This is a genomic window from Micromonospora sp. GCM10011542 (genome assembly GCF_042650685.1).
GTDB lineage: Bacteria > Actinomycetota > Actinomycetes > Mycobacteriales > Micromonosporaceae > Micromonospora.
Genome location: NZ_JBHSBO010000007.1, coordinates 1 through 56,500 on the forward strand (window position 1 = coordinate 1; position 56,500 = coordinate 56,500).

Sequence of the window (56,500 nt, forward strand, 5' to 3'; positions counted from 1 at the left end):
CCTCAACTGGCAGAATCCAGCCGAAGCACTCCACAACTACCTCGTTGCAACAACCACTTGAACGGCACCCGGTGCCGCCAGCCCAGCCAGGCTGCGGCGAGCCCGCACGCGACGCAGAGGGCGAGCAGCCCGGAGGCGGCCTGCGCGTCGGACGCGCCGGCGGCCCGGAGACCGGCCAGTACGACGGTGAACGAGCTCGCGAAGCCGACCAGCGCGGTCACCACGCCGGCCAGCAACGGTTGCGACCGTCCGGGCATCCGCCTCTCCTCCGAGGAGTCCGACCGTTCCGTTTACGGAACAGCGACGTGTAGCACCATAGCCCTGTGCCGCAGCCACCACCAGCCCGCCCGCCGTCGGGCCGTCAACCGTCGGGCCCGCCACCGGCGGCCGGTCGGCCCCGCGCCGCTGTCGACGCCGACCCCGGCGTGATCGGCCGGCGGGTACGCGCCCTGCGCGAGGAGCGGGGGATCTCACTGTCCACGCTGGCCCGGCTCGCCGGCGTCGGCAAGGCCACGCTCTCCGGCCTGGAGCACGGCACCCGCAACCCGACCCTGGAGACGCTCTGGGCGGTCACCGCGCAGCTCGGCGTACCGCTGACCGCCGTGCTGGCCGAGCCGACCGCCGCGCCCACCGTGCACGGCACCGCGGTCACCGCCACCCTGCTGGAGGTCTTTCCCGAGGCCGACGCGACCTACGAGCTGTACCGGATCCGGGTGGCGCCCGGGCCGGGCCAGCTCTCCCCCGCCCACCGACCGGGGGTCACCGAGCACCTCACGGTCTTCGCCGGGGTGCTGCGCGCCGGCCCGGTGGCCGCGCCGCTGACCGCCGGGCCGGGCGAGCACCTCCGCTGGGTCTCCGACGTGCCGCACAGCTACGCGGCGGTGGGCGACGAGGAGGTCGTCGCGAGCCTGCTGCTGCGCTACCCGCGCCGCTGACCACCGCCGATGCGGGGTCAGCCGGGGGCGGCGACGCTGTCCGAGGGGTCCAGTGGAGCGAGGGCCTCCGTCCGGTGCCGGACGGCCCAGAGCGCCACCTCGGTCCGCGACGCCGAGCCGGTCTTGCGCAGCAGGTTGGACACGTGCACGGTGACCGTCCGCACCGAGATGCCGAGCGCCTTCGCGACCTGCTTGTTGGCCATCCCGGCCACCAGGCAGTCGAGCACGTCGACCTCCCGGGCGGTCAGCTCCGGGTCGACCGACGCGGCGACCCGGGACGCCGGCTCGGCCACCGGTCGGGACGCCGGCGGACGGGGCGTGGGCAGCCGCCGCAGCAGCGCCTCCGGCCCGTTACCGGCGTGCGCGGCCAGCAGCTCGGTCAGCGCGTACGGGTTGCCGCCGGTGCGTCGCCAGACCGAGGTGACCAGCCGGCCGGACGGTTTCGTGTCGGCGTACACCTGGGTCAGGACCTCGGCCACCTCGGCCGGGCGCAGCGGGCCGAGGTGCTGGCGGACGGCGCCGCGGACGCCGCAGAGCCGGGCCAGCGCGCGGCGGGTGAGCTCCGGCACCACCGCGTCCGCGGCCGGGCGGCTGGCGACCACCAGCAGGGCAGGCAGGTCGGTGGCGGTGGCCAGCTCGCCGATCAGGTTGAGGCTCGCCGGGTCGAGCGCGTGCAGGTCCTCCACCACCAGCAACGCCGGGCCGGAGCCGACCAGCGACCGGACGGTCCGCACGGCGAGGCGGAGCAGGGTGCCCGGGGCGTACCGCTCACGGGGTGCGGTGGGCTGTTGGGCCAGCCAGGCCAGTGCGTCCGGCGGCAGATCGAGTCGGCTGGTGTCCCGCCCGGTGAGCACCGCGGCCAACCAGTCGTACGGGGCTGGGCCGTACACCCGGGCGGCGCCGGAGAGGATCACCGAAGGGCGCGGGGTGAAGGAGTCCAGAGCGGCCGCGACCAGCAGACTCTTGCCCACGCCCGCCCCGCCGGTGATCACCGCGACGGTCGGTGCCGGCCGGCGGGCGACCGCCACGGCGGACCAGGCCCGGTCGAGCTCGGCCAGCTCGCCGGCGCGTCCGACCATGGACACCGGCATCATTCCTCAACCCTACGCAGTAGTGCGTAGAGACGGCGGCAGGGTGTTCTTGGCAAGCTGGACCCCATGACGCTGATCCTCCGCTCGTCCATCCTCAACGACATCGGTCTGATCCGGACCAACAACGAGGACTCCGCCCTCGCCGGTGACCGCCTGATCGCCGTCGCCGACGGCATGGGCGGACTGCCCGCGGGTGAGGTGGCGAGCGAGATCGTCATCCGGATCCTGGACGAGCTGGCTCCGCCGACCGACCCGGACGCGGCCGCGGACGCGCTGCGCGCCGTGGTCAGCACGGCCAACCAACGCATCCACGCCGCCATCACCGTCGACCCGGCCCGCGAGGGCATGGGTACGACGCTGACCGCTGCGCTGCTGGCCGGCGAGACGCTGGTGCTGGCCCAGGTCGGAGACTCCCGCTGCTACCTGCTGCGCGACGGGGAGCTGACCCAGCTCACCCGGGACGACACGTTCGTCCAGGCGCTGGTCGACCAGGGCGCGCTCGCCCCAGAGCAGGCCCGGCACCATCCGCAGCGGTCCCTGGTGACGCGGGCGGTGCAGGGCAACGACGCCCCGCCGTCGGTCGGGGTGCTCGCCGTGGTGCCCGGCGACCGGCTGCTGCTGTGCAGCGACGGGCTCTCCGACTACGTCGAGGACGAGGCGATCGCGGCGGCGCTGGGCATGTACGCCGACCGCCAGCAGTGCGGCGAGCAGCTGGTCAAGCTCGCCCACCACGCCGGCGCGCCGGACAACGTGACCGTCGTGGTCTCCGACGTCACCACCCGCTGACGGTCGGCCGCGATGGGGTTGCACGGGTCGCCGGCGCGGGTTGGGATGGTCCGATGACCGTCCGCCGGGTGAGCGCCGACGAACGTCTCACCACCAGTTTCCCGCTGGCCGCGTACGCCTTCGAGTCGTCGCCGCTGGGTGCCGCGCGGATCGAGGAGTTCCGCGACTACCTGCCCTACAACCAGGGCAACCGGACGCTGATCGTCGAGGAGGATGGCCGCACCCTGGCCGCCGGCTCGGCCATCCCGATGCGGCAGAACCTGCGCGGGACGGTGCTGCCGATGGCAGGCGTCGCCGGGGTGGCCAGTCATCCGCTGGCCCGCCGGCAGGGACACGTCCGTACGGTGCTGCACCAGCTCCTCGACGAGATGCGCGACGAGGGCCACCCGCTGACCGCGCTGTATCCGTTCCGGCCGAGCTTCTACGCGCGGTTCGGCTACACCAGCCTGCCCAAGCCGCGCACCGTCACCTTCACCCCGGCCGACCTGGGTCCGCTGCTGCGGCGGGAGCTGCCCGGCGAGGTGGGCTGGGAGCGGATCGGCACCGGCTACCCCGCCTGGCGCGCGTTCACCGAACGCTGCCTGGGCCAGCGGCACGGCTTCTCGGTCTTCCCCGACTACCGGGACGTCGGGTTGCGCGACCGCGACGAGCGGTGGCTGCTCACCGCCCGGGTGGACGGCGAGATCACCGGCGTCGTGACCTACCGGATCGACGAGCATGGCGGCACGCTGGCCGCCGACGACCTGCTGGTCGCCGACCCGCTCGCCCGGGCGCTGCTGTTGCAGTTCTTCGCCCGGCACGTCGACCAGGTGCAGCGGGTCACCGTCCAGGTCCCGCCGGACGAGCTGCCCGAGCTCTGGCTGACCGACCTGGACGTGCACGTCGAGGCACGGGCCGCCCGGCCGGGGTCGTCCGCCCCGATGGCCCGGCTGCTGTCGCTGGACGCGCTGACCGGGCTGCCCGCCGGGCCGGGCCGGGTGCGCGTCGAGCTGACCGGGGACCGCTGGCTGGCCGGCAGCCACCTGCTGGACGGCACCACCGGCGCCCTGGAGCTGGTGCCTGGCGCTGCCTCCGGCAGGGCACCGACCGCAACGCTCACCGCGGCCGGGCTCTCCGCCCTCGCGTACGGGGTGCTGGACCCGGCCGAGCTGCCGTGGCGCGGGTGGGGCGAGGTGCCCGTGGACGCCGCGGCGGAGCTGCGCAGCATCTTCCCGCGCCGGGTGCCGTACCTCTTCGCCGACTTCTGATCGGTCACGATCGAGTTTGTGGATCCGGCGATCGTGGGTACGGTCCCGCCAATGCCGGAGTGGTTGCAGGCGGGTGGGTGGGGACTGCTGGCCGGGTCGGCCCTGCTGCTGGGGGCGGCGGTCGGCTGGTTCGCCCGGGTACCGCAGCGCGTCATCGCGTCGATCATGGCGTTCGGCGCGGGGGTGCTGCTCTCCGCCGTGTCGTTCGAGCTGATCGAGGAGGCGCACGAGCAGGGCGGGCTGCTGCCCACCGCGCTCGGCGCGGCCGGCGGCGCGGTGGCCTACACCCTGGCCAACGTGGCCCTGGCCCGGCACGGCGCGCGGCACCGGAAGCGGTCGGGCGACCAGCAGCCCTCCGAGCGCGAGCAGCCCGGCTCCGGCTCGGCGATCGCGGTGGGCGCGCTGCTCGACGGCGTACCGGAGTCGGTGGTGATCGGCGCCAGCCTGCTCGGCGGCGGCGCGGTCAGCCTGGTCACGGTGGTGGCGGTCTTTCTCAGCAACGTCCCGGAGGGGCTGTCCAGCGCGGCCGGCATGCGCCAGGCCGGCCGGAACCGCCGGTACGTCTTCCTGCTCTGGGCCGGGATCGCGCTGATCAGCGGGGCGGCCGCGCTGCTCGGCAACACCCTGCTGGGCGGCGCCCCACCGGAGGCGCTGGCCGCGATCACCGCGCTGGCCGCCGGCGCGATCCTCGCGATGATCACCGACACCATGGTGCCCGAGGCGTTCGAGAACGCGCACCTGCTGGTCGGCCTGATCACGGTCGCCGGCTTCCTGACCGCGTTCGCCCTCTCCCACGCCTGAACACCGTTCTTAACGGCGGCTTAAACCGGCACGGCAGATTCGCTCCGCCGCCGTCCGGGCTTCTAGCATCACCGGGTGCGCTCGACGTCGCTTGTCGCCCTGATCGTCCTCGGTGTCGCCACCGCGGCCCTGCCCGCCTGCGGCCCTGCCGACCCGGCCTCGACCCCGGCCACCGCGCAGTCCGGTTCGCAGCCCGGCTCGCCGGCCGCGCCGGAGGCCATGCCCACCGGGGTCCAGAAGGTCGAGCCCGCGGGCCGCTCCGGCCTGGGCGGCCCGGGCGCCAGCGCGAGCCCGAAGCCGGCGGCCCCGGCCGCCAAGGCACTCGCGGCGGGGAACCCGAACGGCGGTGCGACCGTACCGGCCGAGGCCCGGGCGGTGGACACCTCCAAGCCGACCCGGACCATCGGCACTGGCACCCCGGCCAGTTGCACCTCGGCTGCGGTGGTGAAGGCCGTCGCGGCCGGCGGCGTCATCACCTTCGACTGCGGGCCGGCCCCGGTGACGATCAAGATGTCCGCCACCGCGAAGGTGCGCAACGCCAACGGGCCGAAGGTCGTCCTCGACGGCGGCGGCAAGGTCACCCTGAGCGGCCAGGGACAGCGTCGGATCCTCTACATGAACACCTGCGACGAGGCCCAGGGCTTCACCACCTCGCACTGCCAGAACCAGGACCACCCGCAGCTCACCGTGCAGAACCTGACCTTCGCCGACGGCAACTCCACCGGGGACAAGGTCGAGGGCGGCGGCGGTGGGGCGATCTTCGTACGCGGCGGCCGGTTCAAGGTGGTCAACTCCCGCTTCGTGCGCAACCGCTGCGACCGCACCGGCCCCGACCTGGGCGGCGCGGCCATCCGGGTGCTCAGCCAGTACGAGAACGAGCCGGTGTACGTGGTGGGCAGCACCTTCGGCGGCGCCGCCGGTCAGGGCGGCTCCTGCTCCAACGGGGGCGCGCTGAGCAGCATCGGCGTCTCCTGGGTGGTACTGAACAGCGTGCTCAGCCACAACCAGGCGATCGGCAGCGGCGCCAACCCGGCCAAGTCCGGCACGCCCGGTGGCGGCAGCGGCGGCGCCATCTACTGCGACGGCAACGAGTTCACCGTGCGGATCGCCGGCACCATCATCGAGAACAACAAGGCCAACGAGGGCGGCGGCGCGATCTTCTTCGTCAGCAACAACCGCACCGGCACCATGACGATCGAGAAGTCCACCCTGCGCCGCAACCCGAGCGGCAAGTTCGAGACCCAGGGCTACCCCGGCATCTTCTTCCTCGGCGCCCGCAACCCCAGCACCCCCGGCTCCAAACTCAGCTGAGTCCGGCCGTACCTCAGTAGGGGTTGCCGTGGCCGGCGGGGCGGGCGCGGAGCAGGCCGGCCAGGCGGCCCGGCAGATCCGGCGCCCCGGACATCGGCGGGCTGCCGGTGTGCCCCCCACCGTCGGCCATCCCGGCGAAGAGTTCCTTGAGCGCGGTGAGCGCGTCGATCTTCGGCCGCCAACCCAGCTCGGTCTCGGCCCGCTCGCTGGACATCAGCGGCGCGTTCAGTGCCAGCTGCACCCAACCGGGGTCGACCGGTTGCAGCCGGGCCACCCAGGTCAGTGCCGCCGCTACCCGCAGCACGGGAGACGCGACCGGTACCGTCCAGCCGTGGAAGTGCCGGGCCACCAGCTCCGGGGTCAAGACCGGGTCGGCGGCCACGTTGAAGGCGCCGCGCGCGTCGCCGAGAACCGCCCGCGCGTACGCGTCGGCCACGTCGTCGGCGTGCACCGCCTGCATCCGCAGCCGGCGATTCGTGGGTACCAGCGGGATCCGGCCGAAGCGCAGCAGCCGCACCGGGGCCAGTGGGCCGAGGAAGTACCGGGTGATCTCGGTGGCCGCCGCCCGCTGGAAGATCAGCCCGGGTCGCAGCCGGACCACCCGCAGCGCGGGGTGCTTCTGCTCGATCCCGTCCAGCAGATCCTCCACCTCAGCCTTGTCGCGGCTGTACGACGAGCCGGGCACCCCGCTCGCCGGCCAGCGCTCGCTGATCGGGTGGTCCTTCGGGCCGGGCGCGTAGGTGCCGACCGACGAGGCGTACACCAGGGCGGGCACGCCCGCCCGGACCAGCGCGTCGAACACCGCCCGGCTGCCCCCGACGTTGGTCCGGTGCAGCACCCGCTGGTCGTGGCTGGGCTGGATCTGCCACGCCAGGTGCACCACCGCGTCCGCCCCGGCGAACACCTCGGCCAACTGGTCCACGGCCCCCGGCGCACCGATGTCGCAGGAGTGCCACTCCACCTGGTCGTACGGCTCACCGGCATCCGGGCCGGGCAGCCGGCGGGCCACCCCGGCCAGTTCCACGCCCCGCTCGCGGCGCAGCCGCCGCAGCAGCGCGGTGCCGACGTTTCCGCTCGCCCCCACCACCACGATCCGCATGCCCGACCCGTACCCGCCCAGCCGCCCGTCAACCACCCCCGCGCGCTCGGCGACGCTCGGCCGGTCCGGGCGCCCGGCTTGATCCACTCGACATCCTGGAAATCGGCCTGTCCGGGCGGGCGGGAAAGCCCGACTTCCAGGTCCCGAGTGGATCACGGTCGTGGTGACTGCCGGACCCAGCCGTGCTTCTCCTTGCCCCGGCGCCCGCCCGTGGCGGCGAGGCAGCGCGGGCAGATCCACCCGACCGGGTCGGCCTCGGTCAACTGGTCGGTCGAGGAGTAGTCGAAGCGCACGTGCGGAAAGCGACGCAGCCGGGTACGGCTGAGCGCCAGCCCGCACAGCGTCTGGTTCTGGCCGGGAAGCCAGGCGTGCACCTCCCCGCCCGGCTCGCGTACGCCCTCCGGCCCGATCTCCTCCCCGGACGCCGCCACCGCCGGGGTGCTGCTCAGTTTCATGCCCATCCCGGTTCCCCACCGGCCGGTACCCATGCCTGCCAGCTTGATCAGCTTCACCGTCCCGGCTCCGCCTGTCGCAGCGAACGGGACACCGCTTCGTCGCCGAGCCGGTGACGATGCCGGGCCGCGCCCGCTGCCGACAGGCATCGATGGTCGGCGGGAAGCCGAGAGCCGTCGGCGGGCACCGTCCGGTAACCTGAGCGCGCGGGCCGCTAGCTCAATGGCAGAGCTGTGGACTTTTAATCCATAGGTTCAGGGTTCGAGTCCCTGGCGGCCCACTCTTCCGCAGGTAAGCGACCCCTTCCGGGGTCGCTATTGGCGCGATGGGGCCGGTACACGCGATGCGGCCGGTACAGCACTGAAATACCGCAGCCGGCCGGTCACCGGTCGCGTGATTTGCTGAGCCAGAAGCAGCGCGTCCCAGCGGCGTGAGCGGCACAACGAAAGGGCGGACGATGACTGACGGGCCGCTCGTGCGCAACTCACGGCTACTGGGCTTGTTCACCGAGATCGTCCAAGGCCCGGAGGGGACGCTGCGGGCCGTGGAGCCGCCGGGCGCGGCATCGCCGCCCACGCGCGCTGCACGCTCGCCATACTCGCTGACAAGCTGACCATCAGATCCGGAAGTACGCACGAATTACTTCAGAGCGCGCTTGCCTCCGCCGATCGACTCATGGAACTAGGGGCCATCGAGGACGACCTGAACGAGCTGTGGTCCAGTCGCCGAGAGCGCGGTGTTGACGACGAGGCTTTTGAGGCAAGCCTCCAGCAGATAGTCATTCGTCTGGAGGCGTGGCCCCTGTCCTGGTCACGCGAACCCGACTGAGCGACCGATCGTCTGCTAGCGGGCGAGCGCCTGGCCGAGCCGCTTGAGCGCGTCGTGGTGGCCGCCGGCGACTCCTGGTGCGGCGGTTCCGCTTCAACGTTCGCAGCCATAGCATGCGGGCGTGGCAGATGACCCGGTCTTCACGGCAGTCCTCGACAGCCTGCTCGACTGTCTGGCGTTCTTCGAGCTGTGGGACGACGAGACGCTCCACCCGGACATCGCCGTTCAGCAGCTTGAGGAAGTGGCTGACCGCCTTGGCGGTTTGGAACCGTCCGGCCGGGCACGTCTGGCCGCAGCCATCGCCGCCAGAGCAGAGAGCATCCGGCCGCAGTACCGGGAGTTTGTGGAGGAGGCACCGGAGGCGTTTGGCCTCCTGGATGAGGACGACTGATGCGAGCGCCGATGCCTCGCAGCGGCGTTCGGGACGAAGAGGTCGAGTGCGGCGGCAGATGGTGTGCCACGATCGGCCCGTGCGTACCTGGAACGGCTTGAACCATGAGGAGCAGTGCCTCCTGGTCAACGCTCAGGAGCATGACCTACTGCCGAGTGTTCTATGGGACTGGCGGACCGATCTCGACCAGGAAGACAAACTGACCCTGCTGCCAGTGCTTGCCGCTGCCCTGGTCTCACTGGTCGGTGATGGGCTCATCGAGGTACGCCGACTGTTCGTCGACGGTAGCGGCAGCGGCAGCTACGAAGTGGTTCCCTGTGGACAGCTTCCTGACGTGCTCGCCGACCAGGCTGTGTGGGAGTACACCGATCACGGCTGGATCCATCGCGACGAGGGCCTGGCGATCGTCGAGACCCATGCGGGGCGAGAGTTGTCGCTCACCGATCGCTCGGGTGTGCCGGATCCCCAGAGGTCGAACCCCTACCTGACGTAGCCGGCCAGGTCAGGGCGCGGGCGGTGAGCCGAGCCCTTACCCGCGCGCCACCGCTTCCTCCGCAAGGCGTTCGAACTCCGACGGTGGGAGCAGACCCGAGATCAGATTGCCCGCGACGAGCCAACTCGGCGTCGCGCGTACGCCGAACTGGGCGCCTAGCGACTCCGCCTCGACAAGAGACGCCGATGCGGTGCCGTCGGCCAACGCGGCACGGAGGGCGCTGAGATCGACACCGACCTCGTTCGCCTGCCGCTCGATCACGGCAATGTCGCCGAGATCCTCATTGAGCGCGAAATGCGCGGCGTACAGCCGTTGGTTGAAGTCGCCCGACAGATCGGGCTGGCGTCGGCGAACCCACTCTGCCGCAGCCAATGCCGTCCGCGTGTTGGGCAACCGCGTTGGCCAGTTCAACGGCAGGCCGACTCGGGCCGCCTCACGCTCGAGTGTCGCGTACATCGGCCCGGTACGTAGCCCCGCGTCGACTCCCTCGACCGGAATCTCGGGATGGATCTGGAATGGCAGGTGGACGACGTCCAGGCCGCGTCTTCCGAAGATGGCGTTCCGCTGTTGTGCGACGTAACAGAACGGACAGACAAAGTCGAACCAGTACAGAATTGGCGCGGGCGACGCCACGTCAGCGTCAGTCCTCGCCATCGCGAACCGATCGATCGGAGCGGAAGCCGCTGGCGTTCATCCGGGTGCCCCCTCACACACTGACATCAGACTGCCACGTCGCAACGCAGGCGTTGGTCGTTCCCATGCCACCCGCGCTCAAGCCATGATCACGGTCACGGCCCGCAACAGAAGCTGCTACCGGCGCGCGGCCCGGTCGACGCGCACCAGGGATTCAGGTCATCGACCAAGCGCTAGGCTCTTCGCGTCGGAGCGCACTGATGCAGTGACGCCAAGGAGCGGCGGCGAGCTGTTCATTCTCGACCGGCACCGCCGCATCGAGCCGCGCAAGGGCAGGCGACCGCGCAGCCGAAGGGCGAGGAATGAGCACACAGCGCAGCTACTACGAGCCGGCTCCAGCGACCCACGACACCGCCGCCGCCGCGCTCGCGGCCGGCGACATCGACACCCTCACCGACTCGATGGTCGGGCTCGCCCTGCACGACGCGGACTGGCGCTGGTGCCAGGACTTCTACCTCCGCCTGCTGGACCATCCGGAGGAGGACGTCCGGGCCACGGCAGCGACCTGCCTCGGCCACCTAGCCCGCATCCACCACCAACTCGACACCGACCGGGTCCTGCCCGCCCTGCGCTCCCGGCTGCGCGACCCGGCGGTCGGCGGCACGGTGGAGGACGCGGTAGCCGACATCGAGCAGTTTCTCGCTCTGCCGCCCGGGGCGTCGCCGTAGTCTTGCGCCCGTGGACCCCGTTCAGCCAGATCCCCGACCGCTGTCACCGGAGGAAGCCGGGGTCCTTGATGCGCTGCTGGCGCAGGACTTCCCCGGCGTGGACGAGCTCCGGGTGCAGTCGCGGAACGTCCTGGCGCAGCCGAGCTGCGGGTGCGGCTGCGGCACCATCTGGCTCCTGCCGCAGGGGCGAGACCTACCAGCCTCGGCAGCGACGAGCCCGGTACCAGCCGAAGGCACAGTGCTCGATGAGTATGGCCGGACAATCGGCGGGATCCTGCTGTTCGTCGGCGAGGGCCAACTGGCGGACCTCGAGGTGCACTCGTACTACGAGCCGTTGCCGATGCCGTCGCCCGATCGGGTGTCGTGGTTTCTCCGAGACCGCGGAACGGCCCGCTGAGGTCGACACCGAGCAGCCGAGGCCAGGAGTGGGCGCCGGCGCCCTCCGGGAACGGTAGCGGCTCAGAATCAGCGGAGGGCCCGGTGGCGACGACGCGACCGCCGCCGTCACCGAGCCCCCCACACTCACCGCCGGTTGGTCAGGACAGGTACTTGGACACGACGCCGGCGTCGATGACCGCCTCTTCGCCGCTGGCGACAGTGATCGAGCCGCTGTGGCCGTACCTGTTGTAGCCGCCGGTCTCGTTCAGGTAGTAGACGAGGTCGGAATCGGGCGAGGTGATGAAGCTGTACGGGTCGCGTACGTAGAAATCGATCCGGTAGGTGCCCGGCCGCACCTGGACGGTGTACGTGCCGTCCGCGTTCACCGTGGCCTCCGCGCCGTAGCCCTGGCCAGCCGCGGTGATCTGGTAGATGCCCTGGTCGCCGGGGGGTGCACCGGGCTCGCCGGCGTCCCGGACGCTGTCCCGGTCGCTGTCGACCCAGACCACGCCGCGTACGGTCGCCGGCTGGAGGACGGTGACCCGGGTGTGCCTGGTGTTGTTGTCCAGGCTCGTCTCGGTCGAGGTGGTCGACAGGGTGGCGGTCAGGTCGAGGACGTCGCCGGGGTTCGCGCCCGAGATGGAGGCCGTGATGTCGAGTCCGGCGCTGTTCTGGCCCGGACGCAGCGGCCCGTGGGTGCAGCGCCAGCCCGGCTGGCCTGCGGCGAGGTCGTCGCCGTAGTCACAGGCCCAGCCCTCGCTGGTCTCGCTGTAGCGAACGCTGCCGGCGGGCAGCGGCACGGTGACGGTCAGGTCGCCGGAGGGGGAGGTCCCGCTGTTCAGCACGTACGAGCTGAAACCGAACACCTCACCGTTGATCATCTCGTAGTCACGCGACTCGCTCATGAACCCGACGTCCACCGTGCCGGGGATGTAGCGCAGGCTGGCCTGACCGGTGTTGTTGTCGGTGGACGACTCGCGACCGCCGGTGGCCGTGGCACTCACCACGACCTCGTCGCCGACCGTTCCGGCGTCCACGCCGAACGGGATGCGCAGTGGTTCCGCCGCCGCACCGGCCGCGAGCGGCGCGTGGGTGCAGGTGGCGGTGGCCTGGAAGGTGCACTGCCAACTGGGCGGGACGGAGAACCCGTCGGTGAACCAGGTGCCGGCAGGAAGGGACAGGACCAGGGTGACGTCATCGCTGGCCTTGCCGCCGGCGTTGTGCAGGGCGACCGTCACGGCGGACGAGCCGCCGGTGTCGGGAACCTCGGTCGGGTCGAGGCTCGCGGTGACGACCAGGTCGGCCCGGGTAGGTGCCGCGCTGGCGGGGGCGGCGGCGAGCGAACCCACCATCGTCAGTGCCAGTGAACTCCCCGCGAGCGCACTGAACCGGACGAGGCGGTGTCCAGGGGTTGCAGACATCGGATCCTTCCGTCGGAGGGATGGCTCCGGGCCGATGAGCCCGGCCGGGACAACGACATATTTCTGTTGTCCGTCTGCTGAGCGCCGCAAGATCAAAGGCCGTTACACCGCTCGGGGCAGGCGCGTCGCGGCAGCACCGGCGGTCAGTCCCAGCGCCAACGCTCCGATCAGCCGTGCCCCGCTGGTGTGCGCCAGGAAGGCGCCCGGTAGTTGCGACGCGACCAGCGCCCCGGTGGCGGTCACCGATGCGGCGACGGTCCAGAACAGGCGGGGCCGCGCCGGAGCGACGAGCGGCTCACCGTGCCACGCCCGCAGTAGCCCGCGGCGCCCGATGTGTACGGCGAGGGCCAGCGCCGCCAGTGCGCCGAGCACGGTCGAGGCCCAGTCCAGCACGGGTTTGTCGGTGGTCAGGCGGTCCCATGCCTGGTGGGTCGCCGCCGCGAGCACGGCCGAGCACGCGCTGACCGCCAGGGCCGGCCGCGAGCCGCCGAGCGAACCGTAGTCGCGCAGGGCCAGCGCGGCGGGACGGGACGGCAGGTGCACGGCGACGGCCGGCGCCGCCCAGCGCACGATCGTTCCGCACAGCAGCGTCACGGGCAGGCAGAACAGGATCAGCCCGGCCGGCTGGTGCGACAGGGGAAACACGGGCAGGCCCGAACCGTCGAGTGCGTAAGCCAGGTCGGGTGCGCCGGAGCCGACGACGAGCGCCACGCCGTCGAACCAGCGGGGCCGCCAGAGCTTCAGCGGCAGCGGCAGCGCGGCGTGGGAGGGGAACGTCAGCGGCACGGGCCGCAGCGTAACGGCGAGGGACGACCGATGAGCGGACAGCGCTACGGCCGCGCTCGCCGTCAGCGGGAGAAACTACAGCGCCGATCTGCGCACGCGGCGGGAAGCGAGGAGGCCGGCGTGGTCCACGACGGCCACCACGAACAGCACCGCCGTGGTGGCCGCGGTGACCGCCAGCAGCGGCATCATCCTGGTCGCCCCCGTGGCGGCGACCATGACGGGCAGGCCGGCCAACCGCGGCCAGGAGAATCGCCGGTAGATCGCCATGGAGAGCAGGATGCGCCCGGCGAGGAAGAGCGTCGGCCCTGCCCCGATGACCGCGACGGCGGTCAGGTCGCCGGTCTCGGTCGGGTGGGCGATGGCCAGTTCGGCCCCGACCGCGGTCGACACCACTCCGGCGATCATGAGCAGGTGCAGGTAGCCAGTGGTGGCGCCGAGCCCGGACGGGGTACCCCGCTCAATGGCGGGTCCGAGGAACGAGCCGGCTGGTGTCACGTAGAGCAGCCCGATCAGGACGGCGGTGGCGAAGATCAGCAGAAACGTCACGGTCTGCGGGAGGCTGGTTCGGGTGCCGGAGTACGCGAGGCCGGCGACCAGGATCAGCTCGCCGAGCGCAACGATCATCACCTGCTGGTACCGCTCGGCGAAGTGCTGGCCGGTGAGGCGCAGTTCCTTCTGCCGTGCCCGTCCGAACCTGGGGATGGGCCAGCCGAGCGGAGGCCCCACGACGTCGATGGCGAGGCCGAGCATCCAGAGCGGGATCCGCCAGGACGGCACGAAAGCGCCGACCAGCCAGGGTACGGCGGAGACGCAGAACCAGGACAGAACCCGCAACGCCCGGCCCTGTCGCGGGTGACCGCGCAGCGCGAAGCCGGTGATCACCCCCCGCGCGACGTGGACGGCGACGTACGCGCCGGCGAAGAGCGGCCCCCGCCCGTCCAGCGCCTCCGGGACCGCCACCCCGGCCAGCAGCGCGCCCAGGGTGGCGGCGACCAGGAGTATGCGGATCGCCGGCGTCTCCGGGTCGTACCAGTCGGTCGACCAGGTGGTGGTCACCCAGAGCCACCAGACGGCGGCCAACAGCAGCGCGGTACGCGACGCGCCGACCGGGGTGAGGTCGGCGAGCAGGTGGTGAGCCAGTTGGCTGAGGGCGAGCACGAACGCCAGGTCGAAGAAGAGTTCCAGAAACGAGGCGCTGAGCGGCGCGTCGCTCCCCCGCAGCAGTCGTTCCGGTCTGCTCGCCATCGGCGCTCCTCCCGGTGGCCCGCCCTGCGACCGTCGTACCACCCGGAATACGTGACGCGAGGCGAAAGCGGGGAGCGGCGAGTGGGTGGGCGCGACCGGACCGGGCTCCAACACCTCAGGAACGACACGTCGGCCCCTCGTGTCGTTGATCCGGTTGCGCCCCTGGTCACCGCCGACCACGGTGGGAGCATCCAGCGAGGAGGCACGCCGATGACCAGTCAGCGGGAGACCGTGCAGGTCGATCCGGACCTGTTCCGCGCCGTGTACGACTCACCCGCGTCGCTGCCGGGCCGGCACCGGTGGACCACCCCGGAGTCGGACGTGCGGCGGCTGGAGAAGCTGCTCGGCATGCCGGCGCGCAGCGTCGGCGCCCCGCTCTGGGTCAGCGGCGACGAGCCGGACTGCCCGAAGTGCGGCCGGCGGGTCACCTGGTACGACATCGTCTCGTCGGCGCTCTCCGGGGTGCACGACAAGGCCATGATCGCCACCGTGATCCTGGGCGAGCGCAAGTACGTCAACACCGAGGTGCCGGCCGCCATCCCCGGCGTACGCTGCGCCGACTGCCACACCGCCATCGACGGCCTGCGCAGTTTCAAGTGCCACAACTGGGCGTACGCCTTCGAGGCGCTGGAGGCGGTGCGGGAACGGATGTCCGGCACCCCCGGCACGACGTGACGCCAGGTCAGTCGCCGGCCGAGCGACGCGCGGGTCGGCGACCGGGCGGGGACTTCGGCTCGGGTCCGGCATCGGGCACCGGCGGCATCGGCCGCAGCACCGGCCCGGCGGCGGTGACCCGCAGCGGCTCGCCGTGGTGCCACACCTCGATCCCGTCGTCGGCTTCCGCGTCGGGCAGCTCGTAGCGGGCCTCGTCATGGGTCAGCGTGACCCGCAGCCGGTGCCCGCGCCAGCGCAGGCTGAACGCCAGCCGGTCGACCCGCCGGGGCAGCCGGGGGTCGAAGGAGAGCACCCCCCGGTCGTCGCGCAGCCCGCCGAAGCCCTGCACCAACGCCAGCCACGAACCGGCCAGGGACGCCAGGTGCAGCCCGTCGGCAGTCTTGTCACCCAGGTCCTGGAGATCCTGCAGGACCGACTCGGCGAACAGGTCGTACGCCAGGTCGAGGTGACCGACCTCGGCGGCCAGCACCGCCTGCGCCGAGGCCGACAGCGACGAGTCGCGGACCGTACGGGCCTCGTAGTAGGCGACGTTGCGGGCCTTCTCGTCGGCGGTGAACTCGCCCGGGCAGCGCAGCATGGCCAGCACCAGGTCGGCCTGCTTGACCACCTGCTTGCGGTAGAGCTCCAGGTAGGGGTAGTGCAGCAGCAGTGGGTAGTCGTCCTCGCCGGTGTTCGCGAAGTCCCACTCCGGCTGCTCGGTGAACCCGGCGGCCTGCTGGTGCACCCCGCGCTTGCGGTCGTACGGGACGAAGACTGCGTCGGCCGCAGCCCGCCAGCCGGCCACCTCGGCCGGGTCCACGCCGAGCCGCTCGGCCAGGTCCGGGTGGCGCTCGGCGGCGTCCGCGGCGCCGGACAGGTTGCGCCGCGCCATCAGATTGGTGAAGACGTTGTCGTTGACCAGCGCGGCGTACTCGTCCGGCCCGGTGACCCCGTGCAGGTGGAACGTGCCGGTGTCCGACCAGTGGCCGAAACCGTGCCAGAGCCGGGCCGTCTCCACCAGCAGCTCCAGCCCCGCGTCGGCGAGGAACCGCTCGTCGCCGGTGGCCGCCAGGTAGCGCAGCACGGCGTCGGCGATGTCGGCGTTGACGTGCAGTGCGGCGGTGCCGGCCGGCCAGTAGCCGGAGCACTCCCGGCCGCCGATGGTCCGCCACGGGAAGGTGGCGCCGGCGAGCCGCAGTTCGGCCGCCCGGTCCCGGGCCTCGGGGAGGTGGGCGTGCCGCCAGCGCAGCGCCGACCGGGCCACCGTCGGCGCCACGTAGGTGAGCACCGGCAGGACGTAGCTCTCGGTGTCCCAGAGCACGTGGCCGTCGTAGCCGTTGCCGGTCAGCCCCTTGGCGGGGATGGTGCGGTCACCGTCCGGCCGGCCGGCCTGGAGCAGGTGGAAGGTCGCGAACCGGATCGCCTGCTGGAGCTCCGGGTCGCCGTCGAGGAGCACGTCGGCGGTCCGCCAGGCGGAGTCCAGGGTGGCGCGCTGGTCGGCGAGGAGGGCGTCGAAGCCGTCCGCGCGGGCCGCGTCCGCCTCGGCGGCGACCAGGTCGGCCAGCTCGTCGGCGGGGGTGCCGTCCACCGGCGCGCACTCGTACGCGGCGAACTTGGTCAGCCGCAGCCGCTGGCCGGGGTACAGCCGGCCGGTCACGGCCAGCCGTACCCGGTCCGGGGTGCAGTCGCCGCTGGTGGCCATGGTGTCCGGCGCGTCCACCAGGTGGCTGACGGCCACCGCGACGCGCTGACCGCTCCGCTCGGTGCGGTGCACCAGCACCCCGTCGAGACCGGTCGCGCGACGCGCCTCGGCGGTCAGCGGGTCGGTGATCACCGAGGCGGCCCGGGGATCGTCGGAGCGCTCCGGCACCCGCTCGTTGGCCAGCAGGTCGGAGCAGACGCGCAGCTCGACCGGGGCGTCCAGCGGCTCGACCTCGTACCGGACCGCGGCGACCGGACGCCGGGGCAGCGACACCAGCCGGGTGCTGCGGATCCGGACGCCCCGGCCGGCCGGTGAGATCCATTCGGTCTCCCGGCGCAGCACGCCGGCACGCAGGTCGAGCACCCGCTCGTGGGTCCGCAGGGTGCCGGTACGCACGTCCAGCGGCTCGTCGTCGACCCAGAGCCGGATCAGGGCCGCGTTCGGCGCGCTGACCACGGTGTCGCTGGCCTGGGGAAAGGCGTAGCCCTCCTCCGGATAGCTGATCGGCCGCCGCTCGTGGAAGCCGTTGAGGTAACTGCCCGGCATCGCGCAGGGTGCGCCCTCGTCGAGGACGCCGCGCCAGCCGACCCACCCGTTGCCCAACGCGAAGATCGACTCCGTCTCGCCGAGCCGGTCCAGGTCGGCCGCCGTACGCCGGATCCGCCAGGTCTCGTCGTTTCCGCTCCCGGCGGCGAGCGGCGGTTGGTCGCTGGCGGGACTGGTGTGCACGGGACCTCCTGTCGAGCGCCGACGTCCTTCATCACCCAACCAGGGCCGGCTGTGCGATCGCTGAGACGAAGGCGGGGACGACGCCCCGTCCTTCGTCTCCTGCGGTGCCCACGGCCGCGTTCCTACCCTGTCTCCCGGATGAACGGGGTATGAACATGTGGTGAGGTGATTCATGGTCCAGGCCGGCAACACGGATGTTCCGGAGATCAGTGTCGAGTGGTACCGCGACGTGGTCGACGTCGCCGTCGACAGCCCGCAGCCGGTGCAGTGGTTCGTCGGGCACGCCACCGAGGGAGTGATCCTGCTGCTCGGCGTGCTGCTGCTGGTGTCCGCGCTGGGCCGGCTCCGCGGCGGGCCGCACGACCGGGCGCTCGCGCTGGTCGCGCCGATACCGACGGTCCTGGCGTACGGGTGCAGCGAGTGGCTCAAGACCGTGGTCGACGAGGAGCGCCCGTGCCGGACGGTCGCCCGGGCGATCGTCGCCGGCCACTGCCCACCCACGGGCGACTGGTCGTTCCCCAGCAACCACGCCACCCTGGCCGGTGCGCTGGCGGTCACCACGCTGCTGCTTTCCCGCCGACTCGGGCTGCTCGCGCTGCCGCTGGCCGCGCTGGCCGCGTTCTCCCGGGTCTTCGTGGGCGTGCACTACCCGCACGATGTGGCAGCCGGCGTGCTGCTCGGTGGGCTGGTCGCCGCGCTGGTCACCCCGCTGCTGGCCCGCCCGGCCGCCGAGGCGCTGCGCCGCCGCGCCGACCGGCCGCTCGCCCACGCCGTGAACGGCCGCACCCGCCCCTGAGCCCGGCCACTCCATCCAGGATCGAGCACGATCATGCGGCCGCCGCCCGGCGGCGCGGGGGCGGGCGCTCGGTCAGGTCGCCAGGAGTAGCGCGCCGATCGTGCCGAGCAGGAGGAACGGGCCGAACGGCAGGTGGGTCGACCACCGGACCCGACGCACGGCCAGCAGCCCGAGGCTGACCAGCGCGGAGAGCCCGAGGGCGAGCAGCAGCCCGGACACCAGATGCGGCCAGCCGTACCAGCCGAGCAGCGCGCCCACGATGAGCGCCAGCTTGGCGTCGCCCAGCCCGAAGCCGCGCCGGCCCAGCAGGAGCGTGCTGGCCGCGAAGAACAGCGCCAGCCCGACGCCGGCCGCCAGCGCCCGCAGCAGGGGCGCGGCTCCGGCGCCCGCGAGCGCGGCCACGCCGAGCAGCAGCCAGGTCCCCGCCGCCGCCGGCAGGGTGAGCCGGTCCGGCAGCCGGTGCACGGCCAGGTCGACGAGGACCGCCGGTACCGTCCAGCCCAACCACCAGGCGACCGCCGCCAGCGGGCCGACCGGCGGGCCGACGAGCGCGAGCACCACCAGCCCGGCGAGGACGGCCAACTCGACGGTGGCCGGCGGCGGACCGATCCGCGCCGGGCAGTGCCCACATCGGGCCGCCGGACCCAGCGCGGGCCACGGCCGGGCCAGGCCGACCGGCGCGCCGCAGGCGTCGCAGCCGGCCCGCGTGGCGGTGCCCGACGGTACGGCGTGCCGCAGGGCGGCCAGCCGGAGCAGCGGGCCGACCGCGAGCACGGCCACCACGGCCGACGCCGGGAACCGCCTGGACCGGCCGGCATCCGGCGTGCCGCGGCCGACGCGCGCCCGGCCGGCAGCACCGTCGCGCACCGGGCCGGCTGCGGAAGCCGCGGGCGTCCCGCCGCCGGCCGGCCGGGAGCCCGTCGGGACGGCCGGCGGGGGGCCGGTCAGTGCCACGGGGACCGTCCCGCCCGGGCGACAACGGCATCCGCAGCGAACACGGATCATGACTGAACGATCGCTTGGGTGTAGCGGATGGCGCGGAAAGCGACCCCGGCACCGGCTCGGCGGGGCGTCCCGGGGTCGCCCTCTGCCTCGACCGCCGCGCGGGCCGGCGCGGATAGCCGGCTGACCGGCGACGCCGGTCGGATGCCGGGATGACGCCACGTTGTCCCACTCGGAGGGACGACGCCGCCACGCGTTCGGCCCCGGACGCCGGGGCGACCGGCGACCACACCCACCCGCTCGTCCGGCCAGCGCTCGGAACGCGTCACGGCCACTCGCCACCACCACCCGTCATCACGCACAGTGTTCGCTTGAATTGCCTCTGTTGCATCGGCGAACGTCAGCCTATGCTCGCCCCTTGGGTGTGACGCAAGCCTCACCACAAGAACCGGACGACACAGGACTTCGCATTTGTAAAAGATCCGTGACGGTGAATGCGGAAGCGTAATGCACGGCTCCGGATGTGCTCATCCGGGCGCGTTTCCGCATGCCCGGGAACCGGTGTGCCCCCGCTGGACCGGGCGACCCCGAGGAGGCTCGACGGTGCGCGTACGGCAGCTCGGAAGAGCGGCAAACTGCCTGCTGGCGGTCGTGGTGGCGGTGCCGGTCGCCGCCTGTGGCAGCGGGCGGGAGGTGGTCGAACGGCCGGCGCCGGCCCGGAAGACCGAGCAGCGGGCGGACCGGGACGCCGAAGCGCGGGCCGCCGAAAAAGCGGCGCTCGACGCGTACTCCGGCTATCTCGCCGCATCCCGTACGGCCAGCCGGCGCAGTGATCCACGCGCGCCGGAACTGTCCAGATTCCTCGCCGATCCACTGCTCACCCGGGTCCGATTGTCCATTCGCGAGGCAAAGGAGCACGGCGCGATGCGTACCGGGAGGCGGCTCTCCAACCCGACGGTGACCTCGGTCAGCCTGGACACGGTGCCGGCGACCGTCGAGATCCAGGACTGCCTGGACGCGACCGGCTACCGGCTGGTCTACGCCAAGGACAAGCGGGTCGTCCCCGGCAGCGGCGGCGGTCGGCACCTGGCCACCGCCACCGCCACCCGCTATTCGGACGGCCGATGGTCGCGGTGCTCGCGCCCGCGTTCATCGCGCTGATGGTGCTGGCCGGCGTGGCCGGGCGCAGCGCGGTGGCCGCCGAGGCGATCGACGCCGCCGCGCACGACGCCGCCCGGGCCGCCTCGATCTCCCGGGACGCCGACACCGCGCGGGCCGAGGCGCGGGACGCCGCCCGGCGACAGCTCGACTGGCGCGGCCTGGTCTGCACCGCCGCCCCGACGCTCACCTTCACCGGCTCGGTGGCCGGTCGGTCGACCAGCTTCGACCGGGCCTTCCGCAGCCGGGTGGGGCAGAACGCCACGGTGACCGTGCGCATCACCTGCACGGTGTCCTTCCAGGACCTACGGCTTTCCGCGGTGCCCGGCATGCCGACCAGCAACCGGATCAGCGCGAGCTTCACCTCGCCGCTGGACCGCTACCGGAGTCGGCGATGAACGCGTCACCCCGCCCTCCGGCCGGGACCGACCACGGCCGGGTGAGCATCTTCCTGGCGGTGGCGATGACCGGCGTCCTGGCCATCGTGGGGCTCTCCTTCGACGGCGCCGGGCAGCTGCGCACCCTGCAACGCGCCGACAACCTCGCCGCCGAGGCCGCCCGGGCCGGCGGCCAGGCCATCGACCGGGCCACCGCGATCGAGGGTGGGCCCAAGCGGATCGACGAGCCACAGGCCCGCGTCGCGGTGGCCGACTACCTGGCCGCCGCCGGCACCACCGGCCACAGCGTCAGCTTCCCGCAGGTCGCCGGGGAGACCCTCGTCCAGGTACGCGTCACGATCACCTACCGCCGCTCGATGCTCGGGCTGTTCGGCCTCGCCGACACGGTCACCGTCACCGGCGAGGCGACCGCGCGGGCCATCAGCACGGGACCGTAGGAAGGAAGGCAGCCATGGCCGTATCCGATCGGTCCGTCGTACGGCGGGCCGGACGCATTCTCACCGGCGTCGGCGCGCTGGTCGTGCTCTGCGCGCTGCTGGCCGGCGCGCCGGTGGCGCTGCTCGCCTTCGCCGGCAATCCCCTACCCGACCACCTGCCCACGATCGCCGAGGTGGGCGCCGCGCTGACCAGCCGGGACGACGGGCAGCTCTTCCTGCGGGCGTTGGCGCTGGCCGGCTGGTTCGGCTGGGCCACGTTCGCCTTCTCGGTGCTCGTCGAGCTGGGGGCGCAGACGCTGCGTCGGCCCGCGCCCCGGCTGCCCGGGATGAGCCGACAGCAGAAGGCCGCCGCCGCGCTGGTCGGTTCGGTCGCGCTGATCCTCGCCGCCAGCCCGGCCGCCGCCAGCGCCGCCGCGTTGACCGGCCCCTCGCCGTACGCCCTGCCCACCGCGTCCGCCGCCACCGTGCAGGCCGCTCCGGGCCTGGCCGGTCCGGGCGTCTCCGGGGCGGGGCTGGCGGCGATGGGCAGGGCGGGTGCGGTACCGGGCGTGGCGGCGCCACTCGCCGGTACCGGGCCGCTGGGGCAGGCCGCGACCGGAGCGACCGCGGACGGCCCGGCGCCCGTGTACCGGGTGGCGAGGGGCGACTACCTCGGCGACGTGGCCGAGCGCTACCTGGACGAGTTCGCCGACTACCGGCGGCTCGCCGAGCTGAACCGGCTGGACGACCCGGATCGGATCCGCCCCGGCCAGTTGCTCAGGCTGCCGACGGAGGCAGCCGACCAGGGTGCTCGTCCGCACGCCACCGGCCGCCTGGTCGGCAAACCCGCCGCCCCCCGGCCGCCGCGTCCGGCACCTGAGCAAACCGCGCCGGAGCAGGTGAACTCGGTCCTGCCGAGCGGCACCGAATCGGCCGGCAGGTCGCCCACCATGACCGTCGGCGCGGCCCGGGCCGGCACCGCCGACCGGGTGAACCGGCCGCTGGCGGTCTCCGCCGTACTGGCCGTGGCGAGCATCGTCGGCGCACAGATCGGCGCGGCGCTCGGCCTGCGTCGCCGCCCGGCCACCGGCGGCGCGGCGCCCAGGCTGGCCGCGTCCGCCCGCGCCGGCAGCACCCGGGGCGGCCCCGACAGGACGGCCGACGCTGCGGGTGGGCTGCTGGACGGCGGCCACGGTCTCGACTCCGTGCCGGACGGACCTCCGATCGGCCGGCACCGGCGGACCTGACCCGAGGTCACAGGAGAGGGATATGCCTCAGAGTCATAGTCATGACTCTGAGGCATATCCGCTGAGAGCAGTACCGGTCCCGGGCGGGACCAACGCGGACGCGCCCGGAGCACCGTCACAGAGCCCCGGCCCGTACAGCCTCGGCAAGACGCGGATGGTCACGGGACGCGGGTCTGGAGCACCCCGTCGCGGATCCGGGTGGGCAGGATCTGCTGGTCGTTGCCGGACGGTCCCTGCACGACCTCGCCGCCGTTGAGTCGGAACGCGCTGCCGTGCCAGGGGCAGACCACGCAGGCGTGACCGCCGATCTCCTGTACCTCGCCCTCACCGAGCGGCCCACTCTGGTGCGGGCAGCGCTCCAACATCACGGTGACCTCGTCACCGTGGCGGTAGAGAATCACCGACACGTCGTCCACCTCGCGGGTGATCAGCGTGCGCTGCGGCAGGGCGTCCATCTCGGCCAGCGAGTGCCAGCCGTCGCTCATCCGGCGCAGCTCGGAGATGCTCTGGTTGACCTGGGCCCCCTGCTTGTACGCCAGGTGCCCGCCGATGTACGCCCCGAGGCTCGCGGCGGAGAGCCCGAGCCAGCCGAGGGTACGGCCGACGTTGTGCCGGCCGGTGAGCCGCGCGGCCAGCGAGCCGGCATAGAGCGTCACGCCGACGGTGTTGGCGGCGGCGTGCACCAGGCCGACGCGGCGCTGGTCGCGGGAGAGGGCCGCCCAGTCGTTCAAACCGGCGACGGCCGCGGGCAGGGCGCTGACGGTGCCCAGCCCGACCAGCGCGGTGGCCGCCCTGCGCTGCCCGGGCATCAGGTCCAGCACCGCCGCGCTGATCCAGGAACCCACCGGCACCTGCACCATCGCCGGATGCAGCGGGTGCCCCAGCGGAACCCCGTGCAGCACGTCCCGCAGCCGCCGCGGACGCAACGTACTCAGGACCACCCGTTGCAGGCGGTCACCCACCCGGTCCAGCCGGGACGCCTGCTCGATCTTCGTCAGGATCTCTCGCACGGGTACCGACTTCCCGGCGAACGCCGTCGCAAACCGGCCGGCGGTGACGAACCTGTAGCAGGACGTGACGACACCCCCAACCGCGCTTCCCGGCCGTCGGTGCGCGCCGGGCCCGGGCCGGGCATGCTGTGCCGATGGGAGTACGGGTGGAGCACGCCGGGCCGGTGACCACCGTGATCATGGATCGGCCGGCGGCCCGTAACGCGGTCGACGGGCCGACGGCCCGGGCGCTGGCCGACGCGTTCCGCGCCTTCGACGCCGACCCGGACGCGGCGGTGGCCGTGCTCTGGGGTGCCGGCGGGACGTTCTGCGCGGGCGCCGACCTCAAGGCGATCGGCACGCCCAGCGGCAACCGGGTCGAGCCGGAGGGCGACGGCCCGATGGGTCCCACCCGGATGAGGCTGGGCAAGCCGGTGATCGCGGCGATCTCCGGGTACGCGGTGGCCGGCGGGCTGGAGCTGGCCCTCTGGTGCGACCTGCGGGTCGCCGAGTCCGACGCGACACTGGGGGTGTTCTGCCGGCGGTGGGGCGTACCGCTGATCGACGGTGGCACGGTCCGGCTGCCCCGGCTGATCGGCGAGAGCCGGGCGATGGACCTGATCCTCACCGGCCGGCCGGTGCCGGCGGAGGAGGCGTACTCGATGGGTCTGGTCAACCGATTGGTGCCGCCGGGCGCGGCACGCACGGCGGCGGAGGAGCTGGCGGCCGCGATCGCCCGGCATCCGCAGAGCTGCCTGCGCAACGACCGGGCGGCGGTGCTGGCCGGCGCCGGTCGGCCCGAGCCGGAGGCGCTCGCGACCGAGCTGGCGTACGGGATGGAGTCGCTGGCGAGCGACGCGTCGGCCGGTGCGGCCCGCTTCGCCGCCGGCGCGGGCCGACACGGCGCGGTGCCGCCGGGAGGGTAAACCCTCCCGGCGGCATCGGCGTCTGCCGGATCAGTTGCGGTTGATGGTGAAGGTCGACGTGGTGTTGCGGATGTCCTGGTAGTTGTTGGTCAGCCGCAGGTTGGTGAAGGTGACCGACCCGACCGCCGGGCCCTGACCCGGTTCCGGCATCTCGTTGGCCCAGATCGCGTAGCCCGACTTCGCGTCGAACGCGTCACCGCTCTTCCGGACGCCGCTGATCGAGACGTTCGTGAAGACCGTGTCGATGATCGGGTTCTCCGGCTGCGAGCCGGTGTACTTGGTCTGGAACATGATGCCGGTGTACGTCGGATCGACGATGTCCACGTCCGACACCCGGATGCCGCGGAACTCCTTCGAGGCGGAGAAGACCCAGATCGCGGGGAACGTCTGCGACCCCCAGAAGTGACCACCGGCCCGGATCAGCGAGATGTTCTGGAACTGGGTCGGTGGGCTGGCCCCGAAACCGATGAACGGGTAGCCGAAGTCCAGCGAGCTGATGGTGATCCCCGAGTACGTCAACATGTCCGCGATGTACAGGTTGCGGAACACGTTGTCGTAGCCGCCGTAGACCGCCAGCCCGGCCGCCCGCCAGGTCAGCGTGGCGGTGAGGTTCTCGAACACGTTGCCGTGGTTGGAGGTGGAGGCACCCTGGTCGGTGGCCGAGAAGAGGGCGAACGCGTCATCGCCGTTGGACCGCCCCTCGGTGTTGGTGACCAGGTTGTTGGTGCTGCCGTTGGTCATGTTCACGCCGTCGGCGAAGGTGTTCCGGAAGCGGCTGTCGCGGATGGTCAACCCGCTGACGCTCACCCCCCAGTACGCGCAGACGGTGTGCTCGACCCAGACGCTGTCCAGGGTCATGTTGTCGACGTCCTTCAACTCGCCCCAGACCTTCCCCGGCCCGTCCTGACGCACCGTGTAGTTGCCGAAGAAGGCGAGGTGCGAGAACGTCGACCCGCTGGCCGAGGACTCCACCCGGAAGCCCGCGTCGGTGTTCTGCTGGGAGGGCGGCGTCTGGAAGCGGGTGTACCACATGCCCGCGCCGACCACCTTCACCGGCTTGCCGTACACCTGGAGCTTCTGGGCGGTCTCGTACGTGCCGGCCGGCAGGTAGACGCCGACCAGCGTGCCGGTGGTGTCCATCCGGACCGCGTCCAGCGCGTTCTGCACGTCCTGGTGGCTGAAGCCGCTCGGCACCCGGTAGCGGGCCGGGTCCGGGTTGGCCCGCGGCGCGACCAGCTCCAGGTTGATGAAGTCGATCGCGTAGGTGGTGGTGTTGGCCGGGTCCTTCTGCAGACGGATCCTGCTGCCCGCCGGGATGGTGGCGTTCAGCATCACGTTCGCCTCGTCGTACAGGTGGCGGGGCGGGCCGGCGCTCGGCGAGTCGCTCGGGCTGGCCTCCGCGCCGTAGAGCCAGATGTGCTTGGAGGTCAGGTTGATCGGCTTGTGCAGGGTGCCGTTGACGTAAATGTTCAGCGTCGAGTCGATGCCCCCGCCGCCCGGCGAGTCGGGGATGGAGAAGCGGGTGACCAGGGTGTTGGTCGCCGCCCGGGTGGTCCACTCGACGTACGCGCCGGTGCTGTTCAGGGTCACCGCCCGACGTCCGGACGCCTCGCCGCCGAGGTCACCGATGGTCCGGTTCGGGCCGACCTGCCCGGCGCCGCCGCCGACCGTGCCGTCCTCGGCCTCGTACATGTCGTAGCCGAGGTTGGCACCACGCCCGACAAAGAGCGGTCGGTCGGTGGTGTTGTTGGCCTGCTTGACCGGCAGCTCGTTGCCGTCGGCGGCGAGCACCACCCGGACGGTGTACCTACCGTTCACGGCGGTCCAGGTGCCCAGGTTGACCGGGCCGACCGTGGCCCCGGCGTTGATCACGCCGGAGTACGAGCCGGTCAGGGTACGGACCACGGTGCCGGCCTCGTTGAGCACGGTCAGGGTGATGCCGTGCGCTCCGGACGCGGAGGCGACGTTGCCGGCGTTGCGGATCGACACGGAGAAGGTCACCGTGCTGCCCGGGGGCGGGTTGCCCGGTGACCAGTCGACCGCGGAGGCGAGCAGGTCGGAGCTGGCCACCGCGCTGACCACCAGCGGGGTCGGGTTGGTGTAGCTGTTGTTGGTGTCATCCTGCTCGACGACGGTGTTCGACTCGTCGACCTTCGCGCTCAACGGGTAGCTGCCCGCGTCCCGGGTGCCGATGCTCACGGTGACGGTGGCCGACGCGCCGGCCGCCAGGCCGCCGACCGGGGCGGTGCCGACCCGGGTGGCGCCGAGGTAGAAGTTGACGTTGGTGGCGCCGGAGGCGGCCGAGCCGGCGTTACGCACGGTCGCCGACAGCGAGATGCTGCTCGTCTCCACCGGCGCGGACGGGCTGAACGACATTCCGGTGACGGTCAGGTCCGGGTTCGGGGCCGGAACCCCGATGACCTGGAACTCGGCCACCTGTCCCGCCGGCGCACCGGTGTTGGAGGCGATCGAGAGCCGTACGTCGGCCACCGCACCGGAGACCGGGATGGTCACCGTGTTGCCGCTGGCCGGGCTGAAGCCGTAGTTCGCCGCGCCGGCCAGCGTGGTGAAGGTCGAGGAGCCCTGGTCCCGGCCGAGGACGGTGATGTTCTGGGTGCGTGGCCCCCAGACCGGGTCCGGGTTCAGCTTCAGCACGATCTGGCTGAGGCTGGCGTTGGCGCCGAGCTGCACGGTCAGCGTGCTCGGGTTGCCGTTGCCCTCCCAGTAGCTGGTCACGTTGTTGTCGTTGGCGTTGGTGGCCACGAACGTGTGCACGTACCCGGAGGCGGTGATCGGCTTGCCGACGGCCAGGTTGGTGCCGGTCGGCGGGTTGCCGGTGCCGGTCCGGGTGACCGTGTTGCTGTTCGCCGACTGGTTGCCGGCCGCGTCCTTCGCACGGACGTAGTACGAGACCGTGGCGCTGTCCGGCTGGTTGTCGGTGTACGTCAGCGTCGAGCCGCTGACGCTGCCGCGCAGCGCGCCGCCCGCGTAGATGTCGTACCCGGTCACCCCGACGTTGTCCGTGGACGCGGACCAGGTGAGGCGGACCTGCCCACTGGCGGGCTGGGTGTACGCGAGGTTCCCGGGCGCGCTGGGGGCCTGGGTGTCCGGGCTGCCGGCCGCGCCGTAGACCTCGACCTCGGAGAACTGGGCCGCCGGCCAGCCGGTGTTGCCGGTGACCTCCACCCGCACGTAGCGGGTGCTGGCCGCGGTGAAGCTGACGGTCACCGTGTTGCCGGTGCCCGGGTTGAAGGTGTAGCCGGCGGACGCCTTGAGGGGGGTGAACGACGAGCCGGTGGTCGAGCCGAGCACCGACAGCGTCTGGGTACGGGTCTGCCAGGCCGACGACGGCGGCAGCTTGAGCACCACCCGGTCCACGCTGACCGTGGCGCCGAGGTCGGCCTGGATCCACTGCGGGAAGGCGTTGTTGGCGCTCTCCCAGTAGGTGTCCGCGTTGCCGTCGTTGGCGTTGCCCGCCACGTACGTCTGGACGTGGCTGCTGGCGGTCATGGTGGCGGAGAGCCCGGCGAGCAGGGCGGCACGGGCGGCGGTCGGTGCCGCCGGCGGCGCCGGCTTCGCGCTGGCCGCGGGGGTCACGGCCGGGACGGCGGTGAACAGCAGGCCCGCGAGCACGCCGGCGAGCAGACGCCGGTGGCCCGTGCGAGGGGCGGAACCGGGCGTGCCGGTCGGTGGATTGCCTCGTCTGATGCCGATTCTGGACATGGGTCGGGTACACCTCTTCCGGGGGTGGGTGCGGTGTGGTGCCTGGTGACGGGCGCGGGGGGTACGCCTAGCTGGAGTAGACCTCGAACTCGCTGAGCTGAGCCGCGGGCCAGCCGCTGTTGCCGGTGACGGTCAGCCGCAGGTACCGCTGGTTGGTCGCCGTGAAGGTGATGGTGACCGTGTTGCCGCTGGCCGGGTTGAAGGTGTAGCCCGCCGACGGCCGCACCGTGCTCCAGGAGCCTCCGTCGGTCGAGCCGAGCACGGAGAGCGTCTGGGTACGGGGCTGCCAGGCCGACGACGGCGGCAGCTTCAGCACGACCCGGGACACCGACCGGCTGGCGCCCAGGTCCACGGTCAGCGACTGCGGGAACGCGTTGTTGGCGCTCTCCCAATAGGTGGCCGGGTTGCCGTCCACCGCGTTGGGTGCGGCGTACACGTCGGAGTGGCTGGTCTCGGTGACCGGCCGCCCGGCCGCCAGGTTCCCAGTGGTCGGCGGGGGTGTGGTGGGGGGTGGCGTGGTCGGCGGCGGGGTGGTGGAGCCGCCGTACACCTCGATTTCGGCGAGCTGCGCGGCCGGCCAGCCGGTGTTGCCGGTGACGGTCACCCGGACGAAGCGGCGGTCACCGGCGGGCAGGCCGATCGACACGGTGTTGCCCGACCCGGGGTCGAAGACCCGGCCGGCGGACGCCGCCAGGGTGGCGTACGACGAACCGTCGGTGGAGCCGAGCACCGACAGCATCTGGGTACGGCGCTCCCAGCCGGCGGGCAGCTTGAGCACCACCCGGTCGACGGACCGGGCGGCCCCCAGGTCGACGGTGAGGGTCTGCGGGAAGGCGTTGTTGGCGCTCTCCCAGTAGCTGGCGGCGTTGCCGTCCACCGCGTTAGTCGCCGTGTAGGTCTGGTTGCTGCTGGACGCGGTCGCTGGCCGGTTCAGCGCCAGGTTCCCGCTTGCCGGCGGCGGGGTGGTGGGTGGCGGCGTCGTGGTCGGCGGGGTGCTGGGTCCGCCGCCCCACCGCGGGTCCGGCCAGGGGCCGCAGTACGGGGTCGGGGTGTACCAACCGGAGTTGCCCGCACCCTGGGTGATCTGGAAGCCGCTGCCGACGCAGTTGTGGATCGGGTTGCTCTGCGCGATGCCGGTGGCCCGTACGTTCGTGAAGGACACCTGGCTGGGCGCCTGCACCTGGAGGGCGTACGTGCCGGCGCCGTCGATCCGGACGTTGTTCAGGCTGATCCCGCTGGTCTGGCCCTCGATCCAGTGCAGTGCGGCGTACGAGCTGTCCAGGATGTCGGTGTCGGTGATGGTGATGGCGGCGCCCTGGATCGGCTCGTTCAGCGCGGAGAACCAGATCGCGCCAACGCCGAAGCGCCAGTTGTAGTCGGAGTTGCCGTTGCGGATCAGCGTGTTGCGGGCCACGGTGATCGTCCCGGCGACGGCGGTGGGGCCTTGGACGCCGGGATAGCGGTTGGCGACGTGGATGCCGCCGCCGTTGGTGACCGAGTCGGCCGTGACATTGTCGGTGATCCGGATGTCCCGGCCGCCGTAGGTGACGATGTTGTTGGCCAGGATGGTCACGCCGACGGTGTTGAAGGTGAAGGAGTTGCCGACGTTGGGCACGCTCTGCGCCCACATCGCCAGACCGTCGTCACCGGTGTTGCGCACGAAGGTGTTGGTCACCGTCGAGTTGGTGACGCCGGTGTGGAAGTTCACCCCGTCCGCGGTCTGGTCCAGGATCCGGCTGTTGCGGATGGTGAAGCCGTCCATCGGGCCGTCCATCCACGCGGCGACCTTGGTGTGCTGGATCCAGAGGTTGTCCACCACCGAGTTGGACATCGCCCCGCCGATGGCGTTGACCTGGTCCTCGTCCACGCGTTCGCGGATGTCACCGATGATCGCGAAGTCGCGCAGGGTGACGTTGCGGCTGGGTCCGCCGGCCTCGTGCGGCCGGATCTCCCCGGTGTAGCCGCCGCCCGGGACGTACCTGCCGTAGATGCCGGCGGCCCGCTTGCGGTCGGTGGGGTGCCGGCCGCCGAGCACCGAGTACCACGGCCCGGCGCCGCGCAGGGTCACGCCGTCGACCACCACGTGATCCCAGAGGGTGAAGGTGCCGGTCGGGATCCAGACCGGCCTGCCCTGCGCCCGGCCGGCATCGACCGCCGCCTGGAACTTCGCGGTCGAGTCGGTGGCGCCACTCGGGTCCGCGCCGAAGTCGGTGACCACGTCCAGCACGCCGGCGGGCCTGGCGATCGGTGCGCCGACCAACTCGAAGTCGGCCAGGTCGATGGTGAAGGTCGGCGACTGGGCGGTCGAGGAGACCTGCAACCGGATCTTCGCGCCGGCCGGGTAGGTGGCGCCGAGCATCGCCCGGGTCTCGTCGTAGAAGTGGTGCGGGTTGCTGTCGCCCGGGTTGTTGTTGAACGGGTAGCCGCCGTAGTACCAGCCGTACTTCGACGTCACCGGGACCGACTTCAGCAGTGCCCCGTTGGCCCGCAGGTCGATGGCGGCGTCCCGGCCGGTGCCGGCCGCGCTGTCGGGCAGGCTGTATCGGAAGGTGACCGCGTTGGCGGGGGCGGTGAGGGTGAACTCGACGTACTCGCCGGCCGCGTCGAGGGTGACCGCCTCCCGGCCGGACGCCTCCGACGGCAGCGTGCCGTAGGTCCGGTCCGGGCCGATCCGGGTGCCGTTGTGGCTCGCCTTCTCCGCCTCCTGCTCGACGAACGGGACGGTGGCTCCCCGGCCGGCGATGTCGAAGGGGGACAGGCCGGCCGCCCGGGCCGGTGTGGGTGTGCCGGTGACCGCGACGACGGTCACCGAGGCGGCGGCGAGCAGGGTGGCGGCGAGGGCGGCGAGCCCCGCCCTGGTCGGTCGGTGTCGCAGGTGGTGCGGGGTGCCGGTGGTGTGGTTGGCCATGAGCTGCGCTCTCCCTTTTGTCAGGCAGGCCAGGTCCCCCGTCTCCGTGCGGCGCGGCGATCTCCCCTCGGTACCTCCTTCCTCGTCATGGCCCCGGCGGGGCAGCGGGTGGGTGGCGCCGGCGGCCGGGACGGGCCGCCGGCGCCACGCGGGTCAGGCTGGCTCGGCGGTACGCAGCCAGACGGCGGTGTCCGGGGGCAGCCGACCATCGTCGAGCGGCCCACTGACCAGCAGCAGCTCGTCGTGCGCCGGCAGCGCCACCGGAACGTCGGAGAGGTTGACCAGGCAGCGGAAGCCGCCGCCACGGCTGAACGTCAGCACCCGGTCGGGAGCGGGCAGCCAGCTCAGCTCGCCGTCACCGAGCGCCGGGTCGGCACGCCGGATCCGGATCGCCGCCCGGTACAGCTCGAGCATCGAGGTGGCGTCCCCGGTCTGCGCCCGGACCGTCCGGTCCTTCCAGTCGGCCGGCTGCGGCAGCCAGGGTGCGGCGGCGCCGTCGGGGCTGAACCCGAACGGCGGCTCGTCGCCGGCCCAGGGCAGCGGCACCCGGCAGCCGTCCCGCCCGGGGTCGACCCGCCCGGAGCGTTCCCACATCGGGTCCTGGCGCAGCGCGTACGGGATGTCCTCGACCTCCCAGAGGCCCAGCTCCTCGCCCTGGTAGACGTAGGTGGCGCCGGGCAGGGACAGGCTGAGCAGCGCGGCGGCCCGGGCCCGGCGGGTGCCCAGCTCCAGGTCGGTGGGGATCCCCTCGCGCTTGGCGGCGAAGCTGAACGTGGTGTCCGCCCGGCCGTAGCGGGTGACGTGCCGGGTGACGTCGTGGTTGGAGAGCACCCAGGTGGCCGGGGCGCCGACCGGCGCGTGCGCGCTCAGCGTTCCGTCGATGCTCTCGCGCAGCGCCGAGGCGTCCCAGGCGCAGCCGAGGAAGTCGAAGTTGAACGCCGCGTGCAGCTCGTCCGGGCGCAGGTAGTTGGCGAACCGCTGCCGGTCCGGCATCCACACCTCACCGATCAGTGCCCGGTCGCCGGGGTAGGAGTCGGCCAGCCGCCGCCAGCCGCGGTAGATGTCGTGCACACCGTCGAGGTCGTGGAACGGGTGTGGCTGGTCCGGTCGGACCTCGGGCAGCGTCCCGTCCTTGACCAGCAGCCCGGCCGAGTCGATCCGGATACCGTCCACGCCCCGGTCGAACCAGAACCGCAGGATGTCCTCGAACTCGGCCCGTACCCGTGGGTGGTCCCAGTTGAAGTCGGGCTGCTGCGGGGCGAAAAGGTGCAGGTACCAGTCGCCGGGGGTGCCGTCCGGGTTGGTGGTCCGCGTCCAGGTCGGGCCGCCGAACTCGCCGACCCAGTCGGTGGGCCGCTGGTCGCCGTTCGGGCCCCGGCCGGGCCGGAACCAGAACAGGTCCCGCTCGGGTGCGTCCGGCCCGCCGGCGAGTGCCGCCTGGAACCAGGGGTGCGCGTCCGAGCAGTGGTTCGGCACCACGTCGACGATGGTCCGGATGCCCAGCGCGTGCGCCTCCGCGATCAGCGCCTCCACCTCGGCCAGGCTGCCGAACACCGGGTCGATGTCGCGGTAGTCGGCCACGTCGTAGCCGGCGTCGGCCATCGGCGAGGGGTACCAGGGGCTGAACCAGATCGCGTCGACGCCGAGCGCGGACAGGTGGTTCAGCCGGGATCGGATGCCGGCGATGTCGCCGATGCCGTCGCCGTCGCCGTCGGCGAAGCTACGTGGGTACACCTGGTAGATCACCGCTCCACGCCACCACGGACCTCCGTCTGCTGCGGACACGAGCACCTGCTTTCTGCGTCAGTACGGGGCTATCCCTTGAGGCTGCCGGTGGTCAGACCGGACATGATGTTCCTCTGGAAGATCAGGAAGACGATGACGGTCGGGATCGCCGCGATGACCGACGCCGCGATCACCACGTTTTCCGGCGTACCACCGGAGAAGGAGTAGATGCCGACGCTGACCGTCCGGGTCTCCGGCGAGGGCATGACGAGTTTCGGCCAGAGGAAGTCCTTCCAGACCGCCGTCACCGCGAAGATCGAGACTACGCCGAGGATGGGACGCGACATCGGCAGGATGATCGACCACAGCGTGCGCAGCGGCGTCGCGCCGTCCACGAGGGCCGCCGCCATCAGCTCCTCCGGAATCGAGTCGAAAAACCGTTTCAGCAGGAAGATGTTGAACGCGTTGGCGACCGCGGGCAGCCAGATCGCGAACGGCGAGTCGAGCAGGTTGACGTGCAGGATCGGCAGGTCGATCACGGTTACGTACTGCGGAACGATGAGGACCATCGCCGGGATCATCAGCGTCGCCAGCATCAGGCCCAGGATCACGTTGCCGAACACCGGTCGCAGCTTCGACAGCGCGTACGCCGCGGCGGTGTCGAGGACGAGCTGGAACAGCAGCGCGCCGGCCGCGTAGTAGAAGGTGTTGAACAGCAGCTTGGCGAGTTCCAGGTTGTTCCATGCGTCGGCGTAGTTCTGCAGCTGGGGATCCTTCGGGAACAGCGACGGCGGGGTCTGCGCGATCTCCTGGCCGGACTTGAGCGCGCCGGTGACCATCCAGTAGAGCGGGCCGAGGAAGACGAGCGTGAAGCCCACCACGACCACGGTGAGCAGCGCCCAGTAGAGGACCCGGCCGCGCCCCCGCCGCAGTTGGGCGTGCGAGATGAGGGTCCGGTTCCCGGAGTCCTGTGCCATGTCCCGCCCCTAGTCCTGTTTCGCGCTCAGCCGCACGTACGCGGCGGAGAAACCGGCCAGCACCACGAGCATGATCACCCCGAGCGCCGCGGCGCCGTTGAGATCGTTCTGGAAGAACCCGTGCTGGTAGATGAGGTACGCCACCGAGGTCGCGGAGTCCTCCGCGCCCGTACCGTTGGCGAGGATCAGCGGTTCGATGAAGAACTGCATCGTCGCGACGATCTGCAGCATCGCCAGGAGCGCGAGGATCAGCCGGGTCTGCGGGATCGTCACGTGCCGGATCCGGCGCCAGATCCCGGCGCCGTCGAGCTCGGCCGCCTCGTAGAGCTCACCGGGGATGTTCTGCAGGGCCGCCAGGTAGATCAGCACGGCGCCGCCCATGTTCATCCAGGTCGACGCGATCACCATGGCCGGCATCGTCATCCCGGTCGACTGCATCCACTGCGAGGTGGGCAGATGCAGCGCCTTGAGGATCGAGTTGAACAGGCCCGCGTCGCCCGGGTCGTACGCGTAGAACTTGAAGAGGAACAGCGCCGAGGCCGGCGGCAGCATCACCGGCAGGTAGACCAGGATGCGCAGGTACCCCTTGGCGTGGCGGAACTCGTTGAGCAGGATCGCCACGAAGAACGGCACCGCGTAGCCGAGGACGAGCGCGAGAACGGTGAAGTAGAGGGTGTTCTTCCAGGCGTTCCAGAAGCTGGGGTCGGCGATGATGCGGTCGTAGTTGTCCCAGCCCACCCAGGTCGTGACGCCGCGCCGGGTGCGTTGGAAGCTCATGACGATGCCGCGGATCATCGGGTACCAGGCGAAGAGCGCGAAGCAGATCACCGCGCCGATCAGGAACGCGTGCCCGGTGAGGTTGTCGCGTACCTTGCGGCCGAGGCTCGTACGCTGCGGCCTCCGCCGGTACGGCGACGCGGGGCGACCCGGTTCCCTCCTGGTCCCCGGGACGGTGGTGATCGCCAAGGCAACTCCTGCGTGAGTTCTGTGGGACCGGACGGTGCGGGTGGTGGGGGCCGGCACGCCGGCCCCCACACCCTCGGATCAGCTCTCGGCGGCGAGGAGCTTGTTGACCTTGTCCTCGGCGGTCTTGAGCAGCGCGTCGATGTTCGCGTTCGGGTTGGTCAGCACACCGGACATCGCGGCGTCGAGCACCGCGTAGACCGCCTGCGCGTTGCGGGGCTCACCCTTGATCGGGACCGGGGTCGCCTCGAAGAGCGCGAAGTTCGTGGTGTCGACGTTCGCGTTCGCCTTGCGCAGCTCGAGTTCCTTCTTCTGCGCGTCGCTGCCGTTGGCGAAGAGCAGCGGCTGGGGCAGACCCACCGGGTAGTTCTGCGGCTTGGCCCGCACGTAGTCGAACTGACCCTTGCCCGGCGTCAGCTTCTGGTACGCGATCCACTTCAGACCGGCCTTGACCTGCTCCGGGGTGAGGCCCTTCTTGAAGAAGTAACCCTCGCCACCACCGAGCGTGGCCTTCGCCGCGCCGTCCTGGCCGGGCAGCGGAGCCATCGCCCAGTCCTGGAACTTGCCCTGGAACTGGCTGACGATGGCCTGGGTGGCGTCCGGCGCGCCGATGAACATGCCGACCTTGCCGGCGCCGGCGTTGGTCAGCAGGTCGCCCCACTGGAGCAGCTGGCGGTCGCCCATGCTGTTGTCGCCGTACCGCATGTCCTTGAGGTTCTGCAGGACCTGCTTGCCCATCGCGTTGTTGAAGTCGGCCTTCTTGCCGTCCTCGGTCAGCACCTGGCCGCCCTGCGAGTAGAGCAACGAGGTGAAGTGCCAGCCTCCGGTGTTGCCGGCGCTGTACTCCGAGTAGCCGGAGATGCCCTTGCCGAGCGCGGAGATCTTCTTGGCGGCGGCCCGCACCTCGCCCCACGTCTTGGGCGGGTTGTTCACGTCGAGCCCGGCCTGCTGGAACAGGACCTTGTTGTAGACCAGGCCCATCGAGTAGTTCTTCACCGGGACGGCGTAGAGCTTGCCGCCGTCGGTGAACACCCCCTTGAGCGCCGGGTCGACGCTGTCCCAGGTTGGCACCGTGTCCTTGTTGGCGAACTCGGTGATGTCCATCGCCTGACCGGAGTCGAGCACCTGCTGGAGATCGGTCATGTACCCGTAGAACACGTCGGTCACGGTGCCGCCGGCGAGGCGGGCGGTGAAGTCGGGCGGGTTGTTGCACTGCTCCCCGACGCTGACGCTCTTGACGACGATGTTCGGGTTCTGCCGCTGGAACTCGGCGACGTCGTCGTTCCAGTTCTTCAGCAGCTCTTTCTGGGCGCCGACCGGCTGGCAGTCGACGGTGATGGTGACCTTGCCGCCTGCATCGTTCGATGCGTCGTCGCTCTTCGTGGAGCAAGCCGTGAGGCTGAACCCCAGGCCGGCCACGAGCGCCAACGCCGCAGCCTTCCGGTACTGCGGTACGGACATCTGTCCATCCCTTCGGGAACGGGTGTCTCCATGACGTCGCTGAATCTGCGGTGATACGGCCTGACGCCCTGTAGCTGCGCCGGAGCCAGGTGTGAGTGGAGTCACTGTAGCGAGGGCGACTCGTTCCAGCAAGGTATCGATTCCGTACTGAAAGGACGCGACTTGCTACCGGCAGAAAACGACAAATCATGGATCCGCGCCTGGTTCGCGAAGTGCCACCCGTTTTGCACCCCAAGACAGAACGGCCGCCGACCGCGGTAGCGGTCGACGGCCGAAGCGTCGTCGGGGTGCGGCCGGATCAGCGGCCGGGCGCGGGACCGGTGGAACCGCGTACCACCAGTTCGGGCTCGAACAGCAGCTCGTCCTGCAGGACGCCGACGCCCTCGATCTGGGTGACCAGCAGGTCCACCGCGGCCTGACCCATCGTCTCAATCGGCTGCCGCACCGTGGTCAACGGCGGGTCGGTGCAGGTCATGAACGCCGAGTCGTCGAAGCCCACGACCGAGATGTCCGTCGGCACCGCACGACCCAGCCGCCGGGCGGCCCGGATGGTCCCCAGCGCGAGCACATCGCTGGCGCAGATGATGCCCGTCACGCCCCGCTCCACCAGCTTGGTCGCGGCGACCCGCGCCCCCTCCATGGAGAAGCTGGAACGCTCGACGCACTCCCGGTCGCCGTCACCCCAACCCGCGGCCTGGACCATCGCGTCCAGCTTGCGGCGCGAGGGCACGTGGCCCTCGGGACCGAGCACCATCCCGATCCGCTCGTGACCGAGCGAGCGCAGATGCCCGTACGCCTGCTCCACCGCCACCGCGTCGTCGGTCGAGACCCGGGGGAAGCCCAACTCGTCCACCCCGGCGTTGACCAGCACCACCGGAAGGCCCCGCTCGGTCAGCCGGCGGTAGTGGTCGTGCCGGGCGTCGGCCAGCGCGTACGAGCCACCGGCGAAGATGACCCCGGAGACCTGGTGGTCGAGGAGCATCTCCACGTAGTCCATCTCGGACACGCCGCCGATGGTGCGGGCGCAGAGCGCCGGCGTGTAGCCGCGCTGGGCGAGGGAGCCGGTGACCACCTCGGCGAGCGCCGGGAAGATCGGGTTCTGCAGTTCGGGCAGCACCAGCCCGACCAGCCGGGCCCGCTCGCCGCGCAGCTTGGTCGGACGCTCGTAGCCGAGCACGTCCAGCGCGGTCAGCACGGCCGTCCGGGTCGCCTCGGAGACTCCGTCCCGACCGTTGAGCACCCGGCTGACGGTGGCTTCGCTGACGCCCGCCTTCTTGGCAACTTCAGTCAACCGCTTGGTCACGGCCGCAATCGTACGTCACAGCAGTGAAAGAAATGAACAGGCAATTGTCGAGCTGTTGCCTGCTCCTTGCGAACCTCTGCCAGCCGTGCGGCAGCCCGGGGTCGGTGAATCGACACCCTCAGGACAGGTTGCGCAGCGCGTCCTCGATGGCACGGTGGAAGGTCGGGTAGGCGTAGATCATATGCCGGAGCTGGCTCACCGGCACCGCCGCGTGCACCGCCACAACCAGCGCCGAGAGCACCTCGCCACCGGCCGGGCCGACCGACGTGGCGCCGATCAGCACGCCCTGGTCGGCGTCCGCGATCAGCTTGATGAAGCCCTCGTCGCCGACCTGGTGGATCCAACCCCGGGTCGAGGTACCCAGCTTGGTGTAACCGACCTGCACGTTGATGCCGCGCTCGCGGGCCTGCTGCTCGGTCAGCCCCACCGCGCCGACCTCGGGGTCGGTGAAGGTCACCCGGGGCAGCGCGCGGTAGTCGGCCCGCGGCACGGTCCCGGCCGACCCGCTCGACCCGCTGGCGCCCAGCGCGCTGGACGCGCCCATCGCGCCACCGACCACGCTCGCGGTCCCGCTGGCGTCCGGCCCCGCCTGGGCCAGCCGGGCCTGGGCCAGCACGTCGGCGATCACGATCGCCGCCTGGTACATGGCGATGTGCGTGAAGGCGCCCTCGCCGGTCACGTCTCCGACCGCCCAGATGCCGTCGGTGACGTGCAACCGGTCGTCGACCGGCAGGTAGCGCTGCCCGGCGTCCACGCCGACCGTGTCCAGCCCCAGCTCCTCCAGATGGGCGCGGCGACCGGTCACCACCAGCAGCTGGTCCGCGGTGAACTGCGCCCCGCCGGCGCCGTGCAGGGTGAAGCGGCTCCCGTCATGCTCGACCCGCTCGGCCCGTACCCCGGTGTGGATCTCCACGCCGTCGGCGCGCAGCGCGGACGCGGCCACCTCGGACGCCTCCGGCTCCTCGATGGCGAGCACCCGGTCCAGCGCCTCCACGACGGTGACCCGGACCCCGAAGCGGGCGAAGACCTGCGCCAGCTCCAGCCCGATCGCACCGCCGCCGAGCACCAGCAGCGACTCCGGCAACTGCTCGACCTCGATGGCCTGGTGGTTCGTCCAGTACGGGGTGTCGGCCAGCCCGTCGATGGGCGGCACCGAGGGTCGGCTGCCGGTGCCCAGCACGATCCCGTGCCGGGCCTGGAACACCTGGTCGCCGACCCGTACCCGGCCCGGCCCGTCGAGCCGACCGCTGCCCCGGACGAACCGACCGCCCCGGCCGATGAACCGGTCCACCGCCACCGTGTCGTCCCAGGTGTCGGTGGCCTCCTCGCGGATCCGCTTCGCCACCGGCGCCCAGTCCGGCTGGACCTGCGCCGTCCCGGCCAGGCCGTCGATCCGGCGTGCCTCGGCGATGGCATTGGCCGCCCGGATCATCATCTTGCTCGGGATGCAGCCCCAGTACGGGCACTCTCCACCGACCAGGTCCCGCTCGACGCCGACGACGGTCAGGCCGGCCTCGGCGAGCCGCCCGGCCACCTCCTCGCCGCCGACCCCGAGCCCGACCACGACCACATCCACCAGCTCCGGCTCCGCCACCTGGACAGCATCTCGCAGCACCCTCGCCCCGAGCACAGTGCCCGGCGAAAAGTAGGCGCGATCACCGGGCCGGGCGCCTACGGTGGCCGGATGCAACCGCGCTGCGCCCCGGTCCGGGACTGCTACCACGACCTGTTCGCCGCCGGCCGGGAGACCGGCGCCGGCCTGACGATCTGGTACGACGGCCGCCCGGTGGTGGATCTCGTCGGCGGTTCGCGCGCTGGCGCACCGACCCCCTCGGGTGTCGGCGGACCGGCGGTCGACCCGTGGCGGCCGGACACGCTGGTGAACGTCTACTCGGTCGGCAAACCCGTGGTGGCGCTCTGCCTGCTGATGCTCGTCGACCGGGGACGGGTCGACCTGGACGAGCAGGTGAGCCGCTACTGGCCGGACTTCCGTACCCCGGCGACGGTCCGACAGGTGTTGTCGCACACCGCGGGGCTGCCCGCCTTCCCGGTGCCCCGCCCGGCCACCGCGATCGCCGACTGGGCGCTGCTCTGCGCCGACCTGGCCGGCGCCGAGCCGGAGTGGACACCGGGTTCGGTCGCCGGCGAGCACGCCTGGACGTACGGGCACCTGGTGGGCGAGCTGGTCCGCCGGGTGGACGGACGGTCGGTGGGCCGGTTCGTGGCCCAGGAGATCGCCGGCCCGTGGCGGCTCGACCTCGGCTTCGGGCTGGCAGAGGCGGACCAGCGGCGCTGCGCCGACCTCTCCTATGGTGACCCGCAGTGGCCGACCCGGGTGCTCGGTGAGCCCGGCTCGGTACGGGCACGGTCGATGGACAATCCGGCCGGCGGGCGGGACCTGACGGTGGTGAACAGCCCGCTCTGGCGGGGTGCCGAGGTGCCGGCGGTCAACCTGCACGCCACCGCTTCCGGGCTGGCCCGGCTCTACGCCGGCCTGCTCGCCGGTGGCGTCCTGGACGGGGTCCGGCTGTTCAGCCCCGAGATGGTGGCCGAGGCGACCCGGGTCCAGTACGACGGGCCGGACGTGGTGCTCGAGCGGAGTGCCCGGTGGACGCTGGGCATGCAGTGGGAGCCGGACGGCAGTTGGGGCATGGGCGGCCTCGGCGGTAGCAGCGCGTGGGCCGACCCGGAGCGGGGCTACACCTTCGCCTACGTCACCGCCCGGCTGGCCGAGCACGACCGGGTCGACGAGCTGGTCGAGGCCCTGCACTCCTGCCTGTGACCGGATGTTAGGAGGGGCCCCTTGTACAACGCCAGGCGTTAAGAAGGGGCCCTTCCTTTCAGCGCAGCCAGGCCGGGTCGGTGTCGGGGACGGAGAGCGGGGGTGGGTAGTCGACGGTGCGCCGGAGCTGGTCGGGCAGTCGCCACGGCTGGTGTACGGCCTTGCCCCGCACCTCCGCCAGCTCCGGTACCCAACGGCGCACGTACGCGCCGTCCGGGTCGTACCGCTCGGCCTGCCGGACCGGGTTGAACCCCCGGTACGGCTTGGTGTCGTTGCCGGTGCCGGCAACCCACTGCCAGTTGCCGGAGTTGTTGGCCACGTCCCCGTCGAGCAGCCAGCGGAAGAAGACCCCCACCCCGGGCCGCCAGTCCTGACCCAGGTGCTTGGTCAGGTAGCCGGCGGTGATCAGCCGAGCCCGGTTGTGCATCCAGCCCTGGGCCCGCATCTGCCGCATTCCGGCGTCCACGATCGGCAGCCCGGTGCGGCCCTCCGTCCAGGCCGCCAGCGCGTCGTCGTCGTAGCGCCACCGCTCGGTCGCACCCCGCCGGTACGGCTGCTCCGAGATCTCGGGAAAGGCGGCGGTGACCTGGTAGTAGAAGTCCCGCCAGCAGATCTGCCGGACGAACGGCCCGGACCGGTCACCGGCCCGGTTGGCCACCGCGAGTGGGGAGAGACACCCGAAGCGCAGGTACGGGCTCAGCCGCGAGGTGCCGTCCCCGGCCATGTCGTCGTGGCGGTCGCCGTACCCGTCCAGCTCGGGCAGCCAGTCGGTGAGCCGCTGCCGGGCCACCCGCTCCCCGCCGGGTGCGGCCTCCGGCGAGTCCCCGGCCGGCGGCTCCGGCAGCCGGCCCACGTCCAGCCCGTCGGGCAGCGTGACCCGGCGCGGCGCGGCCAGTTCCTCCCGCCACCGAAGAGCCGCCCAGGCCCGGTGGTACGGGCTGAACACCCGGTAGTGGTCGCCGCCGCCGGGGTGCAGCGCACCCGGCTCGACCACGGTCAGCCCCGGGAACAGCCGCAGGTGCAGCCGGTGCCGGTCGCACTCGGCGCGCAGCCGCCGCTCCCGGCGCCGGGCGTACCGGCTGACGTCGGCGGAGAGCGCGACCGCGGTGGCGCCCACCTCGCCGGCCAGCCGGACCGTCTCGGCCACCGGGTCCCCGTGGCGGACCACCAGGTCACCGCCGCGTTCGCGCAGCTCGGCGCGCAGCTCGGCGAGGCTCTGGTGCAGGAACCGCATCCGGTTCGCCGACAGCCCGGCCAGCTGCGGATCGAGCACGTACAACGGCACCACCCGGTCGAAGGCGGCGCAGGTGGTGGCCAGCGCCGGGTGGTCGTGCACCCGCAGGTCGCGGGTGAGGAGCACGATGGCGGTGCCAGCGGTCACGGAGCCGGGTGGACCGTCGGCCCGGGGATGACGACCGGGGTACCGGCCGACGTGAGCAGGGACCGGGCCGCCACCGCCATCCGCTGCCGCTGTGGGACCAGGGCCCGCCGGACGAAGACGTCGTAGTCCTGCGCGGCGACCTGGTCGAGGATGCCGCCGTAGAGCGCGTACGCGGTGCGCATGCACGCCTGCGAGGCCGGAGCCAGCAGGGTGATACCCGGCGCGGCGGCGGCGTAGTGCGCCTGTGCGCGGGTCACCTCGTACTCGATCAGTTCGCGGATCTGGGACGTGCCGCGCCCCCGGGCCCGGGCCTGGAGCAGCTCGGCGCGGGTGACGCCGAACTTGGCCAGGTCCTCGTCGGGGAGGTACGTGCGGCCCCGGTCGAGGTCCTCGGCGACGTCGCGGATGAAGTTGGTGAGCTGGAAGGCGAAGCCGAGCTGCCGGGCCGGCTCACGGGCCGCCGCCGGGTCGGAGCTGCCCAGGATCGGCAGCATCATGGTGCCGATGACGGCGGCCGAACCCTCCATGTAGTCGAGCAGGTCGTCGTAGGTCCGGTACGACGTCACGGTCAGGTCCATCGCCATGCTCTTCAGAAACGACGCAAAGTCGTCCCGATCGAGATCGAAGATGGCAATCGTGTGCAGCACTGCCGGAAGCAGCGGATCGTCCGCCGGCGCACCGTGCAGGCCGGCCACGAAACGACCGCCCCAGTCGTCGAGCCGGGCGGCCCGCTCGGCCGGTGGCAGGTCCTCGGTGCGGTCGACGATCTCGTCGGCGTACCTGGTGAATCCGTACAGGGCGTGCACATGCCGCCGTTTCCAAGCGGGGAGCAGCCTGGTGGCGAGATAGTAGGTGCGGCCGTGGCGTCTGTGCAGCTCACGGCATCGGTCATAGGCAGCGGTGAGATCCGTGTCCACCGGCCCTCCTCGTTTATCGACGCACCAATCGACGCAACTCGTACCCTAGGGTACGCTCGCCCACATGGCCAACGACGCAGTTGCGGGCAATGCGCTACGCGTGGCACCGGCGCGGCCGGGCGACAGGGACGATCCGGTCCGCGCCGTGCTGGCCGCGTACACCCAGGACCTGATCACCGCGGTGGACGACACCCTGGCCACCTTCCTCGCCGCCGAGGTCGACTCGCTCACCGAGATCGACGCAGCGATGGGCAGCTTCGCCACCGCCGCCCGGGACGCGGTGCTGGCCGGCGGCAAGCGGATCCGGCCCACCTTCGCCTACTGGGGCTGGCGCGGCGTCGTCGGCGGCAACCAGCCCCTGCCACCGGTGCTGCCCGCGCTGGCCGCCCTCGAACTGCTGCACACCTTCGCCCTGGTGCACGACGACGTGATGGACGCCTCCGCCACCCGCCGCGGCCGGCCGACCGCACACGTGGCGCTCGCCGCGCAGCACGTCGCCGCCGGCCACCGGGGAGACCCCGGCCGGTTCGGCGAGGCCGTCGCGGTGCTCATCGGCGACCTCTGCATGGTGTGGGCCGACCGGCTGCTGGCACACGCCACCGTGCCGCCGGCCCGACTGCTCGAGGTGCGCCGCTGCTACGACCAGATGCGGGTGGAGACGGTGGCCGGGCAGTACCTCGACGTGCTCGGTGAGAACGACGCGGCCAACTGGTCGGTCGACCGGGCGCTGCGAGTGGCCCGTTACAAGACCGCCAGCTACACCGTCCAGCGTCCGCTGCTCTTCGGGGCCTGCCTGGCCGGCATGGCCGCCGACGCCCCGGTGACCGCCGCGTACACCCGCTACGGCCTGGCCGTAGGCGAGGCGTTCCAGCTCTGCGACGACCTGCTCGGGGTCTACGGTGACCCGGCGACCACCGGCAAGCCGGCCGGTGACGACCTGCGCACCGGCAAGCCGACCACCCTGCTGATGCTGGCCCGACAACTGGCCACTCCGGCGCAGCGCCGGGCGCTGGAGGGCGTCGAGGCCGGCGAGGCGGAGGTCGGTCGACTCGCCCAACTCGTCGCCGACACCGGCGCGGTGGCCTGGGTGGAGCGGATGATCGCCGAGCGGGTGGGCGAGGCGCTGGCCGCGCTGGACAGCGCAGACGTGGACCGGACGGCGCGGACCGCGCTGACCGGTCTGGCCACCGCCGCCACCAACCGGCGGGCCTGATGAGCGACTTTTTCGAGGAGGTGGTCACGTGCGCACGGTGACGGGACGGACGGACCGGGTGGTGGTCGTCGGCGCGGGGCTCGGCGGGCTGGCGTGCGCGCTGCACCTGGCCGGCAGCGGCCGACAGGTGACCGTGCTGGAACGCGAGCCGGTGCCCGGCGGCCGGGCCGGTCGGCTGGGCGTGGACGGCTACGAGTTCGATACCGGCCCCACGGTGCTCACCATGCCCGACCTGATCGCCGAGGCGCTCGGCGCGGTCGGCGAGGAGCTGCGGGACTGGCTCGACCTGACCCCGCTCGACCCGGCCTACCGGGCGTACTACCCGGACGGCTCCACCCTCGACGTGCTCACCGACACCACCCGGATGGCGGCGGAGATCTCCCGGGTCTGCGGTCCCCGCGAGGCCGACGGCTACCTGCGCTTCGTCGACTACGCCCGGGAGCTGTGGCGCCTGGAGCGGGCCGACTTCATCGAGCGCAACCTGGACGCGCCGACCGACCTGATCACCGGCAACCTGCTCAAGCTCCTCACCGGCGGGGCCTTCCGGCGCCTCCAGACGAAGATCAACCAGTTTTTCCGGGACCCGCGCACCCAGCGGATCTTCTCGTTCCAGGCGATGTACGCCGGGCTGGCCCCACACGACGCGCTGGCGATCTACGCGGTCATCGCGTACCTCGACTCGGTGGCCGGCGTGTACTTCCCGCGCGGCGGCATCCACGCGGTGTCCCGGGCGATGGCCGGCGCCGCCGAGAAGCACGGCGTGCAGATCCGGTACGGCACCACCGTGACCCGGGTCGAGACGGCGAACGGACGGGCCACCGGGGTGCTCACCGCCGACGGTGAACTGGTGCCGGCGGACGTGGTGGTGCTCAACCCCGACCTGCCGGTCGCCTACCGCGACCTGCTGCCGCCGGCCCGTCAGCGCAAGCTCACCTACTCGCCGTCCTGCGTCGTCCTGCACATCGGCTCGCGGCAGGGCTACACGAAGATCGCCCACCACAACATCCACTTCGGACGCGCGTGGAAGGGCACCTTCGACGAGGTCATCCGTCGGGGTGATCTGATGACCGACCCGTCGCTGCTGGTCACCAACCCGAGCCGCACCGACCCCTCGGTGGCGCCACCGGACCGGCACACCTACTACGTGCTCGCGCCGGTGCCCAACCTCGACCGGGCCCCGTTCGACTGGCGCGGCGACCTGACCCAGCGCTACAGCGACCAACTGATCGGCACGCTGGAGGAGCGCGGCTACGTCGGCTTCGGCGCCGGCGTCGAGGTGCTGCGGGCGATCACCCCCGCCGACTGGGCCGAGCAGGGAATGGCCGCCGGCACCCCGTTCGCCGCCGCGCACAGCCTCTTCCAGACCGGCCCGTTCCGCCCGTCCAACCTGCACCGGGACCTGTCGAACGTGGTCTTCGTCGGCTCCGGCACGCAGCCGGGGGTCGGCGTACCGATGGTGTTGATCTCCGGCAAGCTGGCCGCCGGCCGGATCACCGGGGAGGGCCGATGAGCCGCGAGGACCACCTGGTCGAGCTGGTCGACGACGCCGGCCGGGTACGCGGTGAGACCACCGTCGCGGCCGCCCACCAGCCCCCGGGCCAACTGCACCGGGCCTTCTCGGTGCTGCTGGTGGACCCGGACGGCCAGGTGCTGCTCCAGCGGCGGGCCGCGGTCAAGACCCGCTTTCCTCTGCGCTGGGCCAACTCCTGCTGCGGTCACCCCGCGCCGGGCGAGTCGCTGGTCGAGGCGGCCAACCGGCGGCTGCGCGAGGAGTTGGGCGCCGGCCCAGTCGAGCTGACCGAGGTGGGCGTCTACGTCTACTACGCCGAGGACCCGACCACGGGGCGGGTCGAGTTCGAGTACGACCACGTGCTGCGCGGCGAGTTCCTTCCCGGCGCCGCACTGCGGCCCGACCCGGACGAGGTGGCCGAGCTGCGCTGGGCCGACCCCACCGCGCTGGAGGCCGACCTCGACGTCGACCCCCGGGCGTACGCACCCTGGCTGGGCGGGGTGGTGAACCGGCTGCTGCGCCCCTCGACGCGGCCCGCCGGCACGCCCGGCTCCACCGTGACCCCGTCCGGATCGTCGGCGGCTGACGCGGCGGAGCGGTCGGGTGGCCGATGAGGCACTGAGCGCGGGCGCCGTCGCGCGCCGGCTGGGGGTGGCGGTCACCACGCTGCGTACCTGGCATCAGCGCTACGGGCTCGGGCCGAGCGAGCACGTCCCGGGCCACCACCGCCGGTACACCCCGGCCGACCTGGCCCGCCTGGAGATCATGCGGCGGCTCACCGCCGAGGGGGTGAGCCCCGCCGAGGCCGCCCGCTGGGCCCGCCAGGCACCGGACTCGGTGCCCGTCGAGACCGTCGCCCGGGCCCGGATCCGCCCGATCGGCAGTCGGGACGGCGGCGGCGGGACCATCCCGGTGGGCCGGGCCGGGCCGGCCGCCCGTGGGCTGGCCCGGGCCGCCATGCGACTGGACGCGGCCGCGATCAACGAGGCGATCGCACACGCGCTGGCCACCGACGGGGTGATCGCCACCTGGGAGGGGTTGCTGCGGCCCGTCCTCGTCGGCATCGGTGAACGGCACGCCGTCACCGCCGGCCTGATCGAGGTGGAGCACCTGGTCTCCCGCTGCGTGTCGGAGTCGTTCGCGGCGGTCAGCCGGGCGTACGCGCCCACCGGGCCGGCCCGGATCCTGCTCTCCTGCGCCGACGAGGAGCAGCACAGCCTGCCGTTGGAGGCGCTGGCCGCGGCGCTCGCCGAGGCCGGGGTCAGCTACCGGATGCTCGGCGCCCGGGTGCCGGTGGCCGCCCTCGTGGAGGCGGTCAACCGGACCGGACCGGCCGCCGTGGTGCTCTGGTCGCACACCCGGGTCACGGCCGACCCGGCCCAGCTCAGCGCGCTGCTCACCGCGCCCCGCCGGCCGCTGCTGGTGCTCGCCGCCGGGCCCGGCTGGAGGGCCGACACGCTGCCCGCCGGAGTGGTCCGGCCGGTCGACCTGGCCGAGGCGGTCTCGCTGGCGACCGCCGTCCGGGACTCGCTGGACCAGTCGAGGGGGGCCTGACCGGGCTGTCGGGCCGCGACCGCGTCCACTAGCGTCGGGGGGCCGCGTACCCCGACCCCCCGGGAGCGAACAGATGCGAGCCCACGCCGCCCTGACGTCCGTCCTGGTGCTGGTCCTGGCGCTCGCCGGCTGCGCCCAACCGGACGGCACCATCTCCCACGCCGGAGGGCCGCAACCGGCCGAGTCGACCGCACCGCCCACGCCGTCGCCGCGCCCGACCCGCACCGTTCCACCGAAGCCACCACTGCGGCCACTGCCGGCCAAGCTCCCGGCCGACCTGCGGCGCAGCACCGGCGTACGGACGGTGGCGTTGACCTTCGACGACGGGCCCAACCCGGCCTGGACGCCGAAGGTCCTCAGCCAGCTGCGGGCGGCCAGGGTGACGGCCACCTTCTGCGTCGTCGGCCGGGAGGTGCAGCGTCACCCCGACCTGGTGCGGCGGATCGTCCGGGAGGGACACCAGCTCTGCAACCACAGCTGGCGGCACGACATGGACCTGGCGCGACGCCCGGTCGCCGAGATCCGCGCCGACCTGACCCGAACCAACCGGGCGATCGAGGCGGCGGCCCCCGGCGCGCGCGTGTCCTACTACCGGCAGCCGGGTGGCCGGTGGACGCCCGAGGTGGTCGCGGTGGCCAAGGACCTCGGCATGCGCCCGCTGCACTGGAACGTCGACCCACAGGACTGGGGCAAGCCGACCGCCGCCACGATCACCCGCCGCGTCCACGCCGCCGCCCGGCCCGGAGCGATCGTTCTGCTGCACGACGGGGGCGGCGACCGGGCCGCAACCTTGGCCGCCTGCCCGCACCTGATCGCCGACCTGAAGCGCCGCTTCGGCATCGCCCGGCTCCGCTAGACCCGGCCTGAGCTGCGGTTATGCCCCACGACGCGGTTTTGGGGATACCGATTTTGTGGACCACCCGGGCATCACGTATGCTTTCCAAGCCTCCGGCGGGGCCGGATGGGAGCAAGTCCGCTTGAAGTTGCGAGTGTGCAATGATGGCGGGGCCGCCCTCATCGTCTAGCGGCCCAGGACGCCGCCCTTTCAAGGCGGTAGCACGGGTTCGAATCCCGTTGGGGGCACGACCGGCGCAAGCCGGAGCAACACAAGCTAGGTCCTGTGGAGCAGTTGGAGTGCTCGCCGCCCTGTCAAGGCGGAGGTCGCGGGTTCAAGTCCCGTCAGGACCGCAGCGCTGACGCCGCGCCCAGCGCGGCGTTCTGCGTATCGGAGCGTGTGACCCTACCGGCGGAGGATCCGCCCGGCGGGTAACATGGGCCGAGACGGCACGGCCAGGTAGCTCAGTTGGTACGAGCGTCCGACTGAAAATCGGAAGGTCGGCGGTTCGACCCCGCCCCTGGCCACATAGCCTTTCGCCGGGCTACAGGAGCGCCGACCAGCGGAAACGCCGGTCGGCGTTCTGCTTTGTGCCCTGGGAGCACGGCTGTCCGGTCTGCCCCTCGTTGACCCCGGAATCCCGCTGCTGGCCGCTCCTTGTCGCACGTAGATCGCACGGCACTCGTCATCCCGGCCGGCCGGGCAAGCGTCGCCGACCGCTGCCTTGCAAAGATCAAGACTCCTGTCGGTCTGCGTCGGCCACTGCCGCTGACCTGCATGACTTGTCGGCTGCTGTCACCTGCTACCTGTGCCCGTCCGCTGGCTTGGCTGTACAGATGGCTGTACAGCCACGTACTGCGACGCCTGGACAATGACCTGATGGCGGACGACAACCGCGTGGTGATGGCGATCGGCAAGCACGAGCTGAGGCTGGGCGTTGACTCTGGAGGGCACTGGATAGTCCTCTCGACAAACGACGGCCGCCACTGGACGCCAGCGGAGAACATCCAGTCGCTGCTACCGCTCTTGGAACAGCGCCACGAGGACGTCCCAACCCTCAGCGTCGACCAGGCCTCCGATCGGCCTCCGTGGGATGACCTTGTCCGCTACGCCCTGTCCTGCTGGTCCGACTATTGGGCGAACCTAGCGCTCGACTGGCTTGAGGACGGCTACCCAGCCGCTCCGTTCCGCGACACGTTGCGGTCCCTCAAAGATGCGCCTGAACGTACCCAGATCATCCGGCACCGGGCGCTGCGGCTCTGGTGCGAGTTGACCAAGCCCTGAGCGGGATCCCCGTTGAACCGGTCGCACCGCCAGTGTGAGGTGCCGCCTACTGGGCGAGGTTTGTGCGATGACCGAAGAATTATGAGATCAAGTTGCCCGCCTGTGCCTACCTGCGCGAACCCGGCGTGGCCTGCGGAAACCCCTCTCGACATCTCTCACAGTCAGTGGTCGAGGGTCGACCTCTTGAGGACTGAATGAGGACTAGGCGCGCGGGCGCCGCCGGCCGCGGAGGGCCTGGGGTTTAGAAGAAGATCGCGGATGCCTGGTCGGGTGGCTGCGCGCCTGGTGAGCCTGTCCGCCACTGTCGGCCGGTGTCCGCGTCAGGAGACGGCCTTGGCTGTACCGATGGCTGTACAGCCAAACACCTCACTTTCGCTCGCTCAGCGTGCCTGTAGCCTGCGACGATGATCGAGGACGGCAACACGGCGAGCGGCAGCGTCACCACAGTACGGCGGGTCGGGGACACCATCAGACGGCCGCGCGGACCGTGGACACCGACCGTCCATGCCTTGCTCAACCACCTCGCAGACGTGGGCTTCACCGGTGCGCCAAGAGTGCTGGGTGTCGACTCCGAGGGTCGCGAAGTCTTGTCGCTGCTACACGGCGAGCCGGCGATGCGTCCATGGCCTGAGTCGCTGAGGGAACGGCGCGGCATCGAGCAGTTGGCCGCCTGGCTGGCCAACTACCATCACGCTGTCGCCAACTTCGTCCCGCCCCCCGATGCCGTCTGGTTTGATCCAGAGGCGTGTTGGCGGCCTGGTTCGATCGTCCGTCATGGTGATCTCGGCCCGTGGAACTCGATCTGGAGCGGCGGTCAGCTGGTCGGCTTCATCGACTGGGACTTCGCCGAACCGGGTGAGGCCATTGATGACCTCGCCCAGCTCGCCTGGTACGCGGTGCCGCTGCGCGATCTGACCGGACCTGCCGAATGGGCACACGCGGCGAAACGGCTCGAATGGTGCTGTGCGGCTTACGGTGCGCGTCCGGGGGACGTCCTTCGTGCCCTGCTACGGCTGCAGCACCGTGAGGCGGACCGGGTGCGGCGCCTGGGAGGCCAGGGGATCGAACCGTGGGCGTCCTTCCTGGCCCGAGGCGACGCCGAGGATATTGAGGCCGAGTGGCGCATGCTTCAGTCCGACGGCGGACTTCTGACCGACGGGTGGCATGGGGTTGCATGTTGATTCCAACCAGCACGAGGGAGGACGCGTTCTAGCGTCGCGGGCGGATCTCCTCGTCGGGCAGTTGTAGACCGTCCAGCCTCCCCGGACGGGGACAAGGTGGAGCGCCTCACCAGCCGAACGACCTTGTCCCCGTCCGGGGAGGCTGGTAGCCCTTGTGGTGCCCGGCGAGGTGATCCGCCCGGCATCTCTGAGGAGGGCCGGGGTTCGGGGCGGAGCCCCGAGGTCTTTCATGGATTTGTCGTCCGTCAGCGTGGCCGGCCGGCCCGGCCGATGCCGGCCGAAGGTCGCCAGCAGGCCGGAGCCGGGCCGGCCCGCTTGCGGGCCGCCTTGATAAGTACGCCGGCAAAGACCGGCTGTTCGTCAGCCGTGACGGAACCCCGCTGCGCGGCAACACCTTGTATCAAACGTTCGTCCGGGCGCGGAAGCAAGTCGGCCTCGATGACCTGACCTTCCACGACCTGCGGCACACCGGTCAGACCCTCGCCGCGCAGACCGGCGCGACCCTGGCCGACCTCATGAAGCGACTCGGGCACTCGTCCATGGCGGCAGCTCGCCGATACCTGCACGCCGTCGACGGCCGCGACCGCGAAATCGCCAAAGCCCTTTCGGAACTCGCCGCACACGGTGATGTCGCACGCCTTCCTCGGCACATCACGATGCGGAGCTAACCCCATGGGCCATCGCACGGCAGGCTACGGCGGGCTTCTGGCCTGCGGAAATGTGGGCGCTTGGAAATCGGGAGGCTTCCGGCTCGACGCCGGGGGACTCTGCTTCACCTTCCCTGGGGCCAGCGCTGGGTGGCTCCTTCGGGGCTGACGGTCCGGGCAGCATCGCCGGCAGGACCGGGCTGGAAGACGTCACCTGTCGCCCCGGCTCCGCTGGGTCTGGTGCGCCTGGCGTGTCTGAGGCGCCGTATCGCCTCGGCTCCGGCCGCTCCCGCCGCACCTCCCGCCGCAAGCAGCCCCGCCATCAGCGGCCATGGAGTACGACGATGCTTCACGGCTTGTTGCCTCTTCGGAGCACGACGAAGAGGGACGGCTGTTTGCCTCTTCAGGTACCTCTGCGCTGTCATTTCCTCATTGTGGGCAGCCGCGACCGGACCGAGTGGCCAAATCGAGGCCTACAAATGGTCCGGTTGATCGTGCCCCCGGGTTCGTGGCGGGGACGAGGGTGGCGGTCAGGTGCTGCGGCTGTCCGAGGTTTTCGTCATGGCGGGCAACCTATTGAAGTGCGCGGATGACCATCAACCTCCTTCCGCACTACTCAGGCAACCAGCACAGGGGCCAGGGAATGAAAAATGGTCGGCGGATCGAACTTGGCGGCCGCTGCGTGCCCCCGCCGTGCCCACAGAGATCATCAACGGGTAGCACTTCGTCGATGGATTGCTCGGGGAAAAAGAAGGACGGTGACCGCGTTTCCGCTGGTCACCGCCCTAATAGCCCGGCGAAAGGCTATGTGGCCAGGGGCGGGGTCGAACCGCCGACCTTCCGATTTTCAGGCACGTGCATTTTCCCAGTTCAGGGTCGTGCAACCGAGAGCCGTGCAGCCAACGTGCGATTGCGCCGACCCCTTCGGATCGCGGCTGGGGGGATGACCAGCTGAGGCTGCGGAGCCAGCCGCCGGGACGCTCACAAGCTTGTGCGCCTGACTTTCAGGAGCGCCTCTGCCAACCGGCTTAACGGTGTCCTGGATGCCGCAGCCGACACATTCATCGGCAAGAGTCCTCCCACCTGTGACCCCTCGTGGGCCTGGGACCTCACGCCGCGAAGCCCATCTCGCCCATCCAACCGACAGTCGGGAGCAGGAGTTTCGCCAGCATCGTGTTTACGGTTGTAAACTGGGATGGCGTGGTAGGAGGATCGTTGGCGGCAACAGACGTGGCTACTGCCCGACATCTAGCCAAGGGCTCCCTACGCCGAGGCACCGACCGACAGGGGCTGACCATGAATCGTGATGAAGCGATGCGGGCAGCACAAGAACCGATCGACTGGTCGGGCGCAGAGGTAGAAACCACGCCACGCAGGGTGACCATGGTGTACTCCACCCGTCTCCCCGACGACCTTTCCCGATGGCTGGTAGAGGAAGCGAGCCGCCGAGGGATCAACCCATCGGTGATGCTGCGAGAGCTGGTGGCTGACGGGAAGCGGCCGCGGCCGAAGACAAGATGGTCACCTTCCGCCTGTCGGACCTGCACCGGGCGATCAACCAGGTCGCGGACCGGACGGCGTGACCGCTAGGAGCACCAGCCGACCCGGCCGATGGCCACCTCGCCGCTGGCCCAGCCGAGACGTCCGCTGAAGGGATCCTCGGACCGTCGCCGCTGAAGCGGCTATTCGCAGACCACGCCGTCGTTCGGCACTGCGGCGCTTCGAACGTCTGCTCTCCGTCGACTGATGCGCGACAGTCGTCCGCCAACTGATCTGCGACACCTCAGCGCGCTGATCGCGGCAGATCCGGTCAGCTGATCAAGGCGGAGCGAGCTGCTGGCGCTACTGTTCCGGACGAGTTCTGGTTGACGTTCCGTACGCGGCCATGAACATGTCCAGCAGTCCGTCGACCGCGTTCTCGTCGATGGGGCGGGTTGACAGCAGCCAGCGGTAGTAGAGAGTGCCGCACAGCACCTCGGCGGCGAATTCCAGGTTCGCTTCCGCAGCCAGTTCACCGGTGCGCTGCGCGCGGGTGATCCGGTCGAGGGTGCTCTGCTCGACGGTGACCAGGAATCGCTCGTACACGGTCGCCCGCAGACTGGGATCGGCCTGCGCCTCGGTGATGACTGCGCGGTAGACGGGCCCGATCGGCGGGCTGGAAAGGGCGAGGCTTGAGCGTAGGAACTGTTCGCGCAGATCCGCGCGGACATTCCCGGCGTTGCGGTAGTCCAGATCGCTGGTCCACACGAGGCTGAGCGCGTCGAGCAGCAGCGCGGCGATGGACGGCCAGCGCCGGTAGATCGTGTGCTTTCCGACCCCGGCCCGTCTGGCGACCGCCTCAATGCTCAGGCCCGCGTAGCCGACCTCCGCAGCCAAGTCGAGGGTTACTCGCAGCAGTTCTTCAGTGCGCGCAGCGCCTCGGCGCCGCGGCGGGGCAGGCGTGTCGGTCATGCTGCCATCCTATCGGCACACTGCGTGCCGTTGACAATGCCGAGGACAACCTGCAACATTAGGCCTCGATCGGCACGATGCGTGCCGATGGCGAATGTAGTGACCTGTCGCCACCCACGCGTCCGCGATTGCGCCACATCAGATCCACAAGGGGAATCCTGCCATGAGCAGCACGTACGAGGGATTCACGGCCGAGGAGCGGGCCGCGTTGAAGGACCACGCCCAGGAGCTGAAGACGGCTGCGCGCCGCAGTTCGCGCGCGGGCAAGGCAGCGGGCAAGGCAGCGGAGGCGGAGCGGGACGTGCTCGCGAAGATCGCCGAGATGCAGAACTCGGACCGGATCATGGCCGAGCGCGTTCATGCCGTCATCACCGCCAGCGCCCCGGTCCTCGCGCCGAAGCTCTGGTATGGGATGCCTGCCTACGCACTGGACGGCAAGATCGTCTGCTTCTTCCATAGCGCGGAGAAGTTCAAGACGCGCTATGCGACGCTCGGGTTCAGCGACCAGGCGAAGCTGGACGAGGGCACGATGTGGGCGGCTGGTTTCGCCCTGACCGAGGTGACAGCCGAGGTGGAGGCGCGGATCGGTGCGCTCGTGAAGCAGTCGGTGAGCTGAGGCATGCCCCGGCGGGACCGACAGCCCTGACACCGGTCCGGACTTGCGGCTGGTGACACGGCCGTTGACGGCCCGGTTATCCGTGGTGGCTTCCGTAGTCAGCACGGAGGCGGACCGCGCTCCGGCCGGGACAGGCTGTGACCACAGCGTTTAACCCCGACACCACACACCGGGTCGACCGTGACCCACGACTACAGGAATGACCATGACCGCCTCTTCCACTTTGACTTCCATCGAATCCGTCACTCTCGACGTGGCCGACCCCGAGGCCGCCAACCGCTTCTACAGCACGGCCTTCGGCCTGGACACGCAGCTACGCCTGTGGGCCTCGGAGGCGCCGACGACCGGCTTCCGCGGGTTCACGCTCGCCCTCACGGTGTCCCAGCCGGCCACCGTCGACGGCCTCATCGGCACCGCCCTGCACGCCGGCGCCACGACGCTGAAGCCCGCCGCGAAGTCGCTCTGGGGTTACGGCGGTGTCGTCCAGGCTCCGGACGGAACGATCTGGAAGATCGCGACCTCGGCGAAGAAGAACACCGGCCCGGCCACCCGACAGATCGACGAGATGGTGCTCCTGCTGGGAGTCGCCGACGTGGCCGCGAGCAAGCGGTTCTACGTCGAGCACGGCCTCGCCGTGGCGAAGAGCTTCGGCCGCATGTACGTCGAGTTCGCGGCCGGGTCGAGCCCCATCAAGCTGGCGCTGTACCGGCGCCGGGCTCTCGCGAAGGACCTCGGTGTCGCTCCCGACGGCACCGGTTCGCACCGGCTTGTCATCGGTGGCAGCGCCGGGCCCTGCACCGACCCGGACGGGTTCGCCTGGGAGGCCGCATCGCTGGCACCCACGCCCTGAGGTCTCACTGCTGCCTGCAAAGGGTCCTCGATTTTCGGGGCTCCTGATCAGAGCCATGGCCATGCCCTTCGCCTCCCGTGCCCCCGTGGGGGCACAGGAGGCGAAGGAGATGCCTTCTAACGTCACGTTCCGTAGAACTTGATACATGGGAGATCTGGACAAATGGGCATAGATGCTGGCCAGGAGATCGGGTGACCACAGACTGAAAATCGGAAGGTCGGCGGTTCGACCCCGCCCCTGGCCACATAGCCTTTCGCCGGGCTACAGAGATCCCCACCAGCGGAAACGCGGGTGGGGATCTTGCTGTTCGGGCCCTCGTCGCCTCGATGCCGACTCGATCTTCGCCTTCTACCGCCTGAACCAGTGGATGGTCAGCCGCAAGGGGTTGGACCATCGGCCGTACTTCGTGCCCAGCCTGTGGGGTCCGCTCGGCACCCTGATCATCCTGCTCGCCGAGCCGCGGGGCTGGAAACGCCTCTGACCCCCGCCAGCTCGGACATTCGTCCATGGCGGCGGATGCGAAGCTGGACGCATGACCGATCCGACGGCGGAACAGATTCTGGCCGCCACGGGTGAGGCAGTCACCCTGTGCCCGACGTACAGCACCAATCCACCGCCGGCGGTGGGCGCATGAGCGCGTCCGTGCTGACCGCCGAGCGCCGGGCGGTGCTCTCCCGGCGCAGCCTGTGGCTGGCCTACGCCACCGCCGCCTACAACCTCCTCGAGGGCCTGATAGCCATCGGCGCCGGGGCGACGGCCTCCTCCTCCGCCCTCATCGGCTTCGGCCTGGACTCGTTCGTCGAGGTGGCCAGCGCAGCGGTGCTGATCTGGCAGTTCCGCTCCCGGGTGCCCGAGGATCGGGAACGGATGGCGCTCCGGCTCATCGCCGCGTCGTTCTTCGCCCTGGCCGCCTGGGTGACCGTCGATGCCGTCCGCTCCCTGCTGGCCGGCGGAGACGCCGACGCCAGCCCGGTCGGTATCGGCCTTGCCGTCGCGTCACTGCTGGTGATGCCGCTGCTCGTACGGGCGAAGCGACGCACCGGACGGGAGCTCGGCTCGGCAACCGTCATGGCCGACTCGACGCAGACCATGCTCTGTACCTACCTCTCCGGGGTGCTCCTCGTCGGCCTGGTCCTCAACGCCGCCTGGGGCTGGTCCTGGGCCGATCCGATCGCCGCGCTCGTCGTCGCCGGGGTCGCGGTTAAGGAGGGCGTCGAAGCCTGGCGCGGCGAACACTGCGACGACTGCACACCCCTGCCAGCCGCCACCACCGGAGTAGACCAGGCCCCGGGCTGCGCCGACGGGTGCTGCGCCGACCGGCCGTGACCAGCAGACGCACAACGCTGATATCGGTTGAGCGTGTCCGCTGCCGCGTCGACAATCGCCCGATGCCCAGCGACCAGGTGACCGCGGACTTCTCGATCAAGCCCACCCTCGTCGGCGAGCGGGTCATTCTGCGCCCCTTCGTCGACGACGATCTCGCAACCTTCCGTGCGGCCATGGCCGACCCCGAGGTCGCCAGGCTGACCGGCAGCCCGCCCGACGACGCACCCGACGAGGAGCGGCTGCGTGCCTGGTACGGCAGCCGGAACGCGCAGACCGACCGGCTCGACCTGGCGGTGGTGGACCGGGCCAC

At 71.5% G+C, this 56,500-nt stretch carries 50 protein-coding genes, 5 tRNA genes and 2 pseudogenes (1 of these 57 cut by a window edge); 34 read left to right on the forward strand and 23 right to left on the reverse strand.

All coding sequences use genetic code 11. The features are described from left to right. Positions 1-2: 2 nt before the first annotated feature. A complete protein-coding gene (locus ACFOW4_RS01510; protein ID WP_377523744.1) occupies positions 3-257 on the reverse strand; it encodes a benzoate/H(+) symporter BenE family transporter in 255 nt (84 codons plus the stop codon). Positions 258-323: 66 nt separating this feature from the next. Here ACFOW4_RS01510 and ACFOW4_RS01515 point away from each other — a divergent pair, with 66 nt between their 5' ends. Continuing rightward, positions 324-935, forward strand: a complete 612-nt coding sequence (locus tag ACFOW4_RS01515) for a helix-turn-helix domain-containing protein (RefSeq protein WP_377523746.1) — start codon at positions 324-326, stop codon at positions 933-935. 17 nt (positions 936-952) lie between these two features. Here ACFOW4_RS01515 and ACFOW4_RS01520 read toward each other — a convergent pair whose 3' ends face one another. Continuing rightward, positions 953-2,029, reverse strand: coding sequence for a LuxR C-terminal-related transcriptional regulator (locus tag ACFOW4_RS01520; RefSeq protein WP_377523747.1), 1,077 nt, complete (start codon positions 2,027-2,029; stop codon positions 953-955). A gap of 63 nt (positions 2,030-2,092) precedes the next feature. On the opposite strand from ACFOW4_RS01520, the gene ACFOW4_RS01525 reads away from it, so the two are divergent. The 4 genes from ACFOW4_RS01525 (at position 2,093) to ACFOW4_RS01540 (ending at position 6,171) form a co-directional block, all read left to right on the forward strand. Then, positions 2,093-2,812, forward strand: a complete 720-nt coding sequence (locus ACFOW4_RS01525) for a PP2C family protein-serine/threonine phosphatase (protein ID WP_377523748.1) — start codon at positions 2,093-2,095, stop codon at positions 2,810-2,812. Positions 2,813-2,880: 68 nt separating this feature from the next. After that, positions 2,881-4,059, forward strand: a complete 1,179-nt coding sequence (eis, locus tag ACFOW4_RS01530) for an enhanced intracellular survival protein Eis (RefSeq protein WP_377523750.1) — start codon at positions 2,881-2,883, stop codon at positions 4,057-4,059. Between the two features lie 51 nt (positions 4,060-4,110). Next, positions 4,111-4,860: a ZIP family metal transporter gene (locus ACFOW4_RS01535; RefSeq protein WP_377523751.1), complete on the forward strand. Its 750-nt coding sequence runs from the start codon at positions 4,111-4,113 to the stop codon at positions 4,858-4,860. Positions 4,861-4,935: 75 nt separating this feature from the next. Further along, positions 4,936-6,171, forward strand: a complete 1,236-nt coding sequence (locus ACFOW4_RS01540; RefSeq protein ID WP_377523753.1) for a hypothetical protein — start codon at positions 4,936-4,938, stop codon at positions 6,169-6,171. Positions 6,172-6,184: 13 nt separating this feature from the next. On the opposite strand, the gene ACFOW4_RS01545 is transcribed toward ACFOW4_RS01540, so the two are convergent. Together ACFOW4_RS01545 and ACFOW4_RS01550 are read right to left on the reverse strand one after the other, a co-directional pair. Further along, positions 6,185-7,270, reverse strand: a complete 1,086-nt coding sequence (locus ACFOW4_RS01545; RefSeq protein WP_377523964.1) for an NAD-dependent epimerase/dehydratase family protein — start codon at positions 7,268-7,270, stop codon at positions 6,185-6,187. 152 nt (positions 7,271-7,422) lie between these two features. Beyond that, positions 7,423-7,782, reverse strand: a complete 360-nt coding sequence (locus ACFOW4_RS01550) for a hypothetical protein (protein WP_377523754.1) — start codon at positions 7,780-7,782, stop codon at positions 7,423-7,425. A gap of 149 nt (positions 7,783-7,931) precedes the next feature. Here ACFOW4_RS01550 and ACFOW4_RS01555 point away from each other — a divergent pair. The 3 genes from ACFOW4_RS01555 (at position 7,932) to ACFOW4_RS01565 (ending at position 9,435) form a co-directional block, all read left to right on the forward strand. Then, positions 7,932-8,003, forward strand: a tRNA-Lys gene (locus ACFOW4_RS01555). A gap of 669 nt (positions 8,004-8,672) precedes the next feature. After that, positions 8,673-8,942, forward strand: coding sequence for a hypothetical protein (locus ACFOW4_RS01560; RefSeq protein WP_377523756.1), 270 nt, complete (start codon positions 8,673-8,675; stop codon positions 8,940-8,942). 79 nt (positions 8,943-9,021) lie between these two features. Beyond that, positions 9,022-9,435, forward strand: coding sequence for a hypothetical protein (locus tag ACFOW4_RS01565; protein ID WP_377523757.1), 414 nt, complete (start codon positions 9,022-9,024; stop codon positions 9,433-9,435). Positions 9,436-9,471: 36 nt separating this feature from the next. Here ACFOW4_RS01565 and ACFOW4_RS01570 read toward each other — a convergent pair whose 3' ends face one another. Beyond that, positions 9,472-10,068: a DsbA family protein gene (locus tag ACFOW4_RS01570; protein ID WP_377523760.1), complete on the reverse strand. Its 597-nt coding sequence runs from the start codon at positions 10,066-10,068 to the stop codon at positions 9,472-9,474. 362 nt (positions 10,069-10,430) lie between these two features. Between ACFOW4_RS01570 and ACFOW4_RS01575 the strand changes: the two genes are divergently transcribed. Beyond that, positions 10,431-10,796, forward strand: a complete 366-nt coding sequence (locus ACFOW4_RS01575; RefSeq protein ID WP_377523761.1) for a hypothetical protein — start codon at positions 10,431-10,433, stop codon at positions 10,794-10,796. A gap of 10 nt (positions 10,797-10,806) precedes the next feature. Continuing rightward, the gene (locus ACFOW4_RS01580; protein WP_377523763.1) at positions 10,807-11,193 is read left to right on the forward strand and encodes a hypothetical protein; all 387 of its coding nucleotides are present in this window, start codon (positions 10,807-10,809) and stop codon (positions 11,191-11,193) included. 139 nt (positions 11,194-11,332) lie between these two features. On the opposite strand, the gene ACFOW4_RS01585 is transcribed toward ACFOW4_RS01580, so the two are convergent. The 3 genes from ACFOW4_RS01585 to ACFOW4_RS01595 all read right to left on the reverse strand — a co-directional run bounded on the left by ACFOW4_RS01585 (position 11,333) and on the right by ACFOW4_RS01595 (position 14,626). Further along, positions 11,333-12,526, reverse strand: coding sequence for a hypothetical protein (locus tag ACFOW4_RS01585; protein ID WP_377523764.1), 1,194 nt, complete (start codon positions 12,524-12,526; stop codon positions 11,333-11,335). Positions 12,527-12,697: 171 nt separating this feature from the next. Further along, on the reverse strand, positions 12,698-13,381 hold the full coding sequence (locus ACFOW4_RS01590; RefSeq protein ID WP_377523767.1) for a DUF4184 family protein: 684 nt from the start codon (positions 13,379-13,381) through the stop codon (positions 12,698-12,700). 75 nt (positions 13,382-13,456) lie between these two features. Further along, positions 13,457-14,626: a low temperature requirement protein A gene (locus ACFOW4_RS01595; protein ID WP_377523768.1), complete on the reverse strand. Its 1,170-nt coding sequence runs from the start codon at positions 14,624-14,626 to the stop codon at positions 13,457-13,459. A 210-nt stretch (positions 14,627-14,836) separates the two neighbouring features. On the opposite strand from ACFOW4_RS01595, the gene ACFOW4_RS01600 reads away from it, so the two are divergent. Next, positions 14,837-15,301, forward strand: a complete 465-nt coding sequence (locus tag ACFOW4_RS01600; RefSeq protein ID WP_377523770.1) for a hypothetical protein — start codon at positions 14,837-14,839, stop codon at positions 15,299-15,301. Positions 15,302-15,308: 7 nt separating this feature from the next. Here ACFOW4_RS01600 and ACFOW4_RS01605 read toward each other — a convergent pair whose 3' ends face one another. Continuing rightward, complete coding sequence (locus ACFOW4_RS01605) at positions 15,309-17,711, reverse strand: glycoside hydrolase family 65 protein (RefSeq protein ID WP_377523771.1); 2,403 nt, start codon at positions 17,709-17,711, stop codon at positions 15,309-15,311. A 172-nt stretch (positions 17,712-17,883) separates the two neighbouring features. Between ACFOW4_RS01605 and ACFOW4_RS01610 the strand changes: the two genes are divergently transcribed. Continuing rightward, positions 17,884-18,507 (forward strand): phosphatase PAP2 family protein, encoded by a 624-nt coding sequence (locus ACFOW4_RS01610; RefSeq protein ID WP_377523773.1) that lies wholly within the window; start codon positions 17,884-17,886, stop codon positions 18,505-18,507. A 72-nt stretch (positions 18,508-18,579) separates the two neighbouring features. Here the strand turns inward: ACFOW4_RS01610 and ACFOW4_RS01615 are convergent, their stop codons facing one another. After that, on the reverse strand, positions 18,580-19,374 hold the full coding sequence (locus ACFOW4_RS01615) for a prepilin peptidase (RefSeq protein ID WP_377523775.1): 795 nt from the start codon (positions 19,372-19,374) through the stop codon (positions 18,580-18,582). A gap of 678 nt (positions 19,375-20,052) precedes the next feature. On the opposite strand from ACFOW4_RS01615, the gene ACFOW4_RS01620 reads away from it, so the two are divergent. From ACFOW4_RS01620 to ACFOW4_RS01635, 4 genes are read left to right on the forward strand one after another with little or no spacing between them, the layout of a single operon-like run. Next, the gene (locus ACFOW4_RS01620) at positions 20,053-20,610 is read left to right on the forward strand and encodes a hypothetical protein (RefSeq protein WP_377523777.1); all 558 of its coding nucleotides are present in this window, start codon (positions 20,053-20,055) and stop codon (positions 20,608-20,610) included. Then, positions 20,574-21,005 carry a pilus assembly protein gene (locus tag ACFOW4_RS01625; protein ID WP_377523778.1) on the forward strand — a complete coding sequence of 144 codons (432 nt, stop codon included), beginning with the start codon at positions 20,574-20,576 and terminating at the stop codon, positions 21,003-21,005. The genes ACFOW4_RS01620 and ACFOW4_RS01625 overlap by 37 nt, the downstream gene beginning before the upstream one ends. After that, a complete protein-coding gene (locus ACFOW4_RS01630) occupies positions 21,002-21,442 on the forward strand; it encodes a pilus assembly protein TadG-related protein (RefSeq protein ID WP_377523780.1) in 441 nt (146 codons plus the stop codon). The genes ACFOW4_RS01625 and ACFOW4_RS01630 overlap by 4 nt, the downstream gene beginning before the upstream one ends. A 14-nt stretch (positions 21,443-21,456) precedes the next feature. Further along, a complete protein-coding gene (locus ACFOW4_RS01635; RefSeq protein ID WP_377523782.1) occupies positions 21,457-22,668 on the forward strand; it encodes a LysM peptidoglycan-binding domain-containing protein in 1,212 nt (403 codons plus the stop codon). A 158-nt stretch (positions 22,669-22,826) separates the two neighbouring features. On the opposite strand, the gene ACFOW4_RS01640 is transcribed toward ACFOW4_RS01635, so the two are convergent. Next, positions 22,827-23,678 carry a Rieske 2Fe-2S domain-containing protein gene (locus ACFOW4_RS01640; protein ID WP_377523785.1) on the reverse strand — a complete coding sequence of 284 codons (852 nt, stop codon included), beginning with the start codon at positions 23,676-23,678 and terminating at the stop codon, positions 22,827-22,829. Between the two features lie 134 nt (positions 23,679-23,812). Here ACFOW4_RS01640 and ACFOW4_RS01645 point away from each other — a divergent pair, with 134 nt between their 5' ends. Continuing rightward, a complete protein-coding gene (locus ACFOW4_RS01645; protein ID WP_377523786.1) occupies positions 23,813-24,583 on the forward strand; it encodes a crotonase/enoyl-CoA hydratase family protein in 771 nt (256 codons plus the stop codon). Between the two features lie 30 nt (positions 24,584-24,613). Here ACFOW4_RS01645 and ACFOW4_RS01650 read toward each other — a convergent pair whose 3' ends face one another. The 9 genes and pseudogenes from ACFOW4_RS01650 to ACFOW4_RS01690 form a co-directional block, all read right to left on the reverse strand. Beyond that, positions 24,614-28,093 (reverse strand): discoidin domain-containing protein, encoded by a 3,480-nt coding sequence (locus ACFOW4_RS01650; protein WP_377523965.1) that lies wholly within the window; start codon positions 28,091-28,093, stop codon positions 24,614-24,616. A gap of 280 nt (positions 28,094-28,373) precedes the next feature. Beyond that, the gene (locus ACFOW4_RS01655) at positions 28,374-31,214 is read right to left on the reverse strand and encodes a discoidin domain-containing protein (RefSeq protein WP_377523788.1); all 2,841 of its coding nucleotides are present in this window, start codon (positions 31,212-31,214) and stop codon (positions 28,374-28,376) included. Positions 31,215-31,367: 153 nt separating this feature from the next. Beyond that, positions 31,368-32,999: a glycoside hydrolase family 13 protein gene (locus tag ACFOW4_RS01660; protein WP_377523789.1), complete on the reverse strand. Its 1,632-nt coding sequence runs from the start codon at positions 32,997-32,999 to the stop codon at positions 31,368-31,370. A 29-nt stretch (positions 33,000-33,028) separates the two neighbouring features. Then, the gene (locus tag ACFOW4_RS01665) at positions 33,029-33,916 is read right to left on the reverse strand and encodes a carbohydrate ABC transporter permease (protein WP_377523791.1); all 888 of its coding nucleotides are present in this window, start codon (positions 33,914-33,916) and stop codon (positions 33,029-33,031) included. A gap of 9 nt (positions 33,917-33,925) precedes the next feature. After that, complete coding sequence (locus ACFOW4_RS01670) at positions 33,926-34,882, reverse strand: carbohydrate ABC transporter permease (RefSeq protein ID WP_377523793.1); 957 nt, start codon at positions 34,880-34,882, stop codon at positions 33,926-33,928. 78 nt (positions 34,883-34,960) lie between these two features. Further along, on the reverse strand, positions 34,961-36,340 hold the full coding sequence (locus ACFOW4_RS01675; protein WP_377523795.1) for an ABC transporter substrate-binding protein: 1,380 nt from the start codon (positions 36,338-36,340) through the stop codon (positions 34,961-34,963). Positions 36,341-36,638: 298 nt separating this feature from the next. Then, complete coding sequence (locus ACFOW4_RS01680) at positions 36,639-37,643, reverse strand: LacI family DNA-binding transcriptional regulator (RefSeq protein WP_377523796.1); 1,005 nt, start codon at positions 37,641-37,643, stop codon at positions 36,639-36,641. Positions 37,644-37,761: 118 nt separating this feature from the next. Further along, positions 37,762-38,139 (reverse strand): annotated as a pseudogene (locus ACFOW4_RS01685) (NAD(P)/FAD-dependent oxidoreductase); the annotation flags it as partial. 110 nt (positions 38,140-38,249) lie between these two features. Then, a pseudogene (locus ACFOW4_RS01690) lies at positions 38,250-39,237 on the reverse strand (dihydrolipoyl dehydrogenase family protein); the annotation flags it as partial. 90 nt (positions 39,238-39,327) lie between these two features. Here ACFOW4_RS01690 and ACFOW4_RS01695 point away from each other — a divergent pair. Next, positions 39,328-40,425, forward strand: coding sequence for a serine hydrolase domain-containing protein (locus ACFOW4_RS01695; protein ID WP_377523798.1), 1,098 nt, complete (start codon positions 39,328-39,330; stop codon positions 40,423-40,425). A gap of 58 nt (positions 40,426-40,483) precedes the next feature. Here the strand turns inward: ACFOW4_RS01695 and ACFOW4_RS01700 are convergent, their stop codons facing one another. Then, positions 40,484-41,806, reverse strand: coding sequence for a cryptochrome/photolyase family protein (locus ACFOW4_RS01700; RefSeq protein ID WP_377523799.1), 1,323 nt, complete (start codon positions 41,804-41,806; stop codon positions 40,484-40,486). Further along, the gene (locus tag ACFOW4_RS01705) at positions 41,803-42,723 is read right to left on the reverse strand and encodes a phytoene/squalene synthase family protein (protein ID WP_377523801.1); all 921 of its coding nucleotides are present in this window, start codon (positions 42,721-42,723) and stop codon (positions 41,803-41,805) included. Before ACFOW4_RS01705 ends, ACFOW4_RS01700 begins: the two co-directional genes overlap by 4 nt. Before the next feature lie 64 nt (positions 42,724-42,787). Here ACFOW4_RS01705 and ACFOW4_RS01710 point away from each other — a divergent pair, with 64 nt between their 5' ends. The 11 genes from ACFOW4_RS01710 to ACFOW4_RS01760 all read left to right on the forward strand — a co-directional run bounded on the left by ACFOW4_RS01710 (position 42,788) and on the right by ACFOW4_RS01760 (position 50,968). Then, positions 42,788-43,936, forward strand: a complete 1,149-nt coding sequence (locus ACFOW4_RS01710) for a polyprenyl synthetase family protein (protein WP_377523802.1) — start codon at positions 42,788-42,790, stop codon at positions 43,934-43,936. 28 nt (positions 43,937-43,964) lie between these two features. After that, entirely contained in the window at positions 43,965-45,446 is a 1,482-nt protein-coding gene (gene crtI, locus ACFOW4_RS01715; RefSeq protein WP_377523804.1) for a phytoene desaturase family protein, read from the forward strand. Next, positions 45,443-46,060: an isopentenyl-diphosphate Delta-isomerase gene (gene idi / locus ACFOW4_RS01720; protein WP_377523805.1), complete on the forward strand. Its 618-nt coding sequence runs from the start codon at positions 45,443-45,445 to the stop codon at positions 46,058-46,060. Before crtI ends, idi begins: the two co-directional genes overlap by 4 nt. Next, positions 46,050-47,000: a MerR family transcriptional regulator gene (locus tag ACFOW4_RS01725; protein ID WP_377523807.1), complete on the forward strand. Its 951-nt coding sequence runs from the start codon at positions 46,050-46,052 to the stop codon at positions 46,998-47,000. The genes idi and ACFOW4_RS01725 overlap by 11 nt, the downstream gene beginning before the upstream one ends. Positions 47,001-47,073: 73 nt before the next feature. Continuing rightward, complete coding sequence (locus tag ACFOW4_RS01730; protein WP_377523808.1) at positions 47,074-47,856, forward strand: polysaccharide deacetylase family protein; 783 nt, start codon at positions 47,074-47,076, stop codon at positions 47,854-47,856. A 154-nt stretch (positions 47,857-48,010) separates the two neighbouring features. Next, positions 48,011-48,083, forward strand: a tRNA-Glu gene (locus ACFOW4_RS01735). A gap of 31 nt (positions 48,084-48,114) precedes the next feature. Beyond that, positions 48,115-48,188, forward strand: a tRNA-Asp gene (locus ACFOW4_RS01740). A 100-nt stretch (positions 48,189-48,288) separates the two neighbouring features. Next, positions 48,289-48,362 (forward strand) — tRNA-Phe (locus ACFOW4_RS01745). A 352-nt stretch (positions 48,363-48,714) separates the two neighbouring features. Next, positions 48,715-49,119, forward strand: coding sequence for a hypothetical protein (locus ACFOW4_RS01750; protein WP_377523809.1), 405 nt, complete (start codon positions 48,715-48,717; stop codon positions 49,117-49,119). A gap of 404 nt (positions 49,120-49,523) precedes the next feature. Then, positions 49,524-50,300 carry an aminoglycoside phosphotransferase family protein gene (locus ACFOW4_RS01755; RefSeq protein ID WP_377523811.1) on the forward strand — a complete coding sequence of 259 codons (777 nt, stop codon included), beginning with the start codon at positions 49,524-49,526 and terminating at the stop codon, positions 50,298-50,300. Positions 50,301-50,680: 380 nt separating this feature from the next. Continuing rightward, a complete protein-coding gene (locus tag ACFOW4_RS01760) occupies positions 50,681-50,968 on the forward strand; it encodes a tyrosine-type recombinase/integrase (protein ID WP_377523967.1) in 288 nt (95 codons plus the stop codon). Between the two features lie 1,821 nt (positions 50,969-52,789). Here the strand turns inward: ACFOW4_RS01760 and ACFOW4_RS01765 are convergent. After that, positions 52,790-53,398, reverse strand: coding sequence for a TetR/AcrR family transcriptional regulator (locus ACFOW4_RS01765; protein ID WP_377523813.1), 609 nt, complete (start codon positions 53,396-53,398; stop codon positions 52,790-52,792). Positions 53,399-53,561: 163 nt separating this feature from the next. On the opposite strand from ACFOW4_RS01765, the gene ACFOW4_RS01770 reads away from it, so the two are divergent. The 5 genes from ACFOW4_RS01770 to ACFOW4_RS01790 all read left to right on the forward strand — a co-directional run. Continuing rightward, positions 53,562-54,014 (forward strand): iron chaperone, encoded by a 453-nt coding sequence (locus tag ACFOW4_RS01770; RefSeq protein ID WP_377523814.1) that lies wholly within the window; start codon positions 53,562-53,564, stop codon positions 54,012-54,014. A gap of 205 nt (positions 54,015-54,219) precedes the next feature. Beyond that, complete coding sequence (locus ACFOW4_RS01775) at positions 54,220-54,864, forward strand: glyoxalase (RefSeq protein ID WP_377523817.1); 645 nt, start codon at positions 54,220-54,222, stop codon at positions 54,862-54,864. Positions 54,865-55,041: 177 nt separating this feature from the next. Then, positions 55,042-55,108: transfer RNA gene (locus ACFOW4_RS01780), tRNA-Phe, on the forward strand. Between the two features lie 386 nt (positions 55,109-55,494). Further along, positions 55,495-56,190 (forward strand): cation diffusion facilitator family transporter, encoded by a 696-nt coding sequence (locus tag ACFOW4_RS01785; RefSeq protein WP_377523819.1) that lies wholly within the window; start codon positions 55,495-55,497, stop codon positions 56,188-56,190. 62 nt (positions 56,191-56,252) lie between these two features. After that, positions 56,253-56,500, forward strand: partial view of a GNAT family N-acetyltransferase gene (locus ACFOW4_RS01790; RefSeq protein ID WP_377523820.1) — the beginning only. The gene runs 343 nt beyond the window's last position; only the first 248 of its 591 coding nucleotides appear in the window; it begins with the start codon at positions 56,253-56,255; the stop codon falls past the right edge of the window.

Coding starts and splice junctions, on each gene's coding strand:
- ACFOW4_RS01510 (WP_377523744.1), bottom strand. CDS start 257: ATGCCCGGACGGTCGCAACCGTTGCTGGCCGGCGTGGTGACCGCGCTG.
- ACFOW4_RS01520 (WP_377523747.1), bottom strand. CDS start 2,029: ATGATGCCGGTGTCCATGGTCGGACGCGCCGGCGAGCTGGCCGAGCTC.
- ACFOW4_RS01525 (WP_377523748.1), top strand. CDS start 2,093: ATGACGCTGATCCTCCGCTCGTCCATCCTCAACGACATCGGTCTGATC.
- ACFOW4_RS01535 (WP_377523751.1), top strand. CDS start 4,111: ATGCCGGAGTGGTTGCAGGCGGGTGGGTGGGGACTGCTGGCCGGGTCG.
- ACFOW4_RS01545 (WP_377523964.1), bottom strand. CDS start 7,270: ATGCGGATCGTGGTGGTGGGGGCGAGCGGAAACGTCGGCACCGCGCTG.
- ACFOW4_RS01575 (WP_377523761.1), top strand. CDS start 10,431: ATGAGCACACAGCGCAGCTACTACGAGCCGGCTCCAGCGACCCACGAC.
- ACFOW4_RS01585 (WP_377523764.1), bottom strand. CDS start 12,526: ATGGTGGGTTCGCTCGCCGCCGCCCCCGCCAGCGCGGCACCTACCCGG.
- ACFOW4_RS01595 (WP_377523768.1), bottom strand. CDS start 14,626: ATGGCGAGCAGACCGGAACGACTGCTGCGGGGGAGCGACGCGCCGCTC.
- ACFOW4_RS01600 (WP_377523770.1), top strand. CDS start 14,837: ATGACCAGTCAGCGGGAGACCGTGCAGGTCGATCCGGACCTGTTCCGC.
- ACFOW4_RS01610 (WP_377523773.1), top strand. CDS start 17,884: ATGGTCCAGGCCGGCAACACGGATGTTCCGGAGATCAGTGTCGAGTGG.
- ACFOW4_RS01625 (WP_377523778.1), top strand. CDS start 20,574: ATGGTCGCGGTGCTCGCGCCCGCGTTCATCGCGCTGATGGTGCTGGCC.
- ACFOW4_RS01630 (WP_377523780.1), top strand. CDS start 21,002: ATGAACGCGTCACCCCGCCCTCCGGCCGGGACCGACCACGGCCGGGTG.
- ACFOW4_RS01635 (WP_377523782.1), top strand. CDS start 21,457: ATGGCCGTATCCGATCGGTCCGTCGTACGGCGGGCCGGACGCATTCTC.
- ACFOW4_RS01645 (WP_377523786.1), top strand. CDS start 23,813: ATGGGAGTACGGGTGGAGCACGCCGGGCCGGTGACCACCGTGATCATG.
- ACFOW4_RS01650 (WP_377523965.1), bottom strand. CDS start 28,093: ATGACCGCCAGCAGCCACGTCCAGACGTACGTGGCGGGCAACGCCAAC.
- ACFOW4_RS01655 (WP_377523788.1), bottom strand. CDS start 31,214: ATGGCCAACCACACCACCGGCACCCCGCACCACCTGCGACACCGACCG.
- ACFOW4_RS01665 (WP_377523791.1), bottom strand. CDS start 33,916: ATGGCACAGGACTCCGGGAACCGGACCCTCATCTCGCACGCCCAACTG.
- ACFOW4_RS01675 (WP_377523795.1), bottom strand. CDS start 36,340: ATGTCCGTACCGCAGTACCGGAAGGCTGCGGCGTTGGCGCTCGTGGCC.
- ACFOW4_RS01695 (WP_377523798.1), top strand. CDS start 39,328: ATGCAACCGCGCTGCGCCCCGGTCCGGGACTGCTACCACGACCTGTTC.
- ACFOW4_RS01710 (WP_377523802.1), top strand. CDS start 42,788: ATGGCCAACGACGCAGTTGCGGGCAATGCGCTACGCGTGGCACCGGCG.
- idi (WP_377523805.1), top strand. CDS start 45,443: ATGAGCCGCGAGGACCACCTGGTCGAGCTGGTCGACGACGCCGGCCGG.
- ACFOW4_RS01730 (WP_377523808.1), top strand. CDS start 47,074: ATGCGAGCCCACGCCGCCCTGACGTCCGTCCTGGTGCTGGTCCTGGCG.
- ACFOW4_RS01750 (WP_377523809.1), top strand. CDS start 48,715: ATGGCGGACGACAACCGCGTGGTGATGGCGATCGGCAAGCACGAGCTG.
- ACFOW4_RS01755 (WP_377523811.1), top strand. CDS start 49,524: ATGATCGAGGACGGCAACACGGCGAGCGGCAGCGTCACCACAGTACGG.
- ACFOW4_RS01765 (WP_377523813.1), bottom strand. CDS start 53,398: ATGACCGACACGCCTGCCCCGCCGCGGCGCCGAGGCGCTGCGCGCACT.
- ACFOW4_RS01770 (WP_377523814.1), top strand. CDS start 53,562: ATGAGCAGCACGTACGAGGGATTCACGGCCGAGGAGCGGGCCGCGTTG.
- ACFOW4_RS01775 (WP_377523817.1), top strand. CDS start 54,220: ATGACCGCCTCTTCCACTTTGACTTCCATCGAATCCGTCACTCTCGAC.
- ACFOW4_RS01785 (WP_377523819.1), top strand. CDS start 55,495: ATGAGCGCGTCCGTGCTGACCGCCGAGCGCCGGGCGGTGCTCTCCCGG.